This is a genomic window from Amycolatopsis sp. M39, assembly GCF_001651785.1.
Lineage (GTDB): Bacteria > Actinomycetota > Actinomycetes > Mycobacteriales > Pseudonocardiaceae > Amycolatopsis > Amycolatopsis rubida.
In genome coordinates this window covers 366235-421533 of the sequence record NZ_LWSF01000002.1, presented here as the reverse complement: position 1 = coordinate 421533, position 55299 = coordinate 366235, and the positions used below count along the sequence as shown (strand labels likewise).

Sequence of the window (55299 nt, the reverse complement as noted above, 5' to 3'; positions counted from 1 at the left end):
AACGCCCAGCGCCACAGCGCGGAAGAGTCGCCCGCGGCGATCGCCCCGACGCCCCGGCCGATCACCAGCGGCAACAGGGCGCTCGGCAGTGACCAGCCGGCCCCGGTGACGATCGCGGCGAGGACCAGCCCCGGCCGCGCACGCAGGACCGCCAGCAGATACCGGACCGGCGTCGGACGTTGCGGGAGTCGGATGTCGGGAAAGCGGTACGCGGCGGAAAGCACGATCACTGACGCTAAGCCGCCGGGCCTGTCCGGCGCGACTGATTTATGCCCGTGCGAGCAGGCCGGGCGGCTGCGCGTGTGACCCGGCCGACACGTAGTCTTGGCCTTGTGGCGAACCCTGACACGGACAGTCGGACAAACACTGTGACCAGCCCTGTTGTGAGCACGGACACCACCGCAGTGGCCGCGGCGACCCCGGAAACGAGCCAGCCGTACGTCGAACTCGGCCTCGCCGAAGACGAGTACGCGCGGATCCGGGAAATCCTCGGCCGCCGGCCCACCGACGCCGAACTCGCGATGTACTCGGTGATGTGGAGCGAGCACTGCTCCTACAAGTCCTCGAAGAAGCATCTGCGCTACTTCGGCGAGACCGCCACTGACGAGATGAAGGCCAAGATGCTGGCCGGCATCGGCGAGAACGCGGGCGTCGTCGACATCGGCGACGGCTGGGCGGTCACCTTCAAGGTGGAAAGCCACAACCATCCGTCCTATGTGGAGCCGTACCAGGGTGCGGCCACCGGCGTCGGCGGCATCGTGCGCGACATCATGGCGATGGGCGCGCGGCCGCTCGCGGTGCAGGACGCGCTGCGCTTCGGCCCGGCCGACGCGCCGGACACCAAACGCGTGCTGCCCGGCGTGGTCGCGGGCGTCGGCGGCTACGGCAACTGCCTCGGCCTGCCGAACATCGGCGGCGAGCTGGTCTTCGACCCCTCCTACGCGGGCAACCCGCTGGTCAACGCGCTGTGTGTGGGTGCGATGCGCACCGAGGACCTGCACCTGGCGTTCGCGTCCGGTTCCGGCAACAAGATCATCCTGTTCGGCGCGCGCACCGGCCTCGACGGCATCGGCGGCGTGTCCGTGCTCGCCAGCGACACCTTCTCCGGCGACGAATCCGCGTCCGGGCGGCGGAAGCTGCCCAGCGTGCAGGTCGGCGACCCGTTCACCGAGAAGGTGCTCATCGAGTGCTGTCTCGACCTGTTCCGCGAAAACCTGGTCGTCGGCATCCAGGACCTCGGCGGAGCCGGGCTGTCCTGCGCCACGTCCGAGCTGGCCGCGGCGGGCGACGGCGGCATGCACATCTACCTCGACCGGGTTCCGTTGCGCGCCACCGGGATGACGCCCGCCGAGGTGCTCTCCAGCGAATCGCAGGAGCGCATGTGCGCGGTCGTCTCGCCGGAGAACGTCGAGGCGTTCATGGCGGTCTGCGCCAAGTGGGACGTCATCGCCACCGACATCGGCGAGGTCACCGACGGCGAGCACCTCGTCATCACCTGGAACGACGAGATCGTGGTCGACGTGCCGGCGCACACCGTCGCGCACCAGGGCCCGGTGTACGACCGTCCGATCGAGCGCCCCGCGTTCCAGGACGGCCTGATCGCCGACACCTCCGCGAAGCTTCCGCGTCCGTCGACGCCCGAGGAACTGCGCGCGGACTTGCTGAAGCTCATCGCGTCGCCGAACCAGGCGTCGAAGGAATGGGTGACCGCGCAGTACGACCGCTACGTGCGCGGCAATTCGGTGCTGTCCCAGCCGTCCGACTCGGGCATGATCCGGATCGACGAGGAGAGCAACCGCGGCGTCTCGGTGGCCACCGACTGCAACGCGAAGTTCGTCTACCTCGACCCGTACCGCGGCGCGCAGCTCGCGCTGGCCGAGGCGTACCGGAATGTCGCCACCGGCGGCGCGACCCCGGTCGCGGTGTCCGACTGCCTCAACTTCGGCGCCCCGACCGACCCCGGCGTGATGTGGCAGTTCGAGCAGGCCGTGCACGGTCTCGCCGACGCGTGCGTCGAGCTGGGCATCCCGGTCACCGGCGGCAACGTCAGCTTCTTCAACCAGACCGGCGACACGGCGATCCTGCCGACCCCGGTGATCGCGGTGCTCGGCGTGATCGACGACGTCACCCGCCGCATCCCGACCGGCATCGGCGCGGAAGCGGGCGAGACGCTGCTGCTGCTCGGCGACACCCACGACGAGCTGGACGGTTCGGCTTGGGCCCGCGAGCTGCACGGCCACCTCGGCGGCGTTCCGCCCCGCGTGGACCTGGCCCGCGAGAAGCTGCTGGCCGACGTCCTGGTGGCCGGTTCGCGCGACGGCATGATCTCCGCCGCGCACGACCTCGCCGACGGCGGTCTGGCGCAGGCGCTCACCGAGACCGTCCTCATTGGACAGTGCGGGGCGCGGGTGTTCCTCGACCGCGACCAGGACCCGTTCGTGCAGCTGTTCTCCGAGTCGTCCGGTCGCGTGCTGGTGGCGGTCCCGCGCACGGAAGAGCTGCGGTTCACCGAGATGTGCACCGCCCGCGGCCTGCCGTGGCGCAAGACCGGCGTCGTGGACCCGGATTCCGGGAAGCTGGAGATTCAGGGGGTTGCGGAGTTCTCCCTGGAGGAGCTGCGCGAGACGTGGGAGAAGACGCTTCCGGCGCTGTTCGACTGAGTCGTGAGTGCCTATGCCGGTTCTCACCGGCATAGGCACTCACGAGCCCTTCCCCGCGTTCTGCTCGGCCAGCTTCGCGCTGGTCAGGACTTCGCCGGGTACTGGCTTGCCGAGGAAGCCGCGGACAGCTCGCCGGGAACGCACCGCTTCGTAGCCGTCCACGGTTTCTTGATGCTGCTCAGCTCGGCACCGCGACATAGCCGCCATTCCGCGGTTTCAGCCGTCCGGCAGCTGGACCCCCGCCGTATCCGAGAAAGTGCTGGTCCGGAGAACCAAGCCCGGTCGGGAAAAGTCGCGTTGCGACACCGGAAAACGCCCACCAAGGCGTGCCGCAGCAGCAGGCCGCCGATCCGCTGGCGGGAAAGATCGAAATACTTCAGCACCACGCCGGGGCCGAGGACCCGGCCCGTCCACATCGGACGGTGGCAGCGGATCCCGGATGAGCCGTCGCGCGCCGACCCGCACCTGATCGGCCTTGTGGCCCAGCAGCTCCACCGACTTGGCGACCGCTCGCCGGAGATCCGCTCGCGGTCGGCATCGTGCCGCTGCCGCTCGATCACCTGCCGCGCCTCCTCGGCGCGGCGGCGGCGATCGTTGAGCCACAACGCATACAGAGCCACGACCGCGCTACCGGCGGTTTTCAGCGCTTCACTGCGGCTCGTCGCGGGGTCGGCGAGCAGTCAGCCACCGACCCCGCACAGCAGTGCCACGGACGCGATCAACGTCCACAGCAGCGGCGAGCGCACCGGGTCAGAACGCCAGGATCAGATAAAGCCCCACGCAGTAGCCGCCGCGGTTCATGATGACCATCGTGCCGCTGGCGTCCTTGCCCGACAGCTTGCCGGTGATCCGGGCGCTCGTCGTGGCGCTGCCCGCGGTGACCTTGCTCAGCGAGAGCTGCGGATCGCCGCTGGTGGTCTCGTCGATGCTGCGCTTCGACATGCTCTCGGTGCCCTGGCAGGCCATCGCGGTCGCCCCGGCGGCGTCCTTGGCGTTGAGTTTCGCGAGGAAGTCGTCGATGACCTGCTTCGCCTCGCCCGACGCCCCGCTCGAACCGGGGTCCTCGCTCGAATCCGTGGACGGCGACGAGGAGTCGCTCGGCAGCGGGGCCTCCGACGACGGGGAGGGGGCCGGGGCGGGCGGCTGCGCCTGCGTGGTGCCCTTGTCGTCCTTGCTCAGGAAGAACCCCGGCGCGACGAACCCGGTGATGCCGAGCGCGACCACTACGACGACCGCGACGGCGATGCCGATCCACAGCCCGGTCTTGTTGTTCTTCGGCGGCTCGCCGCCCGGTCCGCCCGGGTATTGTCCCTGGTCCCAGCCCTGCTGCGGGAACTGCTGGGTACCGTAGGGCTGCTGCTGGTACCCCGGATACTGCTGCTGCGCGTTCGGATCCCAGCCCTGCTGCGGCTGCTGCTGCGCGTTCGGATCCCAGCCCTGCTGCGGCTGCTGCTGCGCGTTCGGATCCCAGGCGGGCTGCTGCTGGGGATTCGGGTACCCGCCCGGCTGCTGGGCCTGGTTGGGGTCCCACCCCGGCTGCTGCGGCACCCCGCCCGAGCCGGGCTGCTGCCAGCCCTGGCCGTAGGGGTCCCCGCCCTGTCCGGGCTGCGGTGGGTAAGTCATGTCCGGTTCCGCCTTCCTGCTGCACCGACTCGCGCCGCGGTCTGACGCCCCGCCGGCCCAGGCGGTTCCGTCTCCGCCCCAGGTCTGCATTGTGCAAGGCGGGTAAAGCTCGCACAAAAGCGGCTCCCGGCCGCCCCGCCCGGCAGGGGGAGGGGAGAACCGGGAGCCGCGTCTGCGAGCGCCTCAGGTCAGCCGTTGGCGAGTGCCTGCAGCCGGTCGTAGGCGCCGTTGAACGTGTCCTGGTCCAGCGGGCTCGAGGTGTACTGCCACACGGTGTAGACGCCCCAGTTGTACGGGAGCGTGCCGGCCGAGGACGCGTACCGTGCGACCCACAGCGGCGCGGTGAGGGAGAAATCGCCGCTGACGCACTGGTTCCACCAGTTCGTCGACGTGTAGATCACCGGCCAGCGGCCCGTTTTGTCCTGATAGGTGTCGTGGAAGTCCTTGATCCACGCCGTCATCGACGCCTTGCTCAGGCCGTAGCAGGTCGCGCCGTAGGGGTTGTACTCCATGTCCAGTGCGCCGGGCAGCGTCTTGCCGTCCTTCGACCACCCGCCGCCGTGCGCGACGAAGTAGGTCGCCTGTGCCGCGCCGCTGGAGGTGTTCGGGGTGGCGAAGTGGTAGGCGCCGCGGATGAAGCCCTGGTTGTAGGAACCGTTGTACTGCTGGGCGAAGTACGGGTTCGTGTAGTTCGTGCTCTCGGTCGCCTTGGTCCAGACGAACCGCTTGCCCTGGCCCCACCAGTTGCCCCAGTCGACGTTGCCCTGGTAGCTGGCGACGTCCATGCCGGCGACGGTGGCCGCCACCTGGTTCGGGAGCGCGGCCGCGGGTTGCGGTCGCTGCGCGGCGGTTTTCGTCTCGGGGGTGGACTGATCCCCCTCGACACGCCGGATCTGCGACCCCATGGTGTGGTTGTTCGCCTGGATGCCGGCGTTGACGGCGTTGATCTCCCGCGCCGAAAGCGGGGAAGCCGCCGGGGCGGCCGTCGCCTCGGTCGAAGCGCCGAGCAGGAGCGCGACAACGGGGACGGTCAGAGCGGACAGCAGCGCGGTACGCCGTCCTCTTCGGGAAGTGGACATCGTCGATCCCTTCACAGATACCCTCGCGGAGGGCGGCTATGTGCAGGTAGCCGCCACGGGGGAGATTCTTGAGGACGAATCGTCGTTTGTCATCAAGTTCCGTGAAGTTGAATGGTCGAGTGGGTGATTTTCATCGGACGGTGATGACTAATTCGTGACCTCGTCACGAACGTTCACCCGAATGCCAGGTTGCGGAGCGCTGACTGGGCTCCGTTAAGCCAGTTCTGGTCGCCGGGCAGGGCGCCGCTGTTCGAGAACTGCCAGATGACGTGCTGTCCCCAGCCCGCGGGAAGTTCGCCGATGAAGGAGTTGTAGCGCGCGATCCACAGCGGATTCCCGCCGAAAGACGGGTTGTTTCCGGTGCAGGTTTTCCACCAGCTGGTCGAGGTATAGATCGTTGGCAGCCGTCCGGTGCGGGCGCGATAGGTGTCGGAGAACGCGCGGACCCACGCGACCATCCCGTTCGCGTCCTTGCCGTAACACGTTTCGCCGTAGGGGTTGTATTCCATGTCGAGCGCGCCGGGAAGCGTCTTGCCGTCGGCCGACCAGCCGCCGCCGTGCGCGAGGAAGTAGTTGGCCTGCGCGGCACCGTCGGACACGTCCGGGCGCGCGAAGTGGTAGGCGCCGCGGACGATCCCGGCTTGGTAGGAACCGTTGTACTGCTGGGCGAACTGCCCGCTGACGAACCCGGTGCCCTCGGTCGCTTTCACATACACGAACTTCGCGCCCGCTCCCGCCGCGGCGGGCCAGTCGACCGGGCCCTGGTGCCCGCTGACGTCGTGGCCGAGGTACTGGTCTTGTGTCGTGTACGAGATGTTCGGCGCTCCCAGAACGCCCTCGTGCTTCGCGATTTGCGAACCGGCGTAGTTGTCCGCGGCCCCGGCGTAGCTCGGCGCCGCCTCCGCCGTTTCGCACAGGGACGTGCCGGCGATTCCGGCGAAGAGAACCGCGCTCCAGCGCAGCAGCAGATGACGCTTCACCCAGGGCTCCTCACCGGACGCGTGTACTCCTACTGCGTCACGATGCCCGGGTGCGCGGGTTTCGGCGAATCATGATCACTCGGCAGGGTGGTCTGCCCAGGTCAGCGTCGTTCTTCGGCCAGCGCCTTCATCAGGTGCTCGGCCGGGACGACGGCGGTGATCAGGTCGTGCGGGTTGACCGCGAGCGGATGTCCGGCGAGCAGCCCGACGATGTCGCGGCCGAGCACCGCGCGGGCGTGCGGCCATTCGCGCGGCACCAGCGACTTCGACGTGTACGCCGGCACCATGACCCGGCCGTCGGCGTTGTGGAACCCGATCACCGTGCGCTGCACCGGGGACAGGGCGTAGACCAGCAGCGTCGAATCGAGGATGACGCGCGGCAGGTCCTCGGCGGGCCGGTGTTCGGTCCGGACCATTTGCAGCAGCCGCTCGAGTTCGTCGCGCGGCTCGGGAAAACCGAGCGCCTTGGGCGAGGGCCGGTACCGGTCGTTGGGGTGGAAGTCCTCGACGACCTCACCCGTCCCGTTCACCGGATACGCGCCGACGACCGCCCATGACGGCACCGGACCGCGGGCGTCGAAGGCCTCGTCGATGACATACAGCCAGCTGTTCGGATTCGTCCGCGCGTTGGCCCGCATCTCGGGAGTGATCTCGGGTTTTCCTTGCGGCCCGCGGCGGGGATAAGCGTTCCGGCGCGCGCGTTTGCCCGCCGGGGTCCGGGAAACCATCCGATCTGCCTCGTCCCGCTGCGCCATCGCCGTCCCTCGGTGCCGGGTGCCTGAAAGTCCGTCCGCGGCCACTCTACTGTTGTCGCATGGCCTCTTCGCGTTCGGTCGATCCCGCTCAGTTACGGGCGGCGGTGCTGGCCGTTTCGGACTGGTTGCGTGGCACCGGACCGGATCCGGCGCGCGCTGAGCTGGCCGCCGCGGTGCGCGCGACCCTGCGGACGCTGGCGCAGGACGCGCCCGGGCACACGGTCGAGGTCCGGGTGCCGCCGTACGCCGCGGTGCAGTGCGTTGAGGGCCCGCGGCACACCCGCGGCACCCCGCCCAACGTTGTCGAGACCGACCCGCGGACCTGGCTCGAACTGGCCACCGGTCTCCTGGACTGGGACGACGCGCTCGGCGCCGCCCGGGTCTCCGCCTCGGGCAGCCGCGCGGACCTTTCGCACTGGCTTCCGGTCGTACGGATCTGATTTTCCGCCGGAATTGTTCCCACGGGAGTGTCTTCTGAGGCACACACTCCGTAGAATCCCCTGAACCGAGGCCTGTGCCACGCTGTCCGGGGCGGTGCCTTGCGTGTACTTTGGGTAGCCGGATTTCGATTCCTCCGGCGAACGAGCGGCGATGGAAGGGCCCTGGTCATGAACGCGGTGGTAGGCGTGTCCGCGGGCGAGCAGAGCCTCGGCCCGACCGCGCGCCGGATGATCCTCGGCTCGCAGCTTCGCCGGTTGCGCGAGGAAGCCGGGATCACGCGCCAGCAGGCGGGCTACAACATCCGCGGTTCGGAATCCAAGATCTCCCGGCTGGAACTCGGCCGCGTCGGCTTCAAGGAACGCGACGTGGCCGACCTGCTCACCATGTACGGGGTCTCCGACGAGGACGAGCGCAAAGCGTTCCTCGACATGGTCAAGCAGTCGAACGAAGCTGGCTGGTGGCGCAAGTTCGGGGAGACGGTGCCCGGCTGGTTCACCGACCTCGTCGGTCTTGAGGAAGCGGCGTCCCGCATCCAGATCTGGGAGCCGCTGTTCGTGTCGGGCCTGCTGCAGATCGAGCCCTACGCGCGAGCGATCTTCAGCCACGGCCGCCCGGAAATGGCCGACGAACGCGTGGACCAGCTGGTGGCCCTGCGCATGCGGCGGCAGAAGATGCTGGCCCGCCCGGACGCGCCGCGAATGTGGGCGGTGCTCGACGAATCGGTGCTCTACCGGCCGATCGGCGGACCGAAGGTGTTCCGGCAGCAGCTGGAGTACCTGCTCGAGGTCACCACGCTGCCGCACGTTTCGGTGCAGATCCTGCCGTACTGCCGCAGCGGTCTGTCGGCCGAGCACGCGTTCTCGCTGCTGCGCTTCGCCGAGGCGGAACTGCCGAACATCGTTTACGTCGAGTACCTGACCGGCGCGCACTACCTGGACAAGCGCGACGAGATCGAGAAGTACGGCCGGGCACTGGACCTGCTGGCCGTCGACGCGGAGACCCCCGAACGCAGCCGGGCCCGCATCGCCAAGCGCAAGGCCGAGATCTGAGAATTCTTCTCTCTTCACCGCACCGAGGCGCCGTTCCCGGCGGAATTCTCGCTGGGGGAATTCCGCCGGCCCGTCCGAGCTGTGGGGTAGCCGAATAGAGAACGCCCACCCCATTCTCATCACCGAGCGTGCATGAGTCCGGAAACCAGCTTCCGCTGACCCGGTCGCACTCCCTCCGGTTGCCGCTCCGGTTGTCACCGTCAGTGTTCCTCATTCACCCGCTGCACCCGGCGGCGGCGAGTCGCAAACGCGGTGCGTTATCAGACCACCAATATCGTGACCCAAGGTGATAATTAACCCGTTCGGGTAGTGCTCTAATCACCTGTCCGGGAACTTCTACTGAACCGTGTCGTCACGCAGTGAGAAATTTGCAGAAAATTCTGCACGTGCATTTACCGCTGCATGCGCGCGTGCTAGCGTCGAAGTCACAGGCAGATGCACATGCAGATTCCTGAGCTTTTCATCGTCCTTCCCGGAAGGTGGCATCATGGCTGAGCGGTTCGAGAACGGTGTTCCGGCCGACCGTCTGACCGGCGCGCAGTGGCGCAAGGCGAGCTACAGCGGCGCGGTGGGCAACTGCGTCGAAGTGGCCCCGCTGACCTCGGGCGAGATCGCGATGCGGAACTCCCGTTTCCCGGAGGGCCCGGCCCTCGTCTACACGCGTGCGGAAATGGCCGCCTTCCTCGCCGGCGCGAAGGACGGCGAATTCGACGATGTCCTCGGCTGAGGCCGACGTCGTGGGCTCCGCCTTCGCCATCGAGCAGGGCCTGCAGCAGCTCATCGCCCGCGGCTACCAGTTCGTCCACCCGACGGACGGAGCGGGCGAAGTGCAGGCCGTGGTCGGAGTGCGAGTCCACGACAACGTGGTGGACGTCGTCCGCTTGAACGCGGAAGACGACGTCGAGGCCACGCGCCTCCCTGGCAGCGAGGAGAACATCTTCGCCCCCGCGTCGACGCTATGGCGTTCGCGCGGCGAGGCAAGCCAGGTACTGGGCGAAGTGCTGGCCCTCCCCGAGCGCCAACCGGCCCCGGTCGCAGTCGCCTCCGCGAACGGCTGCTGGGTCCCCGGTCGAGGCGGCCGCTCGAAGTGGCTGGCCGCCCGCTGATCCACCCTCCGCGCTGTCCCCATCGGTGCCCCTGATTTCAGGCCCCGTACGAAGTGGCCCAATCCACTTCGTACGGGGCCTGGCTCATTTCTGCCCCGTGCCTGCCGGTCAGGCGCCTTCGACGATGCGGAAGTCGCGCTCGACGGCGTCCGAGAGGGTTACCAGTGCCGTCTGATAGGCCTCGCTCTCGTAGGCCGCGACGGCCTCTTCGAAGCTGTCGAACTCGATCAGAACGACGCGTTCGGCGATTCCGGCCTCGTGAACGACCATCCGGCCGCCGCCGCGGGACAGGACCCGTCCGCCCGCGGCTCGGACGGCTTGAGCGGCCAGCTTGTCGTAGGCGGCCAGCCTCTCCGGGTCGGAAACGACGCGGTAGACGCTGACCCAGTAGCCCTTGGCCACGGAAACCTCCTGTGTTCGGCCGGACACGTCCGACTACGCGAGATGTATAAAGAACTTATATAAGTACTCTATGCTTCACGCATGAGCCGTCAAGACGATGATCGCGGCGCTTCCGCCTCGATCGGGTCGGCCCTTTACGAGCTGGCCACCATGGCCGCGAGACGCCTCCCGCGCGACGTCAGCATCACGTCCGCCGCCACCCTGGCGACCCTGCACAGGTGCGGCCCGCGACGTATCACCGATCTGGCCGTGGCCGAGGGCGTCACTCAGCCCGCGATGACCGCCCTGGTCCGGGCGATGGAGAAGTCCGGGCTGGTCGAGCGAAGGGGCGACGCTTCCGACAAGCGGGTCACCTTGGTGTCGCTGACCGCGGCTGGCAGGTCGTACGTGCAGACGCGGCGCCAGGCGGGCGTCGATGCGTACGCGGGGCTGATCAACGAACTCGCCGACGATGAGGTCGAAGCCCTGACGGCGGCACTTCCGGCGCTGGCGCGCCTGGCAGAGGTCGAAAGCCAGCGTCGGGAGGAGCCCCAGCCCTCCCGGATCACTGCTTCACATTAAGATCACTGCTCCGGAAAGCCTCCCCCGTAGTGGGCAGAACCACGCCGTGAACGGCCGCCCCACTTCATCCACCCCTTACACTTGGACTCGGCCCGCCCGCGTCTTCCTGGGAGCTCCTCGGTGGTTTCCGACCCCTCCGCCAGTACTGATCGACCCGAAGATCAACCCGAACCGGAACCCCGTGAGGAGTGCGGCGTCTTCGGCGTCTGGGCTCCCGGGGAAGAGGTCGCCAAGCTCACCTACTACGGCCTCTACGCCCTGCAGCACCGAGGGCAGGAGGCAGCGGGCATCTCCGTCTCGGACGGCTCGCAGATCGTCGTGTTCAAAGACCTCGGGCTCGTCAGCCAGGTCTTCGACGAGCAGGTCCTGCAGTCCTTGCAGGGGCACATCGCCGTCGGGCACTGCCGGTACTCCACGACCGGGGCCACGATCTGGGAGAACGCCCAGCCGATCTTCCGCACCACGGACACCGGCAGCGGCCTGTCCTTCGCGCACAACGGCAATCTGGTCAACACCGCCGAGCTCCGCGATCGCACGGTCGCCGCGGGCCTGAAGCCGCACGCCGGGCTCACCGGGTCCTCCAGCGACTCCGACCTCGTTTGCGGGCTGCTCGCCGCGAACGCCGCGGACAAGGGCATCGAGGCCGCCGCGCTGGACCTGCTGCCGACCCTCAAGGGCGCGTTCTGCCTGGTCTTCGCCGACGAGAACACCCTGTACGCGGCCCGTGACCCGCACGGCGTGCACCCGCTGGTGCTCGGCAGGCTGGAACGCGGCTGGGTCGTGGCGAGCGAGACCGCCGCGCTCGACATCTGCGGTGCGTCGTTCGTGCGCGAGGTCGAGCCGGGCGAGTTGATCGCCATCGACGCCGAGGGGCTGCGTTCGTCGCGGTTCGCGAACCCGGAGCCCAAGGGCTGCGTCTTCGAGTACGTCTACCTCGCCCGTCCGGACACGTCGATCGCCGGCCGCAGCGTGCACGCCACGCGCGTCGAAATCGGCCGCAAGCTGGCCGCCGAGCACCCGGTCGACGCCGATCTCGTGATGCCGGTGCCGGAGTCCGGCACCCCGGCCGCGATCGGGTACGCGCAGGGTTCCGGCCTGCCATACGGCACCGGTCTGGTCAAGAACGCCTACGTCGGGCGCACCTTCATCCAGCCGTCGCAGACCATCCGGCAGCTCGGCATCCGGCTGAAGCTGAACCCGCTGCGCGACGTGATCCGCGGCAAGCGCCTGGTCGTGGTGGACGATTCGATCGTCCGCGGCAACACCCAGCGTGCGCTCGTGCGGATGCTGCGCGAGGCGGGTGCGCTTGAGGTGCACGTGCGGATCGCGTCGCCGCCGGTGCGGTGGCCGTGCTTCTACGGCATCGACTTCGCCTCGCGGGCCGAACTCGTCGCCAACGGCGTCGACCTCGACGGCATCCGCCGTTCGATCGGGGCCGATTCGCTCGGCTACATTTCGCTGGACGGCCTGGTCGCGGCGTCCGAGCAGCCGAAGTCGCGGCTGTGCACGGCCTGCTTCTCCGGCGAGTATCCGATTCCGCTGCCCGAGGACGCGCTGATCGGCAAGCACCTGCTCGAAAGCATGGACGCCGCAGGTGGCGCGGCGAGTCCGGTCAGCGCCGCCGGGTACGGTGCCGAAGACGCCGTCCGGCGTCCGTGAACCAAGCATGTCCAGTAGGGAGTCCGCTTCCGTGAGCGAGTCCACGAGCGCCACGTACGCAGCCGCCGGGGTCAGCATCGACGCCGGGGACCAGGCCGTCGAGCTGCTCAAGCCACACGCCGAGCGGGCGACAAGGCCCGAGGTGCGCGGCGGGGTCGGCGGTTTCGCCGGGCTCTTCTCACTCAAGCTCGACAAGTGGAAAGAGCCGATCCTCGCCTCGTCCACGGACGGCGTCGGCACCAAAATCGCGGTCGCGCAGGCGCTCGACAAGCACGACACGGTGGGCATCGACCTGGTCGCGATGGTCGTCGACGACCTGGTCGTCACCGGGGCCGAACCGCTGTTCCTCCAGGACTACATCGCGGTCGGCAAGGTCGTGCCGGAGAAGATCGCGGCGCTGGTCGGCGGCATCGCCGAGGGCTGTGTCCAGGCGGGCTGCGCGCTGCTCGGCGGCGAGACGGCCGAGCACCCCGGCCTGATGGGCGAGCACGACTACGACCTGTCGGCCACCGGCGTCGGCGCGGTCGAGGCGTCCGCGCTGCTGTCGCCGGAGAAGGTCCGCCCCGGCGACATCGCCATCGCGATGGGCTCGTCCGGCCTGCACTCGAACGGTTACTCGCTGGCCCGGCACGTGTTGCTGGACATCGCGCGGATGCCGCTGGACGGACACGTCGAGGAGTTCGGCCGCACCCTCGGCGAGGAACTGCTCGAACCCACCAAGATCTACGCGAAGGACTGCCTCGCGCTGGTCGCCGAAACCGAGGTGCGCACGTTCGCGCACATCACCGGCGGCGGTCTTGAGGCGAACCTGGCGCGCGTGATGCCGCGTGGCCTCGTCGCCAAGCTCGAACGCGGCACCTGGACGCCCGCGTCGGTGTTCGCCCTGATCGGGCAGCGCGGCAAGGTCGAGCGCGCGGAGCTGGAGAAGACGTTCAACATGGGCGTCGGCATGGTCGCGATCGTGTCCGCCGAGGACGTCGACCGGGCGCTGGCGGTGCTCACCGCGCGGCACGTGCCCGCGTGGATCCTCGGCGACGTCCAGCCCGCCGAAGACCCGGACGGCCCGCGCGCGGTGCTGTCCGGCGACCACCCGCGGTTCTGAAAGCCGCTTGCCCCGTCTTGAGACACTGAGGACATGGCGGAGGACGTACGCGTCGGCGCCCGGTTCGTGATCCCGGGCGCCGAACTGCGCGAGCGGTTCTCCCGATCCTCAGGACCGGGCGGACAAGGCGTGAACACGACGGACTCGCGCGTCGAGCTGTCGTTCGACGTCGCGGGCTCCGCCGTGATCCCGCCCGCGCTGAAGGAACGCATCACGGCCCGGCTGGGCACCCGCCTGGTCGGCGGAGTGCTGACCATCGCGGCCAGCGAATACCGCTCCCAGCTGATGAACCGCGACGCGGCACGGGAACGGCTCGCCGAGGTGCTGGCGAAGGCTTCCGCGCCGCCGCCGGCCAAACGGCGTCCCACCAAGCCTTCGCGAGGCTCGAAGGAACGCCGTCTGGCAGCGAAGAAACGCCGCAGCGACGTGAAGCGCGGCCGCGGCGGCCGATACGACGACTAGCGTTGTTGATCACTGCGGGTGAAGGTGCGCCTGGCGGTATCGCTCAATTGCCTTCCTGCGGCGTCTTTTTCGTTTTCGCTAATTCTGGAGAGTGACGCGACCTCCTGAACGGCGAGTTCTTGCCGAAGTCGTTTACGCACGTCTCGGCGCTATCCGGCAGGTCTGCCCGGTGGCGAAAAGCTCCGCGCACGGCGGGTTTCACCTGCTGACCGGCTACGACGAGATCCCGGAAGCAGCCAACAACGGTGACATATTCAGTTCGTATGTGCAGGGCCTCGGTGCTTCGGATGTCGTAGCCGAAGATGCCTGGATCTGATGACAATCCGCCGCCGCGAGCGCCATTATTTGAATTTGATGGTCAGCCGCACCTGGCTTGGCGTCGCGGCTTTGCTCGGCATTCCGGAAGACGGGAGGGGGTTGCTGGCGGACCAGGCCAAGAGACTTGTTAGCGCCGAAAGCCAGCAGGAAGCCGAGGCACGCGGCCGGGAATACGCAACTCCTTCTCGGCCATATCCGCGAACGCGCTGGCATGCCGCGAGACGACATGCTGTCAGACGTGATCCACGCCGGTTTTGGCGAGCGACAGGTGCTGCGCTTCGCGTCACTGATGGTCGCCGCCGGGCAGTTGACCACCACCGACGCCGCAGCCACGATGGCGCTGCTGCTCGCCGAGAACCCTGACCTGAGGGACCGGGTCCGCGACAGCCCCAAAGCGCTGGACGAGTTCATCGAGGAAGCAGTCCGGCACGAACCGGCGGTGGCGGCAACCGGCCGAGCCGTCACCCAGTCGACCACACTGGGCGGAGTGCCGCTCGACGCCGGGGATCGGGTTTTGCTCGCCTGGGGAAGTGCCAATCGTGATGAACGACATTTCAACGACGGCGGCGTCTTCCGGCCGGAGCGCGGGCGGACGAATCCGGCTCATCTCGGATGCCCGACCCGAGTTGCGTGTCATGTCGCAGGAACTGGTTGCGGCATTGCCGGACATGCGGCTTCAAGCAGATGCCCGGCCTACGGCGTGATACGTGGGGTGCGGGAGGTGCCGGTCGAGTGGTCGACAACTGGGTAGCCGTAGCGGTCGCCGCAACGACAGTGCGTTGCGGCGACTGGTACGACGACTAGCTCAGCGACAAGTGCACACACTCACCGGCAACGCGGTACCCAGCACGGCGATACACCGTCCCGATTCCCACATCGCCTGGCGTGAGGAACGCCGTTTCCGCACCGCGTTCGTGGGCGAGGCGCGTGAGGTGCGCGGTGATCGCCGCCGCGATGCCTTGGCCGCGGTGTTCGACGGCCACGGCGATGCCGACGATTTCCGTCGCGCCGGACACGATGTCCAGTGCGATTCCGCCGCCCACAATGGTTTCGCCGCGTTCGGCTAGGACCGTCAGGTAGTCGCGGTTGCGTTCGACATCGGCGTCCGACACCTCGGGCGACTCGCCGAAAGCGACGTTCTGCACGGACCGCAGGCGACGGAATTCATCGTCGGACGACGGTTCACGCAGCTGAATGTGTTCTGGCGCATCACAATCGACGAGGTCTTCGACGCTGCAGGTCATCACCGGCACTCGCCGTTCCAGCGTGAACCCTGCGGCGACGAGAGCTGCCTCGACGTCCGGAGCGGCTTCGGTGAAGAACTCCAGCCGGGGCCGGAGGTCTCGTTGCCGGTAAGCGGAAATCAGGAGAGCGATCTCGGCGGACGAGGGCTTCGCGCCGTCGTCGGGGATGGCGTAGTTCTCCATCGGATGCGAGCTGTCCTTGGCGAAGGTCGCCAGGAACGGGCCGATTCGCTCGGCGTCGCGGCCGATCGGTGCGGTCGCGCGGACGTATGCCTGAAGGGCGGACATCTCTGGTGGAGGCCTTTCGAGAAGAAGGAATGCGCGGGCAGCACAAAACTGGCAACCCCACGCCGGGCGCGCAGGCCGAACAGCTCAGGCCAGGCGGCCGGGGTGGGCCGTGGCGGAGCACATAGGCATTCCTTCGTCCGAAACGAACTTCCCGCTCATCGTCTCAGACCGGGCAACCGAATTAACGGCTCAGCGCGGCGCGTGCTTGGTCCACGATCCGGGCCAGGTGCACGCCTCGGCGGACGTCGCAGGGATGTGTGGTCGTTCCGCACGACACCATCGCGGCGAAATCGTCCAGCAGTGCGGTGTACGCGTCGTTCGCCGTGCCGGTGCGGCCCAGCGTGCGCAAGCCGTGCTCGCCGAAGACCGAATACTCGACCACCGTCGGCTGAACCGGCAGGCGCAGGCTGAGCGTCGCGGTGCTCGTGATGCCGCCCTCGTGTTCGAGCAGCAGTTGCCACAGGTCCTCAGGGCCGCGGTGTGCGGCAAGGACGCCGGTGATCGGGCCGAGTGCGGCGTCGAGCAGGTCGAACGCGTGCGGGCCGATGTCGGCGAGCGCGCCGGCGGCCGGATCCTGTCGCCAGGCCGAGGTCGCGTACTTGCCGGCGAGCAGCGCGCCGGACAGCCACCGCACGCTGCCGCCTCGCCAACCGCCAGCGGCGGTGACGCCGTCCAGCCAATCGCGCGTCTGCTGAGCGAACCGCAGCGTCAGCATCACCAGCGAAGCGACGCCAGCCGACGTCACGGCGTCGGCGAGCCGCTCCGCCGTGGCCAGGTCGGCGGCGATCGGTTTCTCCAGGATCAGGTGTTTTCCCGCCTCCGCGGCGCGGGTCGCCAGGTCGGCCTGCACCGTCGGCGGCACGGCGAACGCGAGCGCGTCGACCTGCTCGAACAGCTCGTCCAGATCGCTGGTGGGCACGGCGTCGTAGGCCTGCGCGAGCGCGGCGGCGGCTTCTGGCCGACGGCTCCACACAGCACTGAGCACGGTCCCTGGATGATCCGCGAGCCCGGGAGCGTGCACCGTGGTGGCCCACGGTCCGGTTCCTACGAGGCCGACGCGTAGCTGGTCCTGTCCCACGCTCGGAAGTGTAGGTGTGTCCGCGGTCGCTTCCGGCGGGGCCTGCGGTGCGTTAACGTCGACAAGTTCTTCGCCACGAACGGGGGAAGCCGGTGAGAATCCGGCGCTGGCCCGCAACCGTGAGCGGCCCCGGGAGGGACCGCGAGCCGGATCGCCCGTCGTGGTCCGATCGATGCGAGGTACATCTGACATGCGGTTCGTGCACGCGCGGCACTGGGGGCGAGTCCTCGTCGGCTGTGCTCTTCTCGTCGCTACCGGTTTGGGCGGGGCGTCCTCCGCCTCCGCGACCACGCCCGGCAAGGGCGCCGACGGCTACTGCCAGGACGACAACGGCGTCACGGTGATCGTCGACTTCCAGGGGCTTGGCGGCGAAACCCTCATCCGGTGCGCGCCCGGCAAGCAGGAAAACGGCGTCACCGCGCTGCAAAACGCTGGCTTCGAACTCACCGGCGCGGGCAAATACGGCCTGGCCGTGATGTGCAAGATCGAGAGCAAGCCCGCCGACCAGACCTGCACCGGGATGCCGCCGGAGCAGGCGTCGTGGAGCTTCTGGACCGCCACCAACGGCGGCAAATGGGAGTCGGCGCAGGTCGGCGCGCAGAGCTGGAAGCCGCCTGCCGGAGCGTTCGAGGGCTGGTCGTTCGCGATCGGCAAGTCCTACACCGAGTATCCGCCGCCGCGCACCGAGCCGGTGCGCAAGGCCAACGCGCCCGCCGCGGCCCCGGCGTCCACTTCGGACAGCGGGTTCCCGTGGGGCCTGGTGATCGGCATCGTGGTCGTCGTGCTGCTCGTGGTGGCCGGGACGGTCGTCGCGGTGCGCCGCAGGCGTGCTGCGGAGTAGTCCGCGAGCGCTCCATCCCGGCGCGTGGTGGGTGTGGGCGCTCGCGCTCGCCGTCGCCGCGAGCCGGACCACGAACCCGGTTCTGCTCGCTTTGGTGATCGCGGTGGCCGGGTTCGTCGTGGTGCTCCGCCGCGGCGACGCGCCGTGGGCGCTGGCGTTCCGGATGTATGCCTGGATCGCCGCGGTGATCCTGCTGTCGCGCGTGCTGTTCCGGATCCTGATCGGCGGCGAGGACGGCGGCCACATCCTGTTCACGCTGCCGGCCATCCCGCTCCCGAGCGTCGCGGCCGGCATCCAGCTCCTCGGCCCCACCTCGGCCGAGGAACTGCTCGGCGGGCTGTACGACGGGCTCCGGCTGGCCACGATCGTGCTCTGCGTCGGTGCCGCGAACGCGCTGGCGAACCCGAAACGCCTGCTCAAGGCTGTGCCCGGGGCGCTCTATGAGGTGGGGACGGCAGTCACTGTCGCGCTGTCCGTGGCCCCGCAGTTGGTCGAGAGCGTGCAGCGGGTGCGTCGCGCGCGTCGACTGCGCTCCGGGAAGACGCGCGGCCTGCGGTTCGTGAAGGGGATTTTCGTGCCGGTGCTCGCCGACGCTATGGACCGGTCGCTGCAACTCGCCGCGGCCATGGATTCCCGAGGCTACGGGCGGCGCAACTACCTCTCTCCGCGCGTCCGGATGCTGATCGCGACCTGCGTGCTGGCCGGTTTGGTCGGCGTCGCGGTGGGGGTTTACGGAGTGCTCGACGGGTCCGCGTCGTGGCTCGGCGTGCCGATGCTCGTCGCCGGTCTGGTGCTGGCCGCCGCCGGATTCGTGCTGGGCGGGCGGCAGATCCGCCGCACGACCTACCGGCCTGACCCGTGGCGGCTGCCGGAAACGCTGGTCGCGCTGTGCGGCGTCGCGACCGCGGTGCTCGTGCTGCTCGCCGACCCGGTTTCGCTCACCACCCCGGCCAGCCCGCTGACCTGGCCGGAGCTGCCGTTGCTGCCGGCCGTCGCGGTGCTGATCAGCGTGCTGCCCGCTTGGTTCGCGCCGCGTCCGGCGCTGGTGTCGGAGGTCGCCCGATGATCGAGTTTTCACACGTCAGCGTCACCTACGACGGGGCTGACCAGCCGGTGCTCCGGGATGTCGACCTCACGATCGAGGAGGGCGAACTCTGCCTCGTCGCCGGACGCACCGGAGTCGGCAAGTCGACCTTGCTCGGTGCGATCAACGGTCTCGTCCCGCATTTCAGCGGCGGCACCCTGACCGGGCGCGTCAAGGTCGACGGGCTCGACACCGCGACGCATCCGCCGCGTGAACTGGCGTCGGTCGTCGGCGTGGTCGGGCAGGATCCGCTGGCCGGATTCGTCACCGACACCGTCGAGGAAGAACTGGCGTACGCGATGGAGCAGCTCGCCGTCGCGCCGGACGTGATGCGCAAACGCGTCGAGGAAACCCTTGATCTGCTGGGCATCGCCGAACTTCGCGACCGTCCACTTCGGACGCTATCCGGCGGGCAGCAGCAACGCGTCGCGATCGGCGCGGTGCTCACGGCGCACCCGAGCGTGCTGGTGCTGGACGAACCGACGTCAGCGCTCGACCCGACCGCGGCCGAGGAGGTACTGGCCGCGATCACGCGCCTGGTGCACGACCTTGGCACGACGGTCGTCGTCGCCGAGCACCGGATGGAACGCGTCGCGCAGTACGCCGACCGCCTGCTCTACCTGCCCGGCGGCGGCACCGTCGTGTCCGGCCAGCCAGCGGAGGTTTTCGCCGAGACCGATGTCGCCCCGCCGATCGTGGAGCTGGGCCGACTCGCGGGCTGGTCGCCGCTACCGCTGTCGGTCCGCGACGCGCGCCGGCTCGCCCGTCCGCTCCGGGAACGCCTGGCCGAGCGCCGCCCTGCCGAGACCGTGAAAAGCTCTGGCGAAGCAGTCCTCAAGGCGAAGGGGGTGCGGGTCCGGTACGGCGGCGTGAACGCGGTAAGGGGCGTTGACCTGCGGCTGGACCGCGGCGAGGTCGTCGCGCTGATGGGCCGGAACGGCTCCGGCAAATCCTCCCTGCTGTGGGCGTTGCAGGGCAGCGGACCTCGCTCGGACGGCACGGTCGACGTCCTCGGCGCGGACCCGAAGACGCTCCGGTCACGGGCCGCCCGCACGCGCGTCGGACTGGTCCCGCAGACCCCGTCCGACCTGCTGTATCTCGATTCGGTCGGGGCGGAATGCCGACAGGCCGACGGTGAATCCGGCGTCGACGCGGGCACTGCCCGGAAGCTGCTCGACCGCCTCGTGCCGGGCATCAAAGACCACACCAACCCGAGAGACCTCTCCGAAGGCCAGCGACTCGCCTTGGTTCTCGCCGTGCAACTCGCCGCCGCCCCGCCGGTCGTGCTGCTGGACGAACCAACCCGCGGCCTGGACTACCCGGCGAAACGGCACTTCGCGACCATCCTCGCCGACCTGGCCGCCGACGGGCACGCGGTGCTGCTGGCCACCCACGATGTCGAGTTCGTCGCCTCCGCCGCGCACCGCGTCGTGGTCCTCGCCGAGGGCGAGGTGGTCGCAGACGGCCCGACTGCGGACGTCGTGGTGGCCTCGCCCGCCTTCGCGCCGCAGGTGGCGAAGATCCTCGCACCGGAGCCGTGGCTGACTGTGGACGCGGTGGCGAAGGCGCTGGCGTGACCGATTTCCTGGGCCCAGCCGTCCGCATCCGGCACCGCACGGCGCTGGTGCTGACGGCGGCCGTCGTGATCGGGCTCGCGATGTTCTGCTGGCCGCTGCTCGCCCGCAGCACCGTGGGCACCTCCGCGCACGTGACCGACGCGCCGTTCGTTTTCCTCGTGACACTGCCGGTGCTGATCTTGATCGTGCTGGCCGAACTGTCCAGCGGCGGACTCGACGCGAAGGCCCTCGCGCTGCTCGGCGTGCTGTCCGCGGTGAACGCCGCGCTGCGTCCGCTCGGCGCGGGCACCGGCGGGATCGAGCTGGTGTTCTTCCTGCTCGTGCTGGCCGGGCGGGTCTTCGGGCCGGGCTTTGGCTTCGTCCTCGGCTCGACGTCGCTGTTCGCGTCCGCGCTGCTCACCGGCGGCGTCGGGCCCTGGCTGCCGTTCCAGATGCTGGCGTCGTCGCTGGTCGGGCTGGGTGCCGGGCTGCTGCCGCGCCGGGTGAAGGGCCGGTGGGAGATCGCGATGCTGGCGCTCTACGGAGTGGTCGCCGCGTACTTCTACGGCCTCGCGATGAGCCTGTTCACCTGGCCGTTCCTGGCGAACCACACCGCACTGGACTTCGTCCCGGGCGGCCCGCTCGGCGAGAACCTGCACCGGTTCCTGGTCTTCACCGTGCTGACGTCGACGTTGGGCTGGGACACCGGTCGCGCGCTCACGAACCTGGTCGCGATCCTCGTGCTGGGCCCGGCGATCCTGACGGTGCTGCGCCGGGCCGCACGACGAGCGGCGTTCAGCTGAGCGACTGGCCGACTTTGTCGAGCACCTCGACGAACTGAGCCATCCCGGCCGCGTTCGGGAAGTGCGAGGTGTCGATGTCGTGCACCTCGAACTTGTTGCCGGGCGTGCGCGCGTCAGCCTCGGCGATCATCCGGTCCTGCAGCGCGAGCGGCACCAGGTGGTCCTGGAGATGCCGGACGTAGAACCGCGGAACGCGACCCCACCGCTCCGGCGTGCCGCGCGAGTCGGTGGCGCCGCGGCCGATGATGTCGTCCGGAGCCATCGCGTTGAGCAGGGCGTAGAACTCGCCATCGGTCGCGTCCGCGCAGAGCGCCGCCCTCGCTGCCGTCAACGCCTCCGCCGAGGAGGACCGCCAGTTGAAGCGCATCGCCCCGATCACCGCCGGATCGGCCGCGATGAACCCGAGCATCGCCCCGACCCGCGACGTCGCGGCCTCTGGGGTGGCCAGGTAGTCCTCCGGCGTCGGCAGCTCGACACAGCAGAACGCGGCGTCGTAGACCAGCGCCGACACCAGTTCCGGGACCTCTTCGGCGACGAGCGTGACCAGCGCGCCGCCGATGCTCGACCCGACCAGCACGACCGGACCCAGCTCCGCGGCCCGCCCGACGACGTCCACAGTGGTCGCGACCTGGCCGGCCACGGTCACGCCGGCCAGCGCGGACGGCTCGGTGGCGAACGCCCCGAGATCCTGCGGAGCCTGATACGACAGCCGAAACTGCTGCTCCGGCTGCGGAACGCCTACTCCGCGATACCCACGCAGCACGAGTTCCGGCGGGGCAGCGGACACGCCGTTGGCACCGGCGGCGAAGACGAACGTCGAAGTCATGCCGCACAGTCAAGCGATCCGCCCGGCCGCGCACAGCGGGGGAAAGTGGATCAGGCCCGCAACTAAAGTCAGGAGTACGAGTAGAACCCGCGGCCGGTCTTCTTGCCGAGCAGCCCGGCGTCGACCATGCGCAGCAGCAGCGGCGGCGACGAGTACAGCGGCTCTTTGAACTCCGCGTACATCGAGTCCGCGATGGCCTTGATGGTGTCGAGGCCGATCAGGTCGGACAGCCGCAGCGGACCCATCGGGTGCGCCGTGCCCAGCTCCATGCCGCGGTCGATGTCCTCGGCCGAGGCGAAGCCCGATTCGATCATCCGGATCGCCGACAGCAAATACGGCACCAGCAGCGAGTTCACGATGAACCCGGCCCGGTCCTGCGACCGGATCACCGTCTTGCCCAGCGCGCCGGTGGCGTGCTCCTCGGCCCGGCGGGCGGTGTCCTCGCTGGTCAGCAGCGACGGGACCAGCTCGACCAGCGGCAGCACCGGCACCGGGTTGAAGAAGTGGATGCCGACGACCTGCTGCGGACGGCCGGTGGCCATGCCGAGCTTCATGATCGGGATCGACGACGTGTTGGACGCGAACACCGCGTCCTCGCGCTCGACGATCTTGTCCAGTGCCCGGAACACGTCGATCTTGGCCTGCTCCTGTTCCAGGATGGCCTCGACGACGAGATCGCGGTCGGCGAACTCGGCGATGTCGGTGGTGAAGCGCAGCCGCCCGAGTGCCGCCTCGGCGTCCTCGGCGGCCAGCTTGCCGTTGCGGACGCCGCGCTGCAGCGACTTCTCGATGCGCGCCTTGCCCGCGTCGAGGGCGGGCTGGTTCACCTCGGTGACCAGCACGTCCAATCCGGACCTGGCGTGCACCTCGGCGATGCCGGAGCCCATCAGCCCGGCCCCGACCACACCTACTCGTGCGATGTCGCTCACCCGTCCAACTCCTTCGTCACCTCACCGACAGCAGCAAGAAAACGGGCAGCACACAACGCACGAGGGCGTCTCGGACCTAAGTCCGATGCCGCCCTCGCGTGTCGTGTGCCTGCGTCAACGGCGGTACTCGTCGTACCCGTCGTCGTACGGGTCCTCATACCGCTTGTCGTCCTCGTGGTTGTCCGAGGAACTACTCGACAGCTCGCGCTGCAAAGCATCGAAGTCGGTTTCGTGGGAGCTGTATTTGAGCTCGCGCGCCACCTTCGTCTGCTTGGCCTTAGCCCGGCCGCGCCCCATGGCTCGACCCCCTCGCACAGGGGCGGGGCGGCCGGGGGAATCGGCGGCCCCGCATCGTCTCGACAGTTCTTTCCTGCTGACACCGTACCGTGTCCCGGGGGTTGGATGCGACGTGGCACGGTGTGCTCGTCGCGACAGTGTTCGCCGGACGCCGGTTACCGGCACGTCGATGCCGATCGGCCCTGGTCGGCGTGCCACGATGCTCGGGTGCTCCGACCCTTCGTGGCCTATCTGCGGGTGTACGAACCTCTGCGCGCGCTGGGCGATCCACCTGCGCAACAGCTGGTCGAGGCCGTTTCCGCGGGCGGGCTCAGCCGGGTCGGGATCGGCGAACGGGAACAGCGGATGTGGCTCAAGTCACAGGCGGCCGCGCCGGTGCGGCTGCTGCCCGCGCAGCTGCGCGACGGACGGCCGTCGCCGAGCCTCGGCACCGACGTGCTCGTGCTCGACCCGGCCGACGTCCCCGCCGGCCACTCCGCCGAGGGCCCGTTCGCGTGCCCGCTCGAACTGCGCGCCCGCTCCGCCGCGGCGCTGAGCACCTTCCTCGCCGACGCCGAACCCGCGTTGCGAATCGCGGTCCTCGACGCGAGCGGCGTCACCGCGGACAAGGCCCGTGCGCAGACCAAGGCCGCGATGACCGACCTCACCGCCACCGCCGCGCACACCCTCACCACCACCTGGACTGTCCCGCTGCCCTGGTTCTCGCTGGTCGATCCGGACGAACGCAAGCTCGTGCTCGGCAGCGGCCCGGCCGACCCGGCGCGGGAGGCGTCCTGGCGCACGCCGATGTCGGCCGCGCTGCGACGGGCCTCCGAGGCGGGCGAGCTGATCGAGACGACCTTCGGCGACTCCGGTCCCGGCCGGGTGCTCTCGCAGACCCGGCAGTGGCTGGAGAGCTTCGACCCGGACTCGGTCGTCGAACTGGACTACGGCGGTCTCGTGCAGCTGTTCGCCGACTCGCTGCTCAACGCCGACTCCACCGCGGAGGAGGTCCACGACATTCTCGACGCGCTGCGCACCGGGAACGTCGAGGAGCTGGCCGAGCTGTTTTCGCAGCTGCGCGAGTTCTGGGGCGACCTCGCGGCTAAGGAACACTCCAACTGACCCGCAGTTCGCCTTGGGGTTCGCCGCCGCCGAGCACCGGGGGGTGAGCCAGGTCGGACAGCTCTTCCGGGGTCTCGATGCCCAGGCGAGCGAGCACTGCCATGGCCAGCGGCGCCAAGGCCCGCTTGTTGCCGTCCGCGATCTTGATCGCGCACGCGGTGCCGTCGCCCAGCGTGAACGCCAGGACGCCCTCCGCGCCGCTCTTCGAGAGCAGCCCCGGCACGCTCCGCATCAGCCGGGTGTCTTCCCGGCCGGTGCCCGCGACCAGCCACGGGTGCTCGCGCATCGCGTCGGCCACCCGGCGTTCCTCGGTGCCCGGTTCGGCCTGCGCGAGCCGGCCGAACGACCGCGCCAGACCGGTCGGCGAGAAGGCGAACAGCGGCGCGCTGCAACCGTCGACCCCGACTGCGGCGATGGATTCGCCGGTCAGCTCCTCGACGGTCTTCGCGAGCTGGACCTGCAACGGATGGTCCAGCAGCTGGTAGCCCTCGGTGGGCCAGCCGTTCGCGACGCAGGTGGCGAGCATCGCGGCGTGCTTGCCCGAGCAGTTCATGGTGATCTTCCGTGGCTCGCCGGCCGCGCACCGGGCGTCCTCGCCGATCGGCAGCTCGGCCGGGCAGGCCAGCACTGCCGGGTCGAGCCCCGCGCCGGACAGCATCGCGGCGACGCGTTCGACATGTCCGGTTTCGCCGGAATGCGAGGCGCAGCCCAGCGCCAGGTCCGGGCCCTCGTAGCCGAGCCCGGCGCGGAGCATCCCGACGCCCTGCAGCGGCTTGTTCGCCGACCGGGGGAAGAACGGGCTGGTCACGTCGCCCGCGGCGAACTGGACGGAGCCATCCGGCGCGGTGACGACGAGGCATCCGTGGTGGACGCTCTCGACGAATCCGTTCCGGACGACCTCGACGAGAATCGGCTGGCCGGTCATTCCTCGACGCGCCCCAGTTCGCTGTCCAGCAACTGGTCCACAGTGGCCGCCCCGCTGCTGTAGCGCGCGGCGATCTCGGCGTTCAGCGTGTCCATCACGCCCTGGACCTGGCGGCGAAAGGAGGACACGGAGGCTTCCTCGGCCGCGTACGTGTCCAGCGCGGCGGCGAGCTTGTCGTCCGACAGCGAGCCGACGTCGGTGAGCCCGGTGTCGCCGATCAGCGCCTCCGCGTGCCTGCGGTGCTCGCCCGCACGGGACGGTTCGAGCTGCTGGTGGCGGCCCCAACCGGCGGCCGGGCCGAGCGCGTTGTCGGCGAGGATGGACGCGAGCCGGTCGACAATGCTGCTTTCCCCGCCGGACGAGCGGCGCTCCTGTTCGGCGCGCACGATGTCGATGCGGGCGTGCAGGAGCCGACGCAGGTAGGACAGGTCCGTCTCTTCCTGCGCGGCCTCGTCGCGCCGCTCGCGCAGCACCGGGAGCGGCAAGTCGCCTAATCCGGTGAGATATCCCGGGCCGAGGACGCGGTCGATCCGCCGCCGCCCGCCGGGACGCACTTCGATCACGGGCACATCCTGCTCCACATTCGGCGACGACGCTACCGTCGAGTTCACTTCAGCCCCGCAGTCTCTGCGCCGCTTCCCGTCCGGGCGCCGCGTGCTCGCCCGGCACCGAGTCCGGATCGACAGTGGCCTGGACCACTCGGTCCTCGTCGCCTGCCAGCAGTTCCGCCCCGCCCGGCACCGAGCGTTTGACCAGCGCCAGCGCGATCGGCCCGAGTTCGTGGTGCTGCGCGACCGTGCCGATCCGGCCGACCACGCGCTCGCCGAGCTTCACCGGGTCGCCGGTCTCCGGCGTGATCTCCGGCGAACCGTCGAGGTGCAGCAGCGCGAGATACCGCGGTGGGCGGCCGACGTTGTGCACCTTCGAGACAGTTTCCTGGCCGCGATAGCAGCCCTTCGCGACGTGCGCGGCCGAACCGATCCAGCCGACCTCGTGCGGGATCGTCCGGTCGTCGGTGTCGACGCCGAGCCGCGGATGCCGCGATTCCACCCGCAGCGCGTCGAAGGTCCACGAGCCCGCCGGGCGCGCGCCCGCGTCGGTGAGCCGTTGCCACCATTGAGTGAGCTGAGCGCGCGGCACCACGAGATCCGCGCCCGCTCGCGTCGGCCACGGCATCCGCCGGGCGAAACCGCCCTCGGGCAACGCGGCCACCGAATACGGCTCGGCGCCGAGTTCGACGCCGAGCACGCTGTCGGTCTCCGGGCCGAGCACGGAAAGAACGGCGAGCTCGTCTGTCGCGTCGCGAATCTCGACCTTGGACCAGAACTTCATCGCTTCGAGGTACTCGCGCAGGGTTTGCTTGCCGCCCTTGGGCAACGCGCTCGTCACGAGCGGGCCGGGGTCGCTGTCGAGGTACACCGTCTCGCCGGTGTGCGCGAGCACGAAATGGGTGTCGACGTGGCCCTGGCTGTCGAGGACGAGCGCTTCGGTACCAGTGTTCGCGGCGAGTTCGGTGACGTGTTGCGAGATCACCAAATGCAGCCAGGGCAAGCGTTCCCCGCCGGTGACAGCGAGGATTTCTCGGTGTGAGCGGTCGATGACGACCACTCCTCGGGCGGCGGTGCGCTGCTCGGCGAACGGATCGCCCCAGTGCCACGGAACTCCGGCTTCCGGGTGGCCCTCGGGCGCGGCGACCGCGCGGGGGATTTCGAGCAGCGGCGAGCTGTACGGCATGCCTGTAAGGGTAGGTGAGTACCTTGTGGGGATGCGCGTTCTCGCCTTCCTCGACGGTTCACTGGCCGATCCCGAAGCCGCTCACCTCCGGGTGGACGACCTCGGCCTGCTGCGCGGAGACGGGGTGTTCGAAACGATCCTCGTGGCGGTGAAAAAGCCGCGGGAAATGCGTCCGCACCTCGACCGGCTCGCCCGTTCCGCGGCGATGCTGGACCTGCCCGCCCCGGACCTCGACGGCTTCGCGCGAGCCGCGCAGGCGGTCGTCGACGCGTGGCAGGGCGGACCGGAGATCGCGCTGAAACTCGTGTACACGCGGGGTGTCGACGGTGATCCGGAAGGCAAGCCGACGGCGTTCGCGATGGGCCTGGAGGTCGACGAAAAGGTGCTGCGGGCGCGCACCGAAGGAGTCTCGGCGGTGACCATGGAGCGCGGTTTCGGCCCCGAACTGGCCGAGCGCGCACCGTGGCTTTTGCTCGGCGCGAAAACGGTTTCCTACGCGATGAACATGGCCGCCCTGCGCGAGGCGGCCCGGCGCGGAGCCCAAGATGTGATCTTCACCGCTACCGACGATTCGGTCCTCGAAGGGCCTACGTCGACGGTCGTCCTGGCGAAGGAGCGGACGCTCTACACCCCGCCCTCCACTGTTGGCATCCTGCCAGGAACGACGCAGTACGCGCTGTTCCGCGGCGCGGAGAAGGCGGGCTGGTCGGTGAAGGTGGAGCCGCTTTCAGTGGAGGATCTGCTGCGGGGGGACGGCGTTTTTCTTACCTCGTCGGTGCGGAAGGTGACCCGGGTGCACACGCTCAACGGGACGGAGCTGCCGGATTCGACGGCGCTGCACGAGGAGCTGGTGGCGGCTTACGAGAGCGAGTACTGAGGGGGTCGTGAGTGGTTATGCCGGTGAGAACCGGGACAACCACTCACAACCCGCTGATCAGCACCACCGACGGCGTGACCCCCTCCGCCCGATAAGCGCTGATCTTGTGGTGCCCGTCCACCAGCAACGGCCGCGTACCGGACAAAACCACCGCCACCGGCCGGTGTCCGGAGCGGATTGCCGTGCGGTAGTACCCGACCCGGGCATCGTCGTCGTCCGGCCAGTCGCTCGCCGGGACCAGGTCGGGGCCCTCGAACCGCTGCGGGCCGCTGACCTGGTACTGGCCGTCGACGAGCAACGCCAGCAGTGCGCGGAGGGTTTCCGCCAGCGGGAGGCGCACCTGACCGGTCGCGAGCGCGATGCGCAGCGACTGCGGCAGCTCCGCCCGTCCTCCGGTGTTCAGCTCCAGGAAACCCGCGCCGCCGGTGATCGTTACCCGTTCCACGCTCAGAAGGACGCTTGGAACCGCACCAAGGTTCCGGGGCGTGCTTGAGCGAGTGCTCCGAGTGACTCCCGTCTCACGACCGCGACCACCGGATAACCGCCCGTGGTCGGGTGATCGGCGAGGAAGACCAGTGGCAATCCGTTCGGCGGGACCTGGATCGCGCCGGTGAGCACGCCTTCGCTGGGCAACTCCGAAGTGGACACAGTGGACACTCGACGTAGTGGCGGCCCGTCGAGGCGGACCCCCCACTCGGTTGGATTCCGCGGTGACTGTCCACTGTGCGTTGAGCGAGGCACCCGCGTCGGCGAACCAGTCGTCGCGGGGGCCAAGCAAAACTGGCACTGCCAAGCGGGGTGGCGCGGGCGAGGCGGCGACCACGTCGGCACCGGACGGAACACCGGTGACAGGACCGAGCGGGACTCTCGCGCCAGCTTCCAACGGCGAGGGGCCGAGTCCGGACAGGACGTCAGCCGACCGGCTTCCCAATACCGGCGGCACCGCGATGCCGCCGGACGCCGTCAGGTAGCAACGCAGTCCGGTGGCAGGCCTGCCGATCGTCAGGGTTTGGCCTGATCGCAACGGAATCGGCGTGTGCGAACCGGTTTCCCGTCCGTCCACGGACACCGCGACCGGAGGTCCGGTCACCGCCGCGGTGCACGAAGCGGCCGCCCGGACGGTCAGCCCGCCCAGCACGGTTTCGATCCCGGCGGCGTACTCGGGATTGCCGACCAGCCGGTTGCCGAGCCGTAACGCGGCGACGTCAAGAGCACCCGACGGTGGGACGCCCAGATGTGCGTAACCGGGACGGCCGAGGTCTTCCACCAAAGCCAGCGAACCGGGCGAGACGATCTCCAGCGCGCGCATCAAACGCTCCGGAACCGCACGCGGAGACCGGGCGTGAACAACGCCGGTCGCGCGGCGGACGGGTCGAAGAGCGTCGCTTCGGTGTGTCCGATCAACCGCCAGCCACCAGGGGATTCCCGTGGATAGACGCCGGTGTACTCGTCGGCGATGGCCACCGAGCCGGCGGGGACGCGAGTGCGCGGCGAAGCCAGCCGCGGCTGCTGGAGCTCGGCGGGAAGCCCGGCGAGATAACCGAAACCGGGCGCGAAACCAGTGAACGCGACCGTGTAGACCGCGCTGGTGTGGAGAGCGACGACCTCGTCCACGCTGAGCCCCGCGTCCTCAGCGGCCAGCGAGAGGTCTTCGCCGGAGTAGCGCACGTCCAAAACGACTTCGCGGGCGTCCCCGGCAGGCGGATGGTCCAGATCGGCCGAAGCCAGCAAGGAACGCGCAGCTTCCAGTGCACCCGGGGACGCGACCACAAGCAGGGTGCGGGCCCCGGGCACGATCTCCTCGACGCCGTCGAGCGCGGCNCAGGGCGGCGTGTTCGCCGTACCGCCGCCAGCGCACGGCGTCTCCCGGAGCCTCAGCCCACCACGCGGCGCAGTAGCGCGGAGGCGTGCGGCTGCATTTCCTGGCCGACCATCGCGCGTTCTTCGACGTACCCGAGGTCGCCGTTGATCAGGCCGTAAAGCCGCTGCGATCCGGTGACCTCTTTGGCCGTCGCGGTGCGGATGACCGCGTCGGTGCCGAGTTCCCAGGACGTCTGGTTGCGCGGTTTCCCGTAGTACAGCTCGACGATCCCGGAGCTGTGCGTGAGCAGCAGTTCCAGGGTGTCGTCCTCCTGCGGCCGCCAGAACCCGCTTTCGCGGGCGGCCGGCCGCAGCACGCTGCCGTCCTCGTTCAGCAGCCACGAGCGTGCCTCGTGGAACAGGAACGGGCGGCCGTCGTGGGAGACGGTCAGCTGCTGGGCGAACTTGATCGGCCCGTCGATCGTCGGGTAGTCGATCTCGCCCTCGCCGCGCCAGACGCCGACGATCGGCAGCAGGGCGAGGCACGCGTCGTTCAGGTTCGGGCCCTCGCGCAGGTTCGCCGTGTCGTTCGGGATCGGCAGGTCGTCCCACAACGGCAGGTTGCGGTCGCGCGTGCTGGCGGCCCGCTCCTCGGCTGCTGCGATGGCCTCGTCGCCACTCGTCATGCTGATCAGCGCTGGTCGGCGTACAGCCGGTAGACGACGTAGACCGCGAACCACACGGTGGCGATGCCCGCGATGATCAACAGGGTCGTAAACAAGGTCTCCACAGCGAGGACAATAGTCCGCCCCGGCTCATCTGGCGCTGCGCAGGGTCGCGGCGGTGAGGACGGTCACCGCCAGCAGTGCCGCGCCGGCCACTGCCATCGCCGTCTGCAGGCCGGTGGTGAGCGTGCTTCCGTGATCGAGCAGCGCCCCGAGCGCTGCCACGCCGAGCGCCATCCCGACCTGCCGCGCGGCGTTCACCGTGCCGGCCGCGGTGCCCGTGCGCTGCACTGGAAGCCCGGCGAGACCGACGACGTTGGTCGGGGTGATGCTCAGGCCGAGCCCGACGCCGGACAGCGTCAGCGGGACGCTGAGCAGCCAATATGGGCTCGTCGTGTCGACCAGCAGGAAGGCGAAACTCCCCGCCGCGGTGATGGCGAGACCGATCGGCAGCACGCGTTCCGCGGTGAACCGGCCGGCGAGCCGTCCGGAGAAGAACGCGAGAAGGGCGTTGGCGACGACGTACGGCAGCATCTGCACGCCGGTCGTCGAGGCGGTGCTGCCCCATGCCTGTTGCAGGTAGACCGCGATCAGCACGGGCAGCGGGTAGCAGGCGAAGCCGAGGACGAACGAGGTGAAGATCGAGGCGGCGAACCGGAACTTGCCGAACAGCCGGATCGGCAGCATCGGATGCGGGGCGCGCAGTTCCATGACGATGAACGCGATCAGTCCGACCGCGCCGACCACCGCGACTACGGCGTCGGAGGCGATCACGGCGTAGGTGAACGATCCGATCCACAACGCGCCGAGCAGCTGGCCGGGCAGGTCCAGCGCGCCGTGCGCCGGATCGGACGACTCGTCGAGACCCCGGTGGCCGGCGAGCACCGCGAAAATCCCGATCGGCAGGTTGATCAGGAAGATGGTCGGCCAGCCGAGCGCGTCGGTGATCGGTCCGCCGACAAGCGGTCCGATGACCAGCGCGCATCCGGCGACCCCGCCCCACGCCCCCAGCATCCGGGCTCGTTCCCGCGGCTCTGGATACGCGTGCGCGAGGAGCGCGATGCCGCCCGGGATGACCGCCGCGGCCGCTGCGCCTTGCACGACGCGCGCGGCGATGAGAAGAGCGAGCGTCGGAGCGAGACCGCAGCCCAGCGAGGCGAACGTGAACACGGCGAGCCCGCCGAGGTAGATCCGCTTGCGGCCGTATCGGTCGCCGAGTGTGCCGCCAGTGAGGATCAGCGCGGCGAGCGCGACGGTGTACCCGTCGACAATCCATTGCAGGTCAGTGAATTCGGCACGCAGCTCGCGCTGGATGGTCGGCAGCGCGACGCTCACCACACTCGCGTCGAGCAACGCCATGAAGCTGCCGAGGAACACGGCGGCGGCCAGCAGTGGGCTCCGCGTAACGGTTTTCGTTTCGGACACACCCGCGAGCTTGGGTCCTCAAGCCGACTTGAGGTCAAGTGTCCCGGACACGCGGAAGGGCCCCTCGGAAACCGAGGGGCCCTTCTGTGGAAAAACGTTGTCAGGAAACCGAAATGGCCAGCTGGTGCAGGCCAGGGCCCGCCGCGGTGACGGTGGCCTCACCGTTGCCCGTGCGGTGCAGCGCGCGCACCGTCCAGGCCCCTTCGGCCGCGTAGAAACGGAAGTCGCCGTCCGCCGAGGACACGACCTCGCCCGCGAAGTCGCCGCCGCCGTCGAGCAACCGGACGAACGCGCCGCCGACCGGTCCCTCGGTGCCGGTGACCTTGCCTGCCAGCACGACCTGGCCGCCTGTGTCGAAGTTCGCCGGGGTCGCGACCTGCGCCGGTGCGCTGCAGCCGTCTGCCATCACTTAGCTCCCAACTCGACCGGAACGCCGACCAGCGAACCGTATTCCGTCCACGAACCGTCGTAGTTCTTCACATCCGCCTGGCCGAGCAACTCGTGCAGGGCGAACCAGGCGATCGACGAACGCTCGCCGATGCGGCAGTACGCGATGGTCGGCTTGGCCTCGTCGTAGCCGGCCTCGGCGTAGAGGTCCTTGATCTCCTGCTCGGACTTGAAGGTGCCGTCCTCGTTGGCGACCTTCGCCCACGGCACGTTCAGCGCGCCCGGGATGTGGCCCGGCACCTGCGACTGCTCCTGCGGCAGGTGCGCCGGGGCGAGCAGCTTGCCGGCGAACTCGTCCGGCGAGCGCACGTCGATGTAGTTCTTCTCGCCGATCGACTGGACGACCTCGTCGCGGAACGCGCGCAGCGACAGGTCCTGCTCCTTGGCCTGGTAGGCGGTGGCCTCGCGCTTGACCTCGTCGGAGTTCAGCTCGCGGCCGTCGAGCTCCCACTTCTTGCGGCCGCCGTCGAGCAGCTGCACGTTCTCGTGGCCGTAGAGCTTGAAGTACCAGTACGCGTAGGCGGCGAACCAGTTGTTGTTGCCGCCGTAGAGGATCACGCGGTCGTCGTTCGAGATGCCCTTCTCCGACAGGAGCTTCTCGAAGCCCTCCTTGTTGACGAAGTCGCGGCGGACGCCGTCCTGGAGGTCGTTGCGCCAGTCGAGCTTCACCGCGCCGCGGATGTGCCCGTTGTCGTAGGCGGTCGTGTCCTCGTCGACCTCGGCGAACACCACGCCCGGGGTGTCCAGGTTCTCCTCGGCCCACTGGGTGGTGACCAGGACGTCTTCTCGGCTCATGGAAGCTGGCTCTCTTTCTTGGTTGATTTTACGAGGACGCCCGCGCGGGGCTGAAACGCTTGATCAGCAGGTACACCTGGCACCCGAGGCAGTAGTTGAACGCCGCGTTGAGGAACGCGGCGAAGAGCGCGAACGCGGTCGCGACGACGCCGAGCGGCGGCACCCCGGCCGCGAAGCCGATCGTGCCGACGAGCGCGAACACGAACCCGACCGCCTGCGCGAACCGCAGCGGGGCGGCGTCCTCGCGTTCGGTCGGCGGCCCGAGCCGCGGCGCGATCGCGAGCCGGTACAGCACCGAGTACGGCGCGGGCTTGAGCCCGACGAACGCACCGATCGCGAAGACCACGGTCTGCAGGGCGAGCAACGGCCACCACTGCGTGACCAGCACGACGGCGAGCACCACCGTGGTCACGATCGCGGCGAACCTGGGACCTCGCGGGTCTACGGACGGTCCGGCGGACATGGGTTCCTCCTGCTCAGTGCGAGGGGAAGAGCGTGCGGGCAGCACGCGGCGAAGACGGGTACAGCGAATCCGTGCGCGAGGCGTGCTTCAGCGCCGGTCGAGGACAGGCAGACACAAGCTGCTGCGCACGCGGCAGAAATCGACCGCGCGGCGCTGCGTCAGGAGGGTGATGGGCAGCTTGTCCACAGGGGGAGGGTACCTAGGCTCGCTCGCTCCCGGAACCATGTTCATTCCTTGGGACGAGGTCCGGATCCTGAGAATCAACCGTCGCCGACCACGAGCATGAGGGTCTTCTCGGTAGCGGGAGCGCGCGAAGTCGTCCTCTGGTCGATGGGCGCGGTCTTACTGGTACGTCAGAGCGAGCCGCTCGGTCCGGGCGCAGTTGCGCATGGCTGTAGCGAGGCCGCACGCAACAGCTACTGAGCAAACCGCATTAGGGCGGCACCAGAGGCTGGGCGCGCGGGCCAGCGGGCGCGGGTCAGTGCGATGCGGCGGTGAGGTGCGGGCGGAGCGCTTCCAGCAGCTCCGGGCCCTTGGGCACGCCGCCCACGCGCAGCAGTTCCCGGCCTTCCGGGTCCAGCGCGAGCGTGGTCGGCGTGCTGAGCACCGACAGCGCCTGCGCGACCTCGGGACGTTCGGTGACGTCCAGGTCGACGTGGTGCAGGCCGTCGGTCTTCTCCGCGAGCGACGAGAGAATCGCCCGCGTGTGCCGGCACGGGGTGCAGAACGTGGTGGAGATCTGCACCAGGGTGACGGCGGATCGCGGATCAAGGGCCGCGGAGACCGGAGTGGGGAGCGGGCGGATCGCGGCGGCCGGCTTGGCCCCGCGGATCCGGCCGTTGCGGGCGCGCAGGACCAGGCCCGCGGCCGTCGCGACGACCAGGGTCGCCAGCAGCACCCACACTCCGGTCACCGGGATCAGCCTCCGTGGTTGGTGGACAGGTCGGCGAAGTTCACGTCGTGCGCTTCGCCCTTGATGGTCACCGAACCGCTGTCCACGCGGACCGCGGTCGGGGTGACCGACAGCGGCAGCCGGGTCGTCGAAATGCTCGCCCGGAAGTTCGGCAGCAGAGCTTTCTGCACAGCTTCCGGAACGATCGTGGTGCTCTGGTCATTCCCGAACTGCAACCGGTAAGGCACGATCGAGATCGTCTTCTCCTTGAGCTGGATCAGCGCGAAGCAGAAGATCTCCACCTTCTGCCCGGCCACCTGCACGTCGCCGGAGATGCGCAAGCCCGCGCTCGTGCCGTCGGCCGGTTCGCCGTCGGCGTTGGTCGGCGTCGGGTCCGGCTGCTTGCCCTGCTCGGTGTCGCCGTACTTCACGTACGCCTGGGTCGACTGGTCGATCTTCAGGTTCTGGATCTTGTTCAGTGGCGAGACCCGGGCGAGGTCGGACGCCTTGATCGTCACCGCGCCGGTGAGCTTGCCGATCTTCACCGCCTTGGTGTTGCCGGACGTGAGGTCCGACAGCGGCGCGATCACGTCCTCCAGTTCGGCGCTCACGCGCAAGTCGCGCAGTTCGCTGCCGACCGGGACGCCGTCCGCGGAAACCGTGATGTGACTGTAGTCACCGGAGAGCGCCTGCACGGTGAACGGGAAGCCGTGGATGGTGACCGACGGATCGTCGCTCAGCCCGAGCTGTGCGCGGGCCTTCTGCGAGATCGTGTGCTCGGCGAAGGCCGCCGCTCCGAAATCCGCACCGACCAGCAGGAGCACCAGCACTCCCAGCACGATGAGCCACCGCCGCACGCGCCTGCCGCGGCGGCCGCTGCCGGGGTTAGGGGCCGGTCGGTCGTCCCGGGTCACGGGCCTGCTCGCCATCGCCTCGGTTCTCCTGTTCGGGTGGATTTCGTCGTGGTGCGGGTCACGCCTCGGCCGTTGGACCAGGTGTGATCGATCCAGCACGAGCTAGGTGCCGGGGTGTTCACCCGCTATTCTCACTTAGCACCGACCGACGCCACGTTCGAGGCGACGAATCTGAAGGCGGTGCGGATCATGAGCTTGGACCTGCTGGTGCTCACGGAGGAACTGAACGCTACCTCCGTACTACCCGCGCTGGACCTGCTGCCGCACACCGTACGCGTACGCGAGCCGGAAGTGACGGCCCTGCTCGACGCAGGTCACCGGGACGTCATCCTCCTCGACGCGCGCAGCGACCTCGCGTCCGCGAAGAGCCTCTGCCGGCTGCTTAAGGGCGCGGAGGACGAATCGGGCACGCCGGTCATCGCGGTCGTCGGCGAAGGCGGTCTGGTCGCGGTCAACGCCGAATGGCGCACAGACGACATCCTGCTGCCCACCGCTGGTCCCGCGGAGGTTGACGCACGGCTGCGGCTGGCCACCACGCGCGACGGCATCGGACTGCAGGCAGACGCCGAACTGCGCGTAGGCGACCTTGTCATTGACGAAGCGACGTACACGGCGAAGCTGCGCCGTCGCACGCTTGAGCTGACGTACAAGGAGTTCGAGCTCCTTAAGTACCTCGCCCAGCACGCCGGTCGAGTGTTCACTCGCGCGCAGCTGCTGCAGGAAGTGTGGGGTTACGACTTCTTCGGCGGCACGCGCACGGTCGATGTCCACGTACGGCGGCTTCGCGCGAAACTCGGTCCGGAGCACGAGCAGATGATCGGCACTGTGCGAAACGTCGGCTACAAGTTCGAGCGGCCGGCGAAAGGCGCGAAGCCGGTTGTCGCCGTTCCGGTCGATGCTTCGGAGCTGACCTCCCGCTGACGTTCGCCGGTAAGGTCGGTTTGTGGCTATCGACCTTGGCGACTGGACGACCGATCCCGACGACGCGGTGCGCGAAGTGCTGCTCGCGGCCAAAGCGACTGACGGACGTCCCGAGGTCGACGCGATCGGGCCGTTGCCGCGCGAATTCGAAGGCGGGCTGCATCTCCTCGCCCGCTTCGACGGCGCGCCCGCGGGATACGTCCACCTTGATACCGAAGGCGATTCCCACGGCCATCAGGTCGCGGAGCTTTTCGTGCACCCGGGTTTCCGGCGTCGCGGCGTCGGCACCGCGCTCGCACAGGCAGCAGTCGAGCGCGCCGGCAAGGGATTGCGGGTGTGGGCGCACGGCGATCACCCTGGTGCGGCGGCGGTAGCGGCGAAACTCGGCCTCGGGCGTCAGCGCGAACTGCTGGTCCTGCACGTCGACGTGTCCGATGCGGACTGGCCGGAACCGGTGCTGCGCAACGGTTTCCGGTTGCGCACCTTCGTTCCCGGCCAAGACGAGGACGCGATGATCGCGGTCAACGCGCGCGCGTTCGACTGGCATCCGGAACAGGGCGCGCTGACTGCCGCCGAGGTGCGCGCCGAGGAACTCCGGGCCTGGTTCGACCCGGCGGGCTTCTTCCTCGCGGAGAACGAGAACGGCGAGGTGGCCGGCTTCCACTGGACGAAGGTCCACGACCCGGTGCCCGGCCGGTTCGACGGCGACCCGGTCGGGGAGGTCTACGTGGTCGGCGTCGATCCTGCTACCCAGGGTAGTGGCCTCGGCAAGGCGCTGACCTTGACCGGACTTCGCTACCTGCGCTCTCGGGGACTACCGAGGGTGATCCTCTACGTCGAGGGTGACAACGCCGCGGCTTTGGCTGTGTACAACAAGCTGGGGTTCCAGCGTTTCGAGACCGACGTCCAGTACGGTGAGTGATCACGGTCGACGCGACCGGTGACCCGTGTTACTTTCTGCGTACTAGCAGGTCACGAGCAGGCCACGGCACCCGTTCGGGGGAGTAGTCCTGCTCACAACCGGTGACTTGTTCACCTTCCGTTCATACAACCAAGGAAGCCCGTCCACCGAGGCTGCCTAGTGTCCGGTTCCGGTGCGGCTCAGTCGCCGCCAATCCCGACCGGATTCACCAAAGGCACATCTCCGAGTGGAGGAAATGCAGTGAAGATCATGCGGCCCCTGGGTGCCGTCGGCATCGTGGCGAGCGCCGCGCTCGTCCTCGCCGCTTGTGGCTCCGACCCTTCGGCGTCCAGCAGCGGCTCGGGCTCGAACTCCGCCGCTCCCGCCGCCACCGGAACCGCCCAGGTCGACTGCGGGGGCAAGAGCCCGCTGTCCGGTGAGGGCTCGACGGCGCAGAAGAACGCCATCGACGTGTTCAACATGGCTTACGGCAAGAAGTGCTCCGGCCAGAAGGTGAACTACAACGCGACCGGGTCCGGTGCCGGCGTGAAGCAGTTCAACGGCAATCAGGTCGACTTCGGCGGTTCGGACTCGCCGATCAAGGACGCCGACCTCGAGGCCGCCACCAAGCGCTGCGGTGCCCCGGCATGGAACATCCCGCTGGTCGTCGGCCCGATCGCGGTCGGCTACCACCTGTCCGGGGTGGACAACCTGACGCTGACCCCGCAGGTCATCGCCAAGATCTTCAACGGCGGCATCAAGAACTGGAATGACCCGGCGATCAAGGCGGTCAAGGGCAACGAGAGCCTGAACCTGCCGGACAAGCCGATCCAGGTCGTCTCCCGCTCCGACGAGTCGGGCACCACCGACAACTTCCAGAAGTACCTCGGCGCGGCTGCCAAGGACGTCTGGACCCAGGGCGCGGGCAAGAAGTTCAACGGCGGCGTCGGCAACGGTGCGCAGGGCTCGAACGGCGTAGCCACCACGGTGAAGGGCGCCGACGGTGCGATCACCTACGTGGAGGGCGCGTTCGCCAAGGACGGCGTCACCGCGGCCAAGATCGACAGCGGCTCCGGCGGCGTCGCGCTGAGCCCGGAGAACGTGGCCAAGTCGCTCGACTCGGCGAAGTTCCTGCACGAGGGCACCAATGACCTCGCGATGGACCTCAACGGCATCTACGCCAGCAACGTGCCGGGCGCCTACCCGCTGCTGCTGACCACCTACGAGATCGTGTGCTCGAAGTACTCGAACGCGGATGTCTCGAAGGCCGTCAAGGCGTTCCTGACGGTGGCCGCCACCGAGGGCCAGCGGCCGCTGTCGAGCAAGGGTTACGTGCCGATCCCGCAGAGCCTGCAGGACAAGGTCCTGACCGCGGTCAAGGCGATTTCCTGAAACGACTGCCTAGCTGGTACGAAGGCTGACAGAGACTGTCGATGAGCGACCAACCCTCGACGCGAACGCCCACCGGCGACCCCGGTGGGCGTTCGTCGTCCGCCCGAGCGTTCCCGGAGGATCCGATTTCGGACAAGCCACCCGCGCCGGCGCCGGAAGCGCCGCCCGCGCGGAAGAAGCCGACGAAGGTGCGCGCCGGTGACCGCATCTTCCAGAATCTGACCACCGGGGCCGGGATCTTCGTCGTCGCCCTGATCGCCTTGATCGGGATTTTCCTGGTCGTCCAGGCGATCCCGGCGCTGAAGGCGGACAAGGTCAACTTCCTGTTCAACCACGGGTGGTCGACGAACGACCCGGCGAACATGGCCTTCGGCATCGCCGACCTCGCCGAGGTCACCGTGGCGACCTCGCTGGTCGCGCTGGTCATCGCGATGCCGATCTCGCTGGGCATCGCGCTTTTCCTCACCCAGTACGCGCCCGCGAAGCTGGCCCGGCCGTTCGCTTATGTCGTGGATCTGCTCGCGGCGGTGCCGTCGATCATTTTCGGCCTGTGGGGCATTCTCGTGTTCGCGCCCACGATCGAGCCGTTTTCGGAATGGGTCAACAGCACCTTCTCGTGGATTCCGATTCTCGCGCCGGGCAACATCGCGCCGAACGTGCGCGGCACCATTTTCACCGCCGGAATCGTGCTGGCGGTGATGATTCTGCCGATCATCACGTCGCTGACCCGCGAGGTTTTCGAGCGCACGCCGACCGCGCAGGTCGAGGGCGCGCTCGCGCTCGGAGCCACGCGCTGGGAGGTCATTCGCACCACGGTGCTGCCGTTCGGCAAGGCCGGTTTCGTCGGTGCGTCGATGCTCGGCCTCGGCCGCGCGCTCGGTGAAACCATTGCCCTGGCGGTGATTCTGCTGATCCCGCAGGGGCGCAACTTCGACTGGAGCCTGTTCGACGGCGGCGCGACGTTCGCCTCCAAGATCGCCCAGAACTACAGCGAGTTCAACAACCCGACCTCGGCAGGCGCCTACATCGCGGCCGGCCTGGTGCTGTTCGTGCTGACGTTCCTGGTCAACTTCGCCGCCCGCGCGATCGTCGGCAAGAAGGGGGAGTGACCATGTCGACCACCCTCGAACGACCCGCGACGACACCGGCTTTCCAGCAGGTGAGCGCGGCCCGCAAGATCAAGAACGGCGTGGCCACCGTGCTGGTGTGGCTGTCGTTCCTGATCGCCGTGATCCCGCTGGTGTGGGTGCTGTACACGGTGATCGCCAACGGCATCAAGCGGATCCCGTACAGCAACTGGTGGGGCCAGGACTTCGGTTCGGTGCTCGGCGACGAGGTCGGTGGCGGCGTGCTGCACGCGATCATCGGCACCGTGCTGCAGGGTCTGGTGTGCGCGGTCATCTCGGTGCCGATCGGCCTGCTGGTCGCGATTTACCTGGTCGAGTACGGCCGCGGCAAGCTGGCCAGGGCCACCACGTTCATGGTGGACATCCTCTCCGGTGTTCCCTCCATTGTGGCCGCTCTGTTCATTTACGCGCTGTGGGTCACCACGCTCGGCCTGCCGCGCAGCGGGTTCGCGGTGTCGCTTGCCTTGGTGCTGCTGATGATCCCGGTGGTCGTCCGCTCCGCGGAGGAAATGCTGCGGATCGTGCCGGACGACCTGCGCGAGGCCTCGTACGCGCTGGGCGTTCCCAAGTGGAAGACGATCATGAAGATCGTGCTTCCGACCGCGCTGTCGGGCATTCTCGGCGGCATCATGATGGCGCTCGCCCGCGTGATGGGCGAAACCGCGCCGCTGCTGGTGCTCGTCGGGTACACGTCCTACGTCAACTGGAACATCTTCAGCGGGGAGCAGGCGTCGCTTCCGTTGGTGATGAACAACGAACGCGCCACCAACTCGATGGACCCCGGCAGCGTCGGCTTCGACCGGATCTGGGGAGCCGCGCTCACCCTGGTGCTCATCATCGCCGTGATCAACCTGCTCGCCACGGTCCTTTCCCGCATCGTCGCCCCGAAGAAGAAGTGAGTCATGGCCAAGCGAATCGACGTCAAAGACCTGGACATCTACTACGGCAAGTTCCACGCCGTGGACAGCGTCACGCTGAACGTCCCGCCGCGGAACGTGACCGCGTTCATCGGGCCGTCGGGGTGTGGCAAGTCGACCGTGCTGCGCACGCTGAACCGGATGCACGAGGTCATTCCCGGTGCCAGGGTCGAGGGCCAGGTGCTGCTGGACGGGGAGGACATCTACGCCTCGGCGGTGGACCCGGTGCAGGTGCGCCGCACCATCGGCATGGTGTTCCAGCGGCCGAACCCGTTCCCCACGATGTCCATTAAGGACAATGTGGTGGCCGGACTCCGGCTCGGCGGGGTGAAGAGCCGCAAGCAGCTCGACGAGGTCGCCGAGCGCGCGCTGCGCGGCGCGAACCTGTGGAATGAGGTCAAGGACCGGCTCAACAAGCCAGGCGGCGGCCTTTCCGGCGGTCAGCAGCAGCGGCTCTGCATCGCGCGGGCGATCGCGGTGCAGCCGGACGTGCTGCTGATGGACGAGCCGTGTTCGGCGCTGGACCCGATCTCGACGCTGGCGATCGAGGACCTGATCGGCGAGCTGAAGAAGGACTACACGATCGTCATCGTGACGCACAACATGCAGCAGGCGGCGCGGGTTTCGGACCAGACCGCCTTCTTCAACCTGGCGGGTGTCGGCCAGCCCGGCAGGCTGATCGAGCTGAACGACACGGAGAAGATCTTCTCCAACCCGGACGAGAAGGCCACCGAGGACTACATCTCGGGCCGGTTCGGCTGATTCCACTGTGGACGGCCGCCCTGGTTTATCCCGGCCAGGGCGGCCGTTTTGTTTTGTGCGCAACAAAAACCGCCGCCCGGCGCTAGGGCCGGGCGGCGGTTGTGCCGTGGTTTCTCAGATGGTCAGGTCTTCGTCGTCGGAGCCGTAGCCGGGCATCCGGCCGGTGACCACGAAAATCATCCGCTTGGCGACGGACACCGCGTGGTCGGCGTAGCGCTCGTAGAAGCGGCCGAGCAACGTGACATCGACCGCGGAGGCGACGCCGTGCGGCCATTCGCGGTCCATCAGCACGGTGAACAGGTGCCGGTGCAGGTCGTCGACCTGGTCGTCCTCGGCCTCAAGGTCCTTGGCCGCGGACACGTCCTTGGTCTTGATGATCGCCTCTACCTGGCGGGCGAGCTTGACCGCGGCCTTGCCCATCTCGGCGAAGTAGGGCTTGACCGCGTCCGGCAGCACCGGGTCGGGGTGGCGGCGGCGGGCGGCCTTGGCGACGTGCAGGGCGAGATCTCCCATGCGCTCCAGGCTTTCCGCCGCGTGGATGGCGGCGAGCACGGTGCGCAGATCGGTCGCGACCGGGGCCTGCAGCGCCAGCAGCGCGTACGCCTGCTCCTCGCATTCGGCGCGCGCGTCGTCGACCTTCGCGTCGTCGCTGATCACCTGCTCGGCGAGGCCGAGGTCGACCTCCAGCAGTGCTTTGGTGGCCCGCTCCATGGCGTCGGCAACCTGGACCGACATCGCGGCCAGGTTTTCGGCGAGCTGATCGAGTTCGACATGGTAGGCCTCACGCATGAACACACCCTACGACGTGGACTGTCCGAATACCGCATCGCTGGGTGAACCGCGTATGAACCCCGCCTAACGAATCCGGAGCGCTCAGCCGGTGTTGGTGTTTTTGCCGGGACTGGCGTTCGCGGGCGGCGCACTGGCCGCGGTTCCGGCGGGCTGGTTGCCCGGCAGCGGAGTGTTGTCGCGCAACGCGTCGAAGAGGCTCCTGGTCTTTTCCTGGATCAGGACTTCGTTGCCGCGCTTGTTCGGCAGGCCGACGGTGGGCACGGTCAGGAAGTTGATGTTGGCCGGGTCGAGCCCGCGCATCGATTGCGCGAGCGTCATCATTTGCTGCACCCCGAGGTTGTCGCCGAACGTGGCGTGCGCGAACGCGGTGATGAAGCCGGACAGTCTCCCCGGATCCAGTACGACATCCGAGGACATGACCTTCTTGAGCAGCGCTCCGATGAACGCCTGCTGCCGCTTGATCCGGCCGTAGTCGGAGGTCTTGTCACCGACGACGTGCCGGGCGCGCACGTAACTCAGCGCCTGATCGCCGGAAATGGTCACGTCGCCGGTCTCGGTCAGCACCTTGCCGAGCGTGGTGTCGATGATCGGTTTCTCGTTGTGCACGGTCACCCCGTGCACCGCGTCGACCATTTCCTTGAACCCGTTGAAGTCGATGCCGACGAAGTGGTTGATCCGCAGACCGGTGATTTTCTGGATTACCTTTGTCATGCATTGTGGTCCGCCGACCGCGTAGGCCGTGTTGAGCTTGGCGATCTTCTGCTCGCGCACGATCTCGTCGGTAGTCTGGGATTTGGCCGGATCCCACCGGTTGCAATCCGGCCGGTCGATTTCCAGGTCTCGCGGGAACGAAACGACCACGACCCGCTTCCGGTCCGCGGGAACGTGCGCCACCATCACGGTGTCCGACCGCGCGCCGGGAATGTTGGCCGCGTCCCCGACATTCTCCTCGGCGGAAGCGCCGTCGCGGGAATCGGAGCCGACCATGAGGAAGTTCTCGTCGTTGGCCTGCGCATCGGCGTTCTGGATGTCCGAGGAGTTTTCGTCCAGCGCGGACACCTGGGCGAATTTGGCGTCAAACCAGGTAACCGCACCCCACGCGACGCCCGTGCCGATGAAAATGAGCGCGACAACCACGATCAACGCGATCCGCCCGATCCGGACGTTGCGCGCGGTATGCCGTTGTTTCTTCTCCTGAAGCCGAGTCTGTTCCGGCTTTTCGGCGGGCGGCTCTTGTTCTTCCTCTTCTTTGTCGAGCAGTACGACCCGCTGCAACGCAGTCCGGGTCTGCTCGAACAAGGCCATCGACCGGGTAGTGAGCCGCTCCCGCCGCTCCCGGCGCTTCGCTTCCTCGGCAGCCGCGTCGTCATGCGCGGCCGAGAACCGAGCGAGACTGTGATCGATCTTGCGACGGTACTGAGTCGCCTCGTCGATCGCCTCCATCTCGTCGGTCATCGTGAGCGGATCCATCTCCGCCCGAACCGCGGCGGCCGGCCTCGCCGGAGTACGCCGGGGCCGCTTGCCATTCGGCCCCTCGACGGCCTGGCTCAGCTGAGTGCGCTCCGAGTCTGAGGGAGGCTTCGCCGCCGGACTGAGCTGGGTCTGCTCGGAGTCCCCGGCGGCTACGGCACCGAGCCCGATGCCTTTGACCGGGGTGAACTGCGTCCGATCCGCCGGGAGCGGCTGCTTTCCGCCTAGCGCCGGGCTCCGCTCGCCCTCTGCTTCCGGACCGCCCTGCGGCCCAGCGTTCGGCGCGGGTCTGCGCCGGGGACGCCCGTCCTTGGCCGCGGAGCCGCGCTGCGGGCGCTCGCCATCCAGGTCACCGTCGAGTGCTGGGCTGAGCTGAGTTCGTTCGGGGTCTTGCGCCGGGTTTCGGCTGCCGTCCAGCTGCGGGCCTTGCGCCAGGTTTCGGCTGCCGTCCAGTGCCGGGCCTTGCGCCGCGCTCCGGCCACCGTTCAGCGTGGGGCCGAGCTGAGTCCGTTCAAGATCTTGCGCTGCACCCCGGCTTCCGTCCGATGCCGGGCCGAGCTGAGTCCGTTCAAGACCTTGCGCTGCACCCCGGCTTCCGTCCGATGCCGGGCCGAGCTGGGTTCGTTCAGGCCCCTGCGCCGCGTTCCGGCCGCCATCCGGTGCCGGGCCGCGCCGTGGACGTTCCGGTCGGCGCGAACGTCCGGAACCGGCGTCGTCCAGCCCGTCACCGTCCAGTGCCGGGCTGAGCTGGGTCTGCTCAAGACCCTGAGCCGCACCCGGCCCACCGCGCTCGACGCCATCCGGCGCGCCGGCTCGCCCACGCCGCGGCGACGGAGCCCGCCCTTGCTCGGCCTGCTTGCCCCGCAACCGGTCCGGCTCAAGCGCCGGACTCAGCTGCGTCCGCTCAAGTTCGTCCTCGGGTTCCGGATCGAGGTCACCAGGTCGCCGCCCGGCCGGTCCAGGACCCGCCACCCGTCGGCGAGGCGCGTTCGGCCCCGGCACTCGGTGCCCGCCGGAGTCCTGCCCAGCCGCGCGCTGCCCGTCAGGTTCGATCGGCAGCGCCGCCGAATCAGCACCAGCTATCCGCTGCTCAGCGGGCCCGGGGCCGCCAGGCAACCGTGGCGCTTGCTCGGCGGGCCTCCGCTGCGCTGCCGAGCCAGGCCCGGCGGCTGTTTGCCCAGCGGAATCTGGCCCTGTCGCCCGCATTCGCGGCTCGTCCAGTCCCGGACGAGGCAATCCGCCGGAGTCTGGACCGGGCATTCGCGGCCCGTCCGCTTCCGCACCCGGCATCCGCTGCCCAGGAGCGTTCTCCGCACCGTGCGGCGGTCGAGGCCCAGGCGGCTCCGGCGAAACCGGGACCCCGCCGCCCTGCCGAGGCCGAGGCGGAAGTCCATCCGCTCGCCGACGCCGCGGTCGGGCCCCCTGCTCCGGAGAACCAAGCTCGGCGCTCCCCGGCTGCCCACCGTTGTGCACCGGCCCAGGCCCGGCCTGACGACGCCGCGGTTCTCCCGGCTCACCGGCTTCGCCGGGACCAGGCCGAACCCGCCCGCCCGGCTCCGCCGAAGAAGCTTCAGCCCCGTTGAGCTGTCCGCCGGGTCCCATCGCACGAGACCCGCCCGGCTCCCTGCGACGGTTAGCTCCCTCGGCCCGTCCGCCAGCGACTGCGTCGCCGGGCCGCTCACTCAAGCCATTGCGACGCCCAGGCCCGTCCACCTCACCGGGCCCACCCCGATAGTCGCCAAGCGCGGAATCCGGCGCGGCATGCCTGGTCTCTCCGCGAACGTCGGCTGGCCGAGCCCGCCGACCACCCGGCGGCACCGCGTAGCCAGTCTCGCCAAGCCCTTCACCCGGCTCGACCTGGTAAGCCCCAGTCTCCCGACGCCGCGCGTCGTCTCGGGCAGCGTCCGGGTCGCCGGCGCCGCCCGGCACCGCTCCGCCAAGAAGCGCACGCCCGCCCACTCGCGCAGGCCCGGTGCCATTGCCGAGCGCAGAACCGTCGGCTACCTCTCGGCTGTGCCGATTGCCGACGCCTCCGAGGCCATCGACCCGCCCGTCTCCCCGGCTGCCAGTCGGTCCGGCACCGTCCTCTGCCGCCTCGCCGTGTCGGCTGCCGCGCCCGTTCGTCCAGCGGCCCGCAGGCGCGCCGCCGCCGTCTGTGGGCCCGCCGTGCCGCCCGCCGAATCCGTTGACGTGCCCGTTCGCGCGTTCGTCAGCTAGCGCGTCCGCCGCGGGTTCGCTGTGCCGCTTGGCCCGCCTGCCCGCCGAGCCGGTGTCTCCTCCGGCCACCTCGCCATGGCGATTGCCGACCCCGTTCGCTCGTCCACCGGTTGGCGCGGCGTCGCCTTCCGCGGGTTCGCCGTGTCGCCCGCCAACCCCGTTGACCTGCCCATTAGCCAGGTCGCCCAGACCCGAGCTGTCTGCTGGCTCAGCGTGCCTGCTGCCAACCCCGTTGACGTGCCCATTCGCTCGCCGCCGACCCGGCTCGGCGGGCACCCCAGCGCGGCCGTTCGTGCCCGGGAAACCGGCGTCCGGCTCCGCTCGCCGTCGTCCTGGTTCAGGCCGCTCGCTGTCCGCTCGGCGACGGCCAGGCTCTGCCCGGCGGGTGCCTGGTTCCGCGAGCCGGCTCGCTGGCTCCGCATGCCGCGTTCCGGGATCGTCGGCGAAGGCGGGGCGTTCGCCGGTGTGCCGCGCGACCACGTCGGACACGCTGATGCCGCCGTGCGTGTCCATCGAACGGCGACGTCCGCCGCGGGGGCGAGCCGGGGTGTCGGAGTGGCGACCGGTGCCGGGGGTGTTGCGCTCGTCGGGCACTCGGTCTCCTCTCGCACGTCAGGCGCCAGGCTGGGGCGGCTTACCTTTGAACACCCGGCGGCTGCACCGGGTCTCCCAGGACTCGTCGTACCGGGGGAGCTTTTCGTTATCGTACGGATACCCGCCGTTCGTGACGACACCCTCCCGCGAATTTCTTCACCATGCGTCGCCCTAAGGCGCACTGAAGCGGACGAACAGGTGAAGATCGGGTTCAATGAATGGAGTAATCGCAGACGTGCGTTACTCAGAGTGCGTAATTACCTGAGCGGTCTCGCGGTCATGGAAAGCGACCTTGTTGCGTCCCGCCCGCTTCGCGGCGTAAAGGAGATTGTCGGCTCGGTGAAGCTGACGCGGCCCGGATCCGGTGCCGTGCGCGAGGCCGACACTGATCGTAACCCGCAGGCCCGGCCGGAGTTCTGACCAGGGATGACGGGCGACTCGAAGGCGGGCGGCGTCGGCGACCCGGACGGCGCCCCGGTGATCGATTCCCGGCAGGACGAGAGCGAATTCCTCGCCGCCGTACCGTGCGCAGAACGCATCGGCGGGCAGCCCCTCTTGCAGGAGATCGGCGACCCGGCAGAGGACGCGGTCGCCGAGAAGGTGACCGTACGTATCGTTCACGGACTTGAACCGGTCGAGGTCGACCAGGGCGACGGCCACCGCGGCGGGCAGCTCAGGCAGCCGCTGGTCGAGGTACCGCCGGTTGTAGCTGGAGGTGAGCGGATCACGCAGGCTGCCCGCTCGCGCGATGTCGAGCGCGGAGCGCAGGTGCCGGTAGGCCCGCCGCCAGTCGCCGCGCGTCGCGAACAGGTCCGCGATGGACTCGTGCAACGTGAGCAAGTCTGGCGCGGTCTCCCCCGTTCCGAGCTCGTCGTCCGCCGACACTCTGACCTCCGCCACTCCATCGTCTTCGTCGTAAAGGAGCGTTGGCTTGAGTCATCGGTACGGACGAAGGTGAATTTCGCTCAAGTGGACGACGGACTTCCGCTGATGTCACGCAGCGCAGTTCTTCGCTCAGAGCGCGGAGAAGGGCTTTTTGTCCTTGAGCTGCGCGAATTGATCACGTGCCCAGTAACTCGCGTCAGTCATCGGATCTGTGATCCACTGTGTGTAATCGGCCCAGGAAATCCATCGCCAGCCGCCCACTTCTTCGGGATTCGGCCGCGGATCGACGTCCGTCCAGGCGGTGAACACCGGACAGAACTCGTTCTCCACGATCCCCTGGAAGGGCGGCGTGCGGTAGCGGTACGTGGGCAGCACGCACTTGAGGTCATCGAGTTCGGGCAGCCCGAGTTCGTACGAAGCCCGTCGGCGCACGGCGGTCTCCAGCGTTTCGGCGGGAGCCGGGTGCCCGCACACGCTGTTGGTCCACACGCCAGGCCACACCTTCTTGTGCGGCGCGCGCTGGGTGATCAGCAGGGCGTTGTCCGAACGGCGCAGGACGTAGCAGGAGAACGCGAGGTGCAGTCGCGTCTCCGCGTGATGACTGGCGAGCTTCGGCCCGGTCTCCCCGGTGGGCACGCCGTCCTCGGTCACGAAGACAACGCGTTCGGTTTCGGCTTCAGTGCTGGTGTTCACTTCGGATACTGAACACCACGCGCCTACCGGCCGATACCGCGAGCCGGGTGGCCGTTTCGCCCGGTTCGAGTGTCGTGCCTTCACGCACCGCTCGAATCCTCAGTCCAACCGATACCCAACCGAACGACGGCGCGGGCGAGACCCGGTGTCACCGGCTGCCGAGATGCTCGACGATCAACGAGGTCAATGCCTCCGGCGCTTCCTCCGCTACCCAGTGCGACACCTCCTCCAGCATCTCGAACCGGTACGGCCCGGTGCACCAATTCGCCGTGTCGAGCGCGGCGGTGGAACCGAAGGCGACGTCCTCTGTGGACCACACGTACATCGCCGGCACCGAAATCTTGCCGATCTTCCCGCCTGGACGGCCGGCTCGATACCAGTTCAGCGCGGCGGTGAGCGCGCCTGGTTCGGACAGTCGCTGCACGTACTCGTCGATCTTGCTCGGCGGGATGCGCCGGTCGAAGATGTCGCGCAGCGCCTTGGCGTTGTCGGCCAGCATGCGGCGCTCGGTCGCGGGGGTCTGGCGCCATTCGGTCAGGTAGGCCGACCGCAGGTGCTGGTCCTCGTCCGTCCGCATCGCCTCGGCGAGCGCGCCCGGGTGCGGAGTGGACACCACGGTGACGCTGCGCAGGCGCTCCGGGTGCTCGTCCGCCGTCCACCAAGCGACCGCGCCGCCCCAGTCGTGGCCGACCAGGTCGAACTTGCTCCAGCCGAGCGTGTCGGCCATGGCCACGACATCGGACACCAGCGTCGAGATGCCGTATTCGGCCGGATGCTCGGGCCGCACGTCCGGCGAGTAACCGCGCTGATCCGGCGCGATCGCGCGGTAGCCGAGCACGCCGAGCGTCGCCACCTGGTGCTCCCACTCCACGGCGGCCTGGGGAAAGCCGTGCAGCAGCAGTACCGGGCGGCCGTCTTCAGGACCGGCGGCGATGGCGTCGAAGGATCCCGCGTCGGTCGGGATGGTCAGCTGGTCGATCACGAGACGCACTCTACGGACCGGCACCGACAGTTCTGGCCGGTCTCGCGGCAGCTCTGTGATCTGAGCTACACGGGAACAAATAAGTTGAGTCAGTCGTTGGCAACTTTGCAAGGCTTGGTCAGCGTCCTAGCGGCTGGCCGCAGTTGTCCGAAAGGGGATTCGACAATGCTGATCCGCACCGACCCGTTCGCCCAGTTCGACCGTCTGACCCAGCAGTTCTTCGGCGGTCAGGGCACCGCGCCGCGCTCCGTTCCGATGGACGCTTACCGCGTCGGCGACGAGTACGTCATCCAGTTCGATCTCCCGGGGATCGCCCGCGACTCCATCGACGTGAGCGTCGAGCGCAACGTGCTCACCGTCCGCGCCGAGCGCACGCCCGTCGCGGTGGAGGACGCGCAGGTCCAGGTGTCCGAGCGGCCGCGCGGCAAGTTCTCGCGCCAGCTGTTCCTCGGCGACACGCTCGACACCACGCGGATCGCCGCGGACTACGTCGACGGTGTGCTGACGCTGCGCATTCCGGTCGCCGAGAAGGCCCAGCCGCGCAAGATCACTGTCGGCGGAGAGCCGCGGAAGATCGACGCCTGAGACCTTCGTACCCAAGTTGTCCCCAGGTTGTCCACAGTGGGTTGTGGATAACCTGGGGACAATTGCTATCTGTGCAGGTCAACGGCAGTAATCGAGTCGGCTGGCTGCCGCTTGCGCACCAGACCATGATCGAGCCCACGCGCTCGCCGTGTAGATGTCGGCGAAGGTCAGCGTCGGGAAAAGGCCCTTCGTCGCCGCGCCGACCGCGGCGAAGCTCAGCGCGCGAAAGTCGGGTGACGTCGGTGTACACCTACCCCCCACCGGAGACGCGGTATTGCTCGACCATGGACTCGCATGCGGCGGAGGCCGTGCACGCAGGCCGCCACCGGAGGAGAGGACGCGGACTGAGCTGCGCCGGGTGTCCCTAGTCCGCGGCGTCGAGCAGCTTGGCCCGGCTCGTCTCGGTGCCGATTTTCGCGCCGACCGCGGTGAGGATCCCGCCGAGTGCGATCATGATCAGCGGTGTGTAGAGGTAGGGCATGAACGAGCTGAGACCGAGCATGTAGAAGCTGTAGAACGACGGGATGAGCAGCGACACGCTGTAGGCGACGCCGTAGCCGGATGCGCGGATCCTGGTCGGAAACGCCTCGATCAGATAGACCGTCGCGACGCCGAACGGCGAGATCGCGACGACGAGGCCGACCGTGTACAGCGCCATGGCGAGAACGAAGCTGCCTCCGGTGCTCAGCAGCGTCAGCATCGCGAGAAAACTCGGCACCGACACGAGAAGCGTGGCGATCCCAGCGCAGATCAGCACTCGACGTCGGCCGTATTTCTGCCCGAGATGTCCAAGTGCGAGATAGCCAAGGAACAGCGCGACGTTCGACACCAGCAGAGCCGTCGTCACTGCGCCGGAGTCCTGCTTGAGGTAGGTGATCAGCAAACCTGAAACGGGGGAGATGATCGATTGCACGCCGAACCAGAGCCCGGTCATCAGCAGCATCGCCTGGGCGAGACGGCGGCGGATCTTGCGGTCGCGAAGGAGTTCGCGCAGCGGTGCCTTCTTCTCGGTCGCGGATTTTTCGCGGGCGCTCTCGGCCCGCCAAGCAGCGGACTCGTCGACAGACCGGTAGAAGAAGAGGAAGAACACGACTCCGAGCAGTCCGCCGACGAAGAACGGCAACCGCCAGCCCCAGTTCTGGTAGGCCGATCCGGCTCCACCGCCGGGCAGGAAGCTCAGCAGCGGCAGCGTCACGGCGGAGATCGCGATGTAGCCGATGGGGTAGGCGCCGGCGATGTAGGCACCGACGATGCCCCGTTTCGCGGGTGGACAGGATTCGAGCGCCAGCGGGTTTGCGCTGGTGTACTCGCCGCCCATGAAGATGCCGCCGACGAAACGCAGCAGCAGGAGACAGACGATGCCGCCGTAACCCCATTGCGCGTAGCCGGGGAGAGCGGCCATGAGGAAAGTGGCGACGGTGAATCCGGCGACCGCGATCAGGGTCGCGTTGCGGCGGCCGATGCGGTCGCTGATGCCGCCGAAGACGATGGAGCCGACGGGACGGCCGAGCAGTGTCGCGGCGAAGGTCAGGTAGAACAGGGTCGTCTCGACCGAGTCCGGGATGCCTTTCGGCTGGAAGTAATGGATCGCCGGGGCAAGCGCGACGACCGGCAGATAGATGTCGAAGTAGTCGACGCCGAAGCCGAAGAACGCGGCGTGCGTGGCCCGCTTGGCCTGTTTCGCGGCAGCCGTCCTTGAGGATTGCCCGGCGGGAGAGACTGGCGGCGCGGGTGGGATTCGGTCCATGACCGGAGCTCCTGTTCAGGTGTGACATCGACGGTGATGCCGCGGGGTGCCGCGGAGTTCCCCCTTGCCCCGGGCGACGCCGGGTCGGCGGCGTCCCCCGGGGAGGAATGCGCGGAATCAGGCCCTGACGATCTCGGCGCGGGCGCGGTCGAGATCTTCCGGGCGGCCAGAGGTGAGCGCGGCGACGACCCGGCCCCCGCGCTCGTACCAGACCGTGAAATCGCTGTCCCAGGAACCAGTGACCCGGGTCCGGTCCCACTGCGTGGCGGGCCCGACGTATTCGAAACGCGCCCAGCCGGCGAGTTCGGTCCAGAAATACGGGACTTCCCGGTGCGCCACCGGTTGGCCGAGGATGCCGTGCGCGGCGGTCACACCTTGTGCGATCGCGTGGTCCTCGTGCTCGACGCGCAGCGCTCTGCCGTGCACCTCGCTGTGGTACTCGCAGACATCGCCCGCCGCCCAGTGCCCGGTGGCGCTGGTGCAAAGCGTGCGGTCGCACAGGATTCCTCCGCTGGGCCCGAGCCGCAGCCCGGCCTTCCGCGCGAGTTTGGTGTCCGGGACGGCTCCGCTGCCGACCACCACGAGGTCGCCCGGAATGTCGCGGCCGCTGGCCGTGCGCACGCCGGTGGCAGTCCCGTCCCCGGTGAATTCGCTGACCTGCTCGCCGCAGACCAGCGTGACGCCGCGCGCGGTCAGCAGCCGGGCGACGTGGCTGGCGACCTCCGGGCCGAACGCGGTCTCGAGAGGTGCGCGTTCGGGCATGACCATCGTGCACTCGACGCCGGATTCGGTCAGGGACGCGGCGACCTCGGCGGAGATGAAGGATCCGCCGACGAGCACAGCCCGGTGCGCCGCTGCCGCCTGGGCCCGGAGTTTGTGCGCGTTGGCGGGTGCCCGGAGATAGTGGATGCCGGCGTTCGCGGAGCCGGGCAGCGACAGGCGGCGGACCATCGCACCGGTCGCGAGCAAGGCGCTGCGGTACCGGATCTCGGTCTTGTCCGCCAGCGTCGCGGTCCGCGTCTCGGTGTCCAGCGAGAGCACCGCTGACCGGGTCCGCAGCTGGACGTCGTTGTCATCCCACCACTGCGGGGACACGACGGCGAGGTCCGTGTCCCCGGCTTCCGGTCCGAGCAGTTGCTTGGTGATCGGCGGACGCCGGTACGGCGGGTCCAGTTCGCGGGTGACCAGGGCGATCGACCCGGCGAAACCCTGCTTGCGCAGTTCGGCCGCCGCGGCCGCCGAGGCCACACCGCCGCCGATCAAGAGCGCGTCGACGTCGGTGTCGGTCATGTCAGTCCTCATCGCAGGGTTCGAAGTCGGACTTCGCCGCGCCGCAGACCGGGCAGACCCAGTCGTCGGGGATGTCCTCGAACGCGGTGCCGGGCGGGATGCCGCCCTCGGGGTCCCCTTCGGCGGGGTCGTAGATGTCGCCGCAGGACACGCAGATCCATTTGCGGGTCGCTCGCACTGTTTCCATCGCTGCTCCTATTCCCCGGTCCCCGCCCACCTCGACCGGCTCGGGTCGAGCAAGGGGGACAGGTCGTCGTGCCGGGCCCAGGCCAGGCTTTCCAGTTCCAGCGCGTCGAGTTCGACGGCTTGGCGGGTGCGGAGGTCCTCGATGCGCAGCCGGGACCGCCCGCCGCCGGATTCGCGCACGGTGACGCCGACGACGGCGAACTCGTTGCGCACCAGCACCCGGTCCGGATCGGGTTCGAGCGCCGCGAGGATGTCCTCGATCGGCATGCCGTCGGAGCCGCTGCGTCCGGAGTCGCTCATGGCTTCGTGAACCGGCATTCCAGCGTGCGCTCTTCCGCCGCGCCGAGTGCCGCGGCGAGATCGTCCTCGTCGGCGTACGCGCGGTCCGGGATCGTGCGGGCGGACAGGGTCGCGACCACTTCGCCGTCGAAGGGGAACGGGTCCACGACGACCACGCCGGGTTTGACCGGGGTCAGGGTCAGATCGGTGCGCGGGCCGCCGACGCGTGACGGGGCCAGCTGGATGACCCGCGGTCCCGGTCGCTGGTCGATGGTCCGCAGCGTGCTCGCGAGCGGTACCGCGGGGCCGTCGCCGGGGGTGGTGTCGGCGAGGGAGGCGTAGAGCGAGAACAGATCCCACACCTGCAGCAGGTCGTAGTGGTACCAGAGGCGGGCTTCGAAATCGCTGCGGATGCTGTCTTTCACCAGCGACTTCTTCGTTTCGGCCCAGCGTCGCTCTTCGTCCGCGACGTGCTTTTCGCGGATCTCGTCGAGCGGGGTTGCCGCCGGAGTGATGCCGACGCCGCCGTCCTGCATGCCCCAGCGGTTCCGGTACAGCCCGGTCCAGTGCATGCTCACGAGCAGTCCGGCGTAGGCGTCCTCCTGGTAGATCCGGTCGACGCCCCGCTGGTACAGCGGCAGGTGGTCCTCCAGCGGGATCTCCAGGAAGTGCAGCGGACGCCGCGCCTCGGCGTTGAACAGCGGTGCGGCGTCGGCCTCGAGCCAGCCGTCGTCGTGGCGCGCGGTGCCGATCCGGACCTGCTCGCGGCGGGTGGGGGCTTCGAAGCCGGAGTTGCCCCATCGCAGGGTGAGCTCGCCGGCGAGCCGGCCGTGCTCGTTCTGGTCGACCAGGACCAGCTCGCCGCCGCGTCGGGTGATGAGCATCGGATTTCCTTTCGGTGGTGGGGAAACGCGTGTTCGTCAGATTCGTCAGAGCAGGACGGAAAGGTTGCCCAGGTGCCCGCCGTTGTTGACGAGGACGGCCTTCTTCCGCGCGATGCGGAGTTCGCCGCCGTCGCGGCGCAACCGGTAGCGGTACCGGCCCGCGTGGTGATGCAGGACGTCGCGGTGGAACTCGACGACCAGGAACGCGGCTGCGACGTCGATCTCGCCGTGGCTTTCCCGCAGCACCTGGACGTTGCTCACCAGATGCACGGTCCGCGAGCGCGGTTCCTGGGCGTAGGCCAGTCCGCTGTCCAGCCGCCACACGCGTTCGGCGAGGAAGGCCACGTCGTCGTACACAATGGACACGTCGCGGTCAGGGTCGGTGTCGTCGGCGTTGGCCGGGATCCAGTAGACGGCGTCGTCGGCGAACAGCTTGCGCCAGCCGGGGAAATCCCGGGCGTCCAGCAAAGCCGCTTCGGCGTAGAGGAATTGCTCGATCTCGCTCACGCGCCCGCCTCCATCAGTTCGAGCCAGCGGCGCAAGTACGCGCGCTGCGGCACTTCGTCCGACGACCGGCCGATCCGGACACCGGTCTCCTCGTCGACGACTTCGCGGTGCAGGCCCCTGGCCATCAGCGTGAAGTCGGCCGCGCTGGCCGACGCCTCGTTGCCCTGGGTCACCCGGTCGAAGCCCACCTCGATGTCGTCGGTCGAGCCGAAGCCCGCCGGGCCGTAGAAGATCTCGTGGTCCCGCAGGATCCGCGCGCGCGTTTCCGCGTCGGCTCCGCGGGGGAGCAGCGGGTAGAGGTACACCCAGGTCTCGTCGACCGATCGCGGCACGACCAGGCGCAGGTGCGCGCCCACGAAGGCGAGGCTCGGAAAGATGTTGAGGTTGAACGGGATCAGCTCGCCGATGGCGATGGCGTGCGCGTTCTCGCCCGCGTCTTCGAGCCTGCCGTACTCGTGCACCGCGTGCCCGTTGCCGAGGTCGATGCCCCGCCAGTCCGGATTCGTCCGCACGTTCTTGACCCAGGGGCTGCTCTTCCCGGTGCGGTCCTTGAGGATGTCGAGCCAGCTCTTGTGGGTGAAGGAGAAGTGGTACGGGTCGATCGTGTTCTCGATCTGGAGCTTCCAGTTGCCGCGGTAGACGAGCTTGTGCGCCCGCGACACCAGTTCGGGGCCGCCGTCGCCGATATCGGCGATGAAGTCGAGGTAGCGGCGCGCGTTGCCGAGGTAGTCCGGAAGCGGAGGCACGGCGGCGTCGAGGCTGGCGAACACAAAGCCGCGGTACGACTCCACGCGGGGGACGTGGACCAGGCCCATCGCGCTTTTGTCGAACTCGGCGTACCCGTCGTCGAAGGGAACCCCGGTCAGCTCGCCCGAGGACGAGTAGGTCCAGCCGTGATAGGCGCAGCGGAAGAAGTTCGCGTTG

At 68.9% G+C, this 55299-nt stretch carries 60 protein-coding genes, 2 pseudogenes and 1 riboswitch (1 of these 63 only partly in view); of the genes and pseudogenes, 25 read left to right on the top strand and 37 right to left on the bottom strand.

From position 1 onward, the window contains the following. Positions 1-224 (bottom strand): annotated as a pseudogene (locus A4R44_RS06740) (ABC transporter ATP-binding protein) (it extends 1404 nt beyond the left edge of the window). Positions 225-332: 108 nt separating this feature from the next. On the opposite strand from A4R44_RS06740, the gene purL reads away from it, so the two are divergent. Continuing rightward, positions 333-2660 (top strand): phosphoribosylformylglycinamidine synthase subunit PurL, encoded by a 2328-nt coding sequence (purL, locus tag A4R44_RS06735; RefSeq protein WP_067577345.1) that lies wholly within the window; start codon positions 333-335, stop codon positions 2658-2660. 39 nt (positions 2661-2699) lie between these two features. Here the strand turns inward: purL and A4R44_RS51685 are convergent, their stop codons facing one another. The 3 genes from A4R44_RS51685 to A4R44_RS06725 all read right to left on the bottom strand — a co-directional run bounded on the left by A4R44_RS51685 (position 2700) and on the right by A4R44_RS06725 (position 5362). After that, positions 2700-2822 (bottom strand): hypothetical protein, encoded by a 123-nt coding sequence (locus A4R44_RS51685; RefSeq protein ID WP_255366062.1) that lies wholly within the window; start codon positions 2820-2822, stop codon positions 2700-2702. Positions 2823-3410: 588 nt separating this feature from the next. Further along, entirely contained in the window at positions 3411-4283 is an 873-nt protein-coding gene (locus tag A4R44_RS06730; protein WP_067577342.1) for a hypothetical protein, read from the bottom strand. 188 nt (positions 4284-4471) lie between these two features. Beyond that, positions 4472-5362 (bottom strand): lysozyme, encoded by an 891-nt coding sequence (locus A4R44_RS06725; protein WP_067577341.1) that lies wholly within the window; start codon positions 5360-5362, stop codon positions 4472-4474. Here A4R44_RS06725 and A4R44_RS51680 point away from each other — a divergent pair. Continuing rightward, positions 5355-5489: a hypothetical protein gene (locus A4R44_RS51680; protein WP_255366058.1), complete on the top strand. Its 135-nt coding sequence runs from the start codon at positions 5355-5357 to the stop codon at positions 5487-5489. The two genes, A4R44_RS06725 and A4R44_RS51680, sit on opposite strands and share 8 nt — an antisense overlap. 46 nt (positions 5490-5535) lie before the next feature. Here A4R44_RS51680 and A4R44_RS06720 read toward each other — a convergent pair whose 3' ends face one another. Further along, positions 5536-6342, bottom strand: coding sequence for a lysozyme (locus A4R44_RS06720; RefSeq protein WP_093572436.1), 807 nt, complete (start codon positions 6340-6342; stop codon positions 5536-5538). Between the two features lie 101 nt (positions 6343-6443). Beyond that, positions 6444-7097, bottom strand: a complete 654-nt coding sequence (locus A4R44_RS06715; protein WP_067577339.1) for a type VII secretion system-associated protein — start codon at positions 7095-7097, stop codon at positions 6444-6446. 59 nt (positions 7098-7156) lie between these two features. Here A4R44_RS06715 and A4R44_RS06710 point away from each other — a divergent pair, with 59 nt between their 5' ends. The 4 genes from A4R44_RS06710 to A4R44_RS06695 all read left to right on the top strand — a co-directional run bounded on the left by A4R44_RS06710 (position 7157) and on the right by A4R44_RS06695 (position 9693). Continuing rightward, positions 7157-7537 carry a sterol carrier family protein gene (locus A4R44_RS06710; RefSeq protein WP_198545189.1) on the top strand — a complete coding sequence of 127 codons (381 nt, stop codon included), beginning with the start codon at positions 7157-7159 and terminating at the stop codon, positions 7535-7537. Between the two features lie 168 nt (positions 7538-7705). Continuing rightward, on the top strand, positions 7706-8587 hold the full coding sequence (locus tag A4R44_RS06705) for a helix-turn-helix transcriptional regulator (RefSeq protein WP_067577337.1): 882 nt from the start codon (positions 7706-7708) through the stop codon (positions 8585-8587). 487 nt (positions 8588-9074) lie between these two features. Further along, positions 9075-9314: a DUF397 domain-containing protein gene (locus A4R44_RS06700; RefSeq protein WP_067577335.1), complete on the top strand. Its 240-nt coding sequence runs from the start codon at positions 9075-9077 to the stop codon at positions 9312-9314. Next, positions 9301-9693: a hypothetical protein gene (locus A4R44_RS06695; protein WP_067577333.1), complete on the top strand. Its 393-nt coding sequence runs from the start codon at positions 9301-9303 to the stop codon at positions 9691-9693. The genes A4R44_RS06700 and A4R44_RS06695 overlap by 14 nt, the downstream gene beginning before the upstream one ends. Positions 9694-9801: 108 nt before the next feature. On the opposite strand, the gene A4R44_RS06690 is transcribed toward A4R44_RS06695, so the two are convergent. Continuing rightward, positions 9802-10095 carry a DUF1330 domain-containing protein gene (locus tag A4R44_RS06690; protein ID WP_067577331.1) on the bottom strand — a complete coding sequence of 98 codons (294 nt, stop codon included), beginning with the start codon at positions 10093-10095 and terminating at the stop codon, positions 9802-9804. Positions 10096-10176: 81 nt separating this feature from the next. Here A4R44_RS06690 and A4R44_RS06685 point away from each other — a divergent pair, with 81 nt between their 5' ends. From A4R44_RS06685 to A4R44_RS06665, 6 genes are all read left to right on the top strand, one after another. Next, entirely contained in the window at positions 10177-10656 is a 480-nt protein-coding gene (locus A4R44_RS06685; RefSeq protein ID WP_093572438.1) for a MarR family winged helix-turn-helix transcriptional regulator, read from the top strand. Positions 10657-10776: 120 nt separating this feature from the next. Next, positions 10777-12315 (top strand): amidophosphoribosyltransferase, encoded by a 1539-nt coding sequence (gene purF / locus A4R44_RS06680; RefSeq protein ID WP_067577329.1) that lies wholly within the window; start codon positions 10777-10779, stop codon positions 12313-12315. Positions 12316-12346: 31 nt separating this feature from the next. Further along, positions 12347-13417, top strand: coding sequence for a phosphoribosylformylglycinamidine cyclo-ligase (purM, locus tag A4R44_RS06675; protein ID WP_067577327.1), 1071 nt, complete (start codon positions 12347-12349; stop codon positions 13415-13417). A 33-nt stretch (positions 13418-13450) separates the two neighbouring features. Then, the gene (gene arfB, locus A4R44_RS06670) at positions 13451-13879 is read left to right on the top strand and encodes an alternative ribosome rescue aminoacyl-tRNA hydrolase ArfB (RefSeq protein ID WP_037808657.1); all 429 of its coding nucleotides are present in this window, start codon (positions 13451-13453) and stop codon (positions 13877-13879) included. A gap of 169 nt (positions 13880-14048) precedes the next feature. Beyond that, the gene (locus tag A4R44_RS47785; protein WP_157904830.1) at positions 14049-14195 is read left to right on the top strand and encodes a hypothetical protein; all 147 of its coding nucleotides are present in this window, start codon (positions 14049-14051) and stop codon (positions 14193-14195) included. 240 nt (positions 14196-14435) lie between these two features. Then, a complete protein-coding gene (locus A4R44_RS06665) occupies positions 14436-14948 on the top strand; it encodes a cytochrome P450 (protein WP_157904829.1) in 513 nt (170 codons plus the stop codon). Between the two features lie 49 nt (positions 14949-14997). On the opposite strand, the gene A4R44_RS06660 is transcribed toward A4R44_RS06665, so the two are convergent. Together A4R44_RS06660 and A4R44_RS06655 are read right to left on the bottom strand one after the other, a co-directional pair. Beyond that, positions 14998-15729 carry a GNAT family N-acetyltransferase gene (locus A4R44_RS06660; RefSeq protein WP_067577323.1) on the bottom strand — a complete coding sequence of 244 codons (732 nt, stop codon included), beginning with the start codon at positions 15727-15729 and terminating at the stop codon, positions 14998-15000. A gap of 181 nt (positions 15730-15910) precedes the next feature. Beyond that, complete coding sequence (locus A4R44_RS06655; protein WP_067577321.1) at positions 15911-16807, bottom strand: Gfo/Idh/MocA family protein; 897 nt, start codon at positions 16805-16807, stop codon at positions 15911-15913. A gap of 47 nt (positions 16808-16854) precedes the next feature. Beyond that, positions 16855-16985, top strand: a riboswitch (cobalamin riboswitch). Between the two features lie 12 nt (positions 16986-16997). On the opposite strand from A4R44_RS06655, the gene A4R44_RS06650 reads away from it, so the two are divergent. From A4R44_RS06650 to A4R44_RS06635, 4 genes are read left to right on the top strand one after another with little or no spacing between them, the layout of a single operon-like run. Further along, positions 16998-17648: a hypothetical protein gene (locus A4R44_RS06650; RefSeq protein ID WP_067577320.1), complete on the top strand. Its 651-nt coding sequence runs from the start codon at positions 16998-17000 to the stop codon at positions 17646-17648. Further along, complete coding sequence (locus A4R44_RS06645; protein ID WP_093572442.1) at positions 17635-18714, top strand: CbiQ family ECF transporter T component; 1080 nt, start codon at positions 17635-17637, stop codon at positions 18712-18714. Before A4R44_RS06650 ends, A4R44_RS06645 begins: the two co-directional genes overlap by 14 nt. Then, positions 18711-20309: an ABC transporter ATP-binding protein gene (locus A4R44_RS06640; RefSeq protein ID WP_067577316.1), complete on the top strand. Its 1599-nt coding sequence runs from the start codon at positions 18711-18713 to the stop codon at positions 20307-20309. The genes A4R44_RS06645 and A4R44_RS06640 overlap by 4 nt, the downstream gene beginning before the upstream one ends. Beyond that, positions 20306-21091 (top strand): ECF transporter S component, encoded by a 786-nt coding sequence (locus A4R44_RS06635; protein ID WP_067577314.1) that lies wholly within the window; start codon positions 20306-20308, stop codon positions 21089-21091. The genes A4R44_RS06640 and A4R44_RS06635 overlap by 4 nt, the downstream gene beginning before the upstream one ends. Here A4R44_RS06635 and A4R44_RS06630 read toward each other — a convergent pair. From A4R44_RS06630 to A4R44_RS06620, 3 genes are all read right to left on the bottom strand, one after another. Beyond that, on the bottom strand, positions 21084-21917 hold the full coding sequence (locus A4R44_RS06630; protein WP_067577312.1) for an alpha/beta fold hydrolase: 834 nt from the start codon (positions 21915-21917) through the stop codon (positions 21084-21086). The genes A4R44_RS06635 and A4R44_RS06630 overlap by 8 nt on opposite strands. A gap of 68 nt (positions 21918-21985) precedes the next feature. Further along, positions 21986-22846 carry a 3-hydroxybutyryl-CoA dehydrogenase gene (locus tag A4R44_RS06625; protein WP_095213214.1) on the bottom strand — a complete coding sequence of 287 codons (861 nt, stop codon included), beginning with the start codon at positions 22844-22846 and terminating at the stop codon, positions 21986-21988. A 114-nt stretch (positions 22847-22960) separates the two neighbouring features. Further along, complete coding sequence (locus tag A4R44_RS06620) at positions 22961-23143, bottom strand: DUF3073 domain-containing protein (protein ID WP_037716129.1); 183 nt, start codon at positions 23141-23143, stop codon at positions 22961-22963. A gap of 207 nt (positions 23144-23350) precedes the next feature. Between A4R44_RS06620 and A4R44_RS06615 the strand changes: the two genes are divergently transcribed. Then, a complete protein-coding gene (locus A4R44_RS06615; protein WP_067577310.1) occupies positions 23351-24247 on the top strand; it encodes a hypothetical protein in 897 nt (298 codons plus the stop codon). Here A4R44_RS06615 and A4R44_RS06610 read toward each other — a convergent pair. From A4R44_RS06610 to A4R44_RS06600, 3 genes are read right to left on the bottom strand one after another with little or no spacing between them, the layout of a single operon-like run. Further along, the gene (locus A4R44_RS06610) at positions 24228-25172 is read right to left on the bottom strand and encodes an asparaginase (RefSeq protein ID WP_067577308.1); all 945 of its coding nucleotides are present in this window, start codon (positions 25170-25172) and stop codon (positions 24228-24230) included. The genes A4R44_RS06615 and A4R44_RS06610 overlap by 20 nt on opposite strands. After that, entirely contained in the window at positions 25169-25735 is a 567-nt protein-coding gene (locus tag A4R44_RS06605) for an aerial mycelium formation protein (RefSeq protein WP_067578081.1), read from the bottom strand. The genes A4R44_RS06610 and A4R44_RS06605 overlap by 4 nt, the downstream gene beginning before the upstream one ends. A gap of 49 nt (positions 25736-25784) precedes the next feature. Further along, positions 25785-26906 (bottom strand): folate-binding protein YgfZ, encoded by a 1122-nt coding sequence (locus tag A4R44_RS06600; RefSeq protein WP_067577306.1) that lies wholly within the window; start codon positions 26904-26906, stop codon positions 25785-25787. Positions 26907-26937: 31 nt separating this feature from the next. On the opposite strand from A4R44_RS06600, the gene A4R44_RS06595 reads away from it, so the two are divergent. Beyond that, complete coding sequence (locus A4R44_RS06595) at positions 26938-27783, top strand: aminodeoxychorismate lyase (RefSeq protein ID WP_067577304.1); 846 nt, start codon at positions 26938-26940, stop codon at positions 27781-27783. A 43-nt stretch (positions 27784-27826) separates the two neighbouring features. Here A4R44_RS06595 and A4R44_RS06590 read toward each other — a convergent pair whose 3' ends face one another. The 10 genes and pseudogenes from A4R44_RS06590 to A4R44_RS06545 all read right to left on the bottom strand — a co-directional run bounded on the left by A4R44_RS06590 (position 27827) and on the right by A4R44_RS06545 (position 35259). Further along, positions 27827-28228: a hypothetical protein gene (locus A4R44_RS06590; RefSeq protein ID WP_067577302.1), complete on the bottom strand. Its 402-nt coding sequence runs from the start codon at positions 28226-28228 to the stop codon at positions 27827-27829. 2 nt (positions 28229-28230) lie between these two features. After that, positions 28231-29092, bottom strand: a pseudogene (locus tag A4R44_RS06585) (biotin-dependent carboxyltransferase family protein). After that, the gene (locus A4R44_RS06580) at positions 29092-29661 is read right to left on the bottom strand and encodes an allophanate hydrolase subunit 1 (protein WP_067578079.1); all 570 of its coding nucleotides are present in this window, start codon (positions 29659-29661) and stop codon (positions 29092-29094) included. The pseudogene A4R44_RS06585 and the gene A4R44_RS06580 overlap by 1 nt, the downstream one beginning before the upstream one ends. Continuing rightward, a complete protein-coding gene (locus tag A4R44_RS06575; RefSeq protein ID WP_067577297.1) occupies positions 29658-30269 on the bottom strand; it encodes an FABP family protein in 612 nt (203 codons plus the stop codon). The genes A4R44_RS06580 and A4R44_RS06575 overlap by 4 nt, the downstream gene beginning before the upstream one ends. A gap of 129 nt (positions 30270-30398) precedes the next feature. Continuing rightward, positions 30399-31733, bottom strand: coding sequence for an MFS transporter (locus tag A4R44_RS06570; protein WP_067577295.1), 1335 nt, complete (start codon positions 31731-31733; stop codon positions 30399-30401). A 100-nt stretch (positions 31734-31833) separates the two neighbouring features. Continuing rightward, positions 31834-32139, bottom strand: coding sequence for a DUF1416 domain-containing protein (locus A4R44_RS06565; protein ID WP_067577293.1), 306 nt, complete (start codon positions 32137-32139; stop codon positions 31834-31836). Next, positions 32139-32975, bottom strand: a complete 837-nt coding sequence (locus tag A4R44_RS06560) for a sulfurtransferase (RefSeq protein ID WP_067577291.1) — start codon at positions 32973-32975, stop codon at positions 32139-32141. The genes A4R44_RS06565 and A4R44_RS06560 overlap by 1 nt, the downstream gene beginning before the upstream one ends. A 28-nt stretch (positions 32976-33003) precedes the next feature. Further along, positions 33004-33438 (bottom strand): DUF4395 domain-containing protein, encoded by a 435-nt coding sequence (locus A4R44_RS06555; RefSeq protein WP_067577289.1) that lies wholly within the window; start codon positions 33436-33438, stop codon positions 33004-33006. Positions 33439-33916: 478 nt separating this feature from the next. Continuing rightward, positions 33917-34351, bottom strand: coding sequence for a thioredoxin domain-containing protein (locus tag A4R44_RS06550; protein ID WP_067577287.1), 435 nt, complete (start codon positions 34349-34351; stop codon positions 33917-33919). Positions 34352-34356: 5 nt separating this feature from the next. Next, positions 34357-35259 carry a DUF2993 domain-containing protein gene (locus A4R44_RS06545; RefSeq protein ID WP_157904828.1) on the bottom strand — a complete coding sequence of 301 codons (903 nt, stop codon included), beginning with the start codon at positions 35257-35259 and terminating at the stop codon, positions 34357-34359. A gap of 174 nt (positions 35260-35433) precedes the next feature. Here A4R44_RS06545 and A4R44_RS06540 point away from each other — a divergent pair, with 174 nt between their 5' ends. The 6 genes from A4R44_RS06540 to pstB all read left to right on the top strand — a co-directional run bounded on the left by A4R44_RS06540 (position 35434) and on the right by pstB (position 41264). Then, positions 35434-36165, top strand: coding sequence for a response regulator transcription factor (locus tag A4R44_RS06540; protein WP_067578075.1), 732 nt, complete (start codon positions 35434-35436; stop codon positions 36163-36165). A 22-nt stretch (positions 36166-36187) separates the two neighbouring features. Beyond that, positions 36188-37087 carry a mycothiol synthase gene (gene mshD / locus A4R44_RS06535; RefSeq protein WP_067577285.1) on the top strand — a complete coding sequence of 300 codons (900 nt, stop codon included), beginning with the start codon at positions 36188-36190 and terminating at the stop codon, positions 37085-37087. A 240-nt stretch (positions 37088-37327) separates the two neighbouring features. Then, positions 37328-38458, top strand: coding sequence for a phosphate ABC transporter substrate-binding protein PstS (gene pstS, locus A4R44_RS06530; RefSeq protein WP_067577283.1), 1131 nt, complete (start codon positions 37328-37330; stop codon positions 38456-38458). A 188-nt stretch (positions 38459-38646) separates the two neighbouring features. Next, a complete protein-coding gene (gene pstC / locus A4R44_RS06525; RefSeq protein WP_067578073.1) occupies positions 38647-39567 on the top strand; it encodes a phosphate ABC transporter permease subunit PstC in 921 nt (306 codons plus the stop codon). Positions 39568-39569: 2 nt separating this feature from the next. Then, positions 39570-40484, top strand: a complete 915-nt coding sequence (pstA, locus tag A4R44_RS06520; protein WP_067577281.1) for a phosphate ABC transporter permease PstA — start codon at positions 39570-39572, stop codon at positions 40482-40484. 3 nt (positions 40485-40487) lie between these two features. Beyond that, positions 40488-41264, top strand: coding sequence for a phosphate ABC transporter ATP-binding protein PstB (pstB, locus tag A4R44_RS06515; protein ID WP_067577279.1), 777 nt, complete (start codon positions 40488-40490; stop codon positions 41262-41264). Positions 41265-41378: 114 nt separating this feature from the next. On the opposite strand, the gene phoU is transcribed toward pstB, so the two are convergent. From phoU to A4R44_RS06470, 5 genes are all read right to left on the bottom strand, one after another. Beyond that, on the bottom strand, positions 41379-42053 hold the full coding sequence (gene phoU, locus A4R44_RS06510) for a phosphate signaling complex protein PhoU (RefSeq protein WP_067578071.1): 675 nt from the start codon (positions 42051-42053) through the stop codon (positions 41379-41381). 84 nt (positions 42054-42137) lie between these two features. Next, entirely contained in the window at positions 42138-43511 is a 1374-nt protein-coding gene (locus tag A4R44_RS06505) for an LCP family protein (protein ID WP_232791516.1), read from the bottom strand. Between the two features lie 3066 nt (positions 43512-46577). Further along, positions 46578-47237 (bottom strand): GGDEF domain-containing protein, encoded by a 660-nt coding sequence (locus tag A4R44_RS06480; RefSeq protein ID WP_067577267.1) that lies wholly within the window; start codon positions 47235-47237, stop codon positions 46578-46580. 114 nt (positions 47238-47351) lie between these two features. Beyond that, positions 47352-47915 (bottom strand): isopentenyl-diphosphate Delta-isomerase, encoded by a 564-nt coding sequence (idi, locus tag A4R44_RS06475; RefSeq protein WP_067577265.1) that lies wholly within the window; start codon positions 47913-47915, stop codon positions 47352-47354. A 148-nt stretch (positions 47916-48063) separates the two neighbouring features. Next, complete coding sequence (locus A4R44_RS06470) at positions 48064-48897, bottom strand: alpha/beta fold hydrolase (protein WP_067577263.1); 834 nt, start codon at positions 48895-48897, stop codon at positions 48064-48066. Positions 48898-49062: 165 nt separating this feature from the next. Here A4R44_RS06470 and A4R44_RS06465 point away from each other — a divergent pair, with 165 nt between their 5' ends. Continuing rightward, a complete protein-coding gene (locus A4R44_RS06465) occupies positions 49063-49482 on the top strand; it encodes an Hsp20/alpha crystallin family protein (RefSeq protein ID WP_067577261.1) in 420 nt (139 codons plus the stop codon). 364 nt (positions 49483-49846) lie between these two features. Here the strand turns inward: A4R44_RS06465 and A4R44_RS06460 are convergent, their stop codons facing one another. From A4R44_RS06460 to A4R44_RS06430, 7 genes are all read right to left on the bottom strand, one after another. Further along, a complete protein-coding gene (locus A4R44_RS06460; protein WP_067577259.1) occupies positions 49847-51229 on the bottom strand; it encodes an MFS transporter in 1383 nt (460 codons plus the stop codon). A gap of 117 nt (positions 51230-51346) precedes the next feature. Beyond that, entirely contained in the window at positions 51347-52519 is a 1173-nt protein-coding gene (locus A4R44_RS06455; protein WP_067577257.1) for an NAD(P)/FAD-dependent oxidoreductase, read from the bottom strand. Position 52520: 1 nt separating this feature from the next. Further along, the gene (gene rd / locus A4R44_RS06450) at positions 52521-52706 is read right to left on the bottom strand and encodes a rubredoxin (protein WP_067577255.1); all 186 of its coding nucleotides are present in this window, start codon (positions 52704-52706) and stop codon (positions 52521-52523) included. A gap of 8 nt (positions 52707-52714) precedes the next feature. Next, positions 52715-53005, bottom strand: coding sequence for a hypothetical protein (locus tag A4R44_RS06445; protein ID WP_198545188.1), 291 nt, complete (start codon positions 53003-53005; stop codon positions 52715-52717). Further along, complete coding sequence (locus A4R44_RS06440) at positions 53002-53868, bottom strand: DUF3891 family protein (protein ID WP_067577254.1); 867 nt, start codon at positions 53866-53868, stop codon at positions 53002-53004. Before A4R44_RS06440 ends, A4R44_RS06445 begins: the two co-directional genes overlap by 4 nt. Positions 53869-53913: 45 nt before the next feature. Then, positions 53914-54375: an aromatic-ring-hydroxylating dioxygenase subunit beta gene (locus tag A4R44_RS47775; RefSeq protein ID WP_157904826.1), complete on the bottom strand. Its 462-nt coding sequence runs from the start codon at positions 54373-54375 to the stop codon at positions 53914-53916. Next, a partial coding sequence (locus A4R44_RS06430) for an SRPBCC family protein (RefSeq protein WP_198545187.1) occupies positions 54372-55299 on the bottom strand: 928 nt, incomplete at its 5' end. The genes A4R44_RS47775 and A4R44_RS06430, both read right to left, overlap by 4 nt.

Excerpts from the sequence above, each read along its gene's own strand:
- A4R44_RS06695 (WP_067577333.1), top strand. The coding sequence starts at position 9,301 with ATGTCCTCGGCTGAGGCCGACGTCGTGGGCTCCGCCTTCGCCATCGAG.
- A4R44_RS06630 (WP_067577312.1), bottom strand. The coding sequence starts at position 21,917 with ATGACTTCGACGTTCGTCTTCGCCGCCGGTGCCAACGGCGTGTCCGCT.
- phoU (WP_067578071.1), bottom strand. The coding sequence starts at position 42,053 with ATGCGTGAGGCCTACCATGTCGAACTCGATCAGCTCGCCGAAAACCTG.
- A4R44_RS06505 (WP_232791516.1), bottom strand. The coding sequence starts at position 43,511 with ATGACCGACGAGATGGAGGCGATCGACGAGGCGACTCAGTACCGTCGC.
- A4R44_RS06465 (WP_067577261.1), top strand. The coding sequence starts at position 49,063 with ATGCTGATCCGCACCGACCCGTTCGCCCAGTTCGACCGTCTGACCCAG.
- A4R44_RS06710 (WP_198545189.1), top strand. The coding sequence starts at position 7,157 with ATGGCCTCTTCGCGTTCGGTCGATCCCGCTCAGTTACGGGCGGCGGTG.
- A4R44_RS06640 (WP_067577316.1), top strand. The coding sequence starts at position 18,711 with ATGATCGAGTTTTCACACGTCAGCGTCACCTACGACGGGGCTGACCAG.
- A4R44_RS06715 (WP_067577339.1), bottom strand. The coding sequence starts at position 7,097 with ATGGCGCAGCGGGACGAGGCAGATCGGATGGTTTCCCGGACCCCGGCG.
- A4R44_RS06575 (WP_067577297.1), bottom strand. The coding sequence starts at position 30,269 with ATGACGAGTGGCGACGAGGCCATCGCAGCAGCCGAGGAGCGGGCCGCC.
- A4R44_RS06610 (WP_067577308.1), bottom strand. The coding sequence starts at position 25,172 with ATGACCGGCCAGCCGATTCTCGTCGAGGTCGTCCGGAACGGATTCGTC.
- A4R44_RS06545 (WP_157904828.1), bottom strand. The coding sequence starts at position 35,259 with ATGGCGAGCAGGCCCGTGACCCGGGACGACCGACCGGCCCCTAACCCC.
- A4R44_RS06685 (WP_093572438.1), top strand. The coding sequence starts at position 10,177 with ATGAGCCGTCAAGACGATGATCGCGGCGCTTCCGCCTCGATCGGGTCG.
- A4R44_RS06595 (WP_067577304.1), top strand. The coding sequence starts at position 26,938 with ATGCGCGTTCTCGCCTTCCTCGACGGTTCACTGGCCGATCCCGAAGCC.
- A4R44_RS06565 (WP_067577293.1), bottom strand. The coding sequence starts at position 32,139 with ATGGCAGACGGCTGCAGCGCACCGGCGCAGGTCGCGACCCCGGCGAAC.
- A4R44_RS06440 (WP_067577254.1), bottom strand. The coding sequence starts at position 53,868 with ATGCTCATCACCCGACGCGGCGGCGAGCTGGTCCTGGTCGACCAGAAC.
- A4R44_RS06650 (WP_067577320.1), top strand. The coding sequence starts at position 16,998 with ATGCGGTTCGTGCACGCGCGGCACTGGGGGCGAGTCCTCGTCGGCTGT.
- arfB (WP_037808657.1), top strand. The coding sequence starts at position 13,451 with ATGGCGGAGGACGTACGCGTCGGCGCCCGGTTCGTGATCCCGGGCGCC.
- pstA (WP_067577281.1), top strand. The coding sequence starts at position 39,570 with ATGTCGACCACCCTCGAACGACCCGCGACGACACCGGCTTTCCAGCAG.
- A4R44_RS06660 (WP_067577323.1), bottom strand. The coding sequence starts at position 15,729 with ATGTCCGCCCTTCAGGCATACGTCCGCGCGACCGCACCGATCGGCCGC.
- A4R44_RS06560 (WP_067577291.1), bottom strand. The coding sequence starts at position 32,975 with ATGAGCCGAGAAGACGTCCTGGTCACCACCCAGTGGGCCGAGGAGAAC.
- A4R44_RS06540 (WP_067578075.1), top strand. The coding sequence starts at position 35,434 with ATGAGCTTGGACCTGCTGGTGCTCACGGAGGAACTGAACGCTACCTCC.
- A4R44_RS06445 (WP_198545188.1), bottom strand. The coding sequence starts at position 53,005 with ATGAGCGACTCCGGACGCAGCGGCTCCGACGGCATGCCGATCGAGGAC.
- A4R44_RS06730 (WP_067577342.1), bottom strand. The coding sequence starts at position 4,283 with ATGACTTACCCACCGCAGCCCGGACAGGGCGGGGACCCCTACGGCCAG.
- A4R44_RS06455 (WP_067577257.1), bottom strand. The coding sequence starts at position 52,519 with ATGACCGACACCGACGTCGACGCGCTCTTGATCGGCGGCGGTGTGGCC.
- A4R44_RS06700 (WP_067577335.1), top strand. The coding sequence starts at position 9,075 with ATGGCTGAGCGGTTCGAGAACGGTGTTCCGGCCGACCGTCTGACCGGC.
- A4R44_RS06600 (WP_067577306.1), bottom strand. The coding sequence starts at position 26,906 with ATGCCGTACAGCTCGCCGCTGCTCGAAATCCCCCGCGCGGTCGCCGCG.
- pstB (WP_067577279.1), top strand. The coding sequence starts at position 40,488 with ATGGCCAAGCGAATCGACGTCAAAGACCTGGACATCTACTACGGCAAG.
- A4R44_RS06725 (WP_067577341.1), bottom strand. The coding sequence starts at position 5,362 with ATGTCCACTTCCCGAAGAGGACGGCGTACCGCGCTGCTGTCCGCTCTG.
- rd (WP_067577255.1), bottom strand. The coding sequence starts at position 52,706 with ATGGAAACAGTGCGAGCGACCCGCAAATGGATCTGCGTGTCCTGCGGC.
- A4R44_RS06705 (WP_067577337.1), top strand. The coding sequence starts at position 7,706 with ATGAACGCGGTGGTAGGCGTGTCCGCGGGCGAGCAGAGCCTCGGCCCG.
- A4R44_RS06460 (WP_067577259.1), bottom strand. The coding sequence starts at position 51,229 with ATGGACCGAATCCCACCCGCGCCGCCAGTCTCTCCCGCCGGGCAATCC.
- A4R44_RS06620 (WP_037716129.1), bottom strand. The coding sequence starts at position 23,143 with ATGGGGCGCGGCCGGGCTAAGGCCAAGCAGACGAAGGTGGCGCGCGAG.
- A4R44_RS06555 (WP_067577289.1), bottom strand. The coding sequence starts at position 33,438 with ATGTCCGCCGGACCGTCCGTAGACCCGCGAGGTCCCAGGTTCGCCGCG.